Source organism: Vibrio sp. nBUS_14 (assembly GCF_051201655.1).
Taxonomy (GTDB): domain Bacteria; phylum Pseudomonadota; class Gammaproteobacteria; order Enterobacterales; family Vibrionaceae; genus Vibrio.
Genome location: NZ_CP179206.1, coordinates 1038087 through 1095757 on the forward strand (window position 1 = coordinate 1038087; position 57671 = coordinate 1095757).

Here is a 57671-nt window from a genome sequence, read left to right on the forward strand (position 1 = left end):
AACCCACTAGTTAAAGGTGTAGCACACATTCGTGGCCAAACGATCTCAGTGATCGATTTGAGCTTAGCGATTGGTGGTCGCCCTACAACGGATGTTGAAAAGTGTTTTGTGGTTATCTCTGAGTTTAACCGAACGATTCAAGGTTTCTTGGTCAGTTCAGTAGAGCGCATTATTAACATGCACTGGGAATCGATTCTTCCGCCGCCAGATGGCGCAGGTAGAGCTAACTACCTGACAGCGGTAACCAACATTGACAATGAATTGGTAGAGATTCTTGATGTTGAAAAGATCCTTGCCGAAATCTCTCCTGTTGATGAAACAATGGACAGCAAGATTGCTGAAGACATTGCGAAAGTTGAACAAGAGAAACCATTAGTTCGCCGTATCTTGATTGCTGATGACTCTACGGTTGCTCGTAAGCAGGTTCAGCGTGCGATTGAGTCGATCGGTTTTGAAGTTATCTCGGTGAAAGACGGTAAAGAAGCCTATGAGAAGCTGGTGCAGATGTCATCAGAAGGCAGTATTTACGATCAAATTTCATTGGTGATCTCTGATATCGAAATGCCTGAAATGGACGGTTATACGCTGACTGCTGAGATTCGCCGTCATGCAGAGCTAAAAGATTTATACGTAATTTTACACTCATCATTGAGTGGTGTATTTAACCAAGCCATGGTTGAGCGTGTTGGAGCTAACTCCTTTATCGCGAAATTCAACCCTGATGAGCTTGGTGCAGCGGTTAAAGCTGCGTTAACTAACTAAAAGAGACATTAATGACTGCTATAACAATAAGTGATCAAGAGTATCGCGATTTCAGCCGTTTCTTAGAATCTCAATGTGGCATTGTATTAGGTGATAGCAAGCAGTACTTAGTGCGCAGCCGCCTAAGCCCATTAGTAACGAAGTTTAATTTAGCGTCGTTATCTGATTTGTTGAGAGATGTAGTAACAGGTCGAAACCGTGAGTTGAGAGTGGCAGCAGTGGATGCCATGACGACGAACGAGACACTTTGGTTCCGAGATACTTACCCGTTTGCTGTGCTTGCGGATAAGCTTCTACCGGAGATAGCGGCAAATAAACGTCCTATTAAGATTTGGTCTGCGGCAAGCTCTTCAGGCCAAGAAGCATATTCAATGGCAATGACGATTCTTGAGACTCAAGCTCGTAAGCCAGGTATGTTGCCAAACGTGTCGATCACGGGAACGGATATTTCAGCGAGTATGCTGGATATGTGTCGTAAAGGCGCTTATGACAATCTTGCGCTGGGTCGAGGCCTTTCTCCTGAACGTCGCCGTACCTTCTTTGAAGATGCGGGTGATGGCCGAATGAAAGTTAAAGATAATGTGAAGCGTATGGTCAATTTCCGTCCGCAGAACTTGATGGATAGTTATGCCTTACTCGGTAAGTTCGACATCATCTTCTGTCGTAACGTATTGATTTACTTTTCGCCTGACATGAAGGCGAAGGTATTGAACCAAATGGCAAACAGCTTAAACCCTGGTGGCTATCTACTATTGGGTGCTTCAGAATCGTTAACAGGTTTAACTGACCGTTTTGAAATGGTTCGTTGTAACCCTGGTATTATCTACAAATTAAAGTAATTGCTGGCACCGCGTAAGGTGTAACGTTACTGTCTAATATCAAAACCCAGCCTAGTGCTGGGTTTTCTTTTTTCCGTTAAAGCTATACCTTTAAGTCAGAGTGATATTCCAATTTACTCTATTTTTTGGCTTGTATATTGCAAGTTTACCCACGAGTAACCTGTAAAAGTATTGATAGCCCACTTTGTTTTAAAAGTTGGTATATATATTGCTTTGGTTATCTCATAACAGTCAGTTCTTGAGTTGAGGTTTACATGGCTATTTCTTTTGACAATGCTTTGGGCATTCACCAACACACAGTTGGTGTACGTGAGCGTAACGCTGAGGTGCTTTCCACCAATATCGCGCAAGCCAACACGCCAGGGTATAAAGCAAAAGGATTAGACTTTAAGAAATCACTGCAAGCGGCAAGTTCTGGGGCAAGTATTGGTCTTAGTCGTACAGATGGTCGGCACATTTCTGCCTCAACAACGGTGAACGGGGAAACGAAGTATCGAATTCCTACCCAACCTGATACAGGAGATGGCAACACGGTTGATTTGGATTTGGAAAGAAACCTTTTCATGCAAAACCAAATTAGGCATCAAGCCTCTCTCGACTTCTTAGGAAGTAAGTTCAAGAATTTAACTAAAGCGATTAAAGGGGAATAATTAGATGAGTTTATTCAATGTATTCAATGTGACTGGTTCTGCGATGAGTGCTGAATCTGTTCGTCTAAATACGACCTCGAGCAACCTTGCGAACGCGGACAGTGTAAGTAGTTCTGCTGAAGAAACTTACAAGGCTCGTCACGCAGTGTTCGGCGCTGAGTTAAATAGAGCACGCAATAGTGGTCACACTGTGCCTGTGAAAGTATTAGGTATTGTGGAAAGCGATAAGCCGCTGAGCGCGGAGTACAACCCGGATCACCCATTGGCGAACAACGAAGGCTATATCTACAAGCCTAACGTGAACGTTATGGAAGAAATGGCAAACATGATTTCTGCATCACGTGCGTACCAAACAAACGTACAGGTTGCTGACTCGAGTAAACAAATGCTGCTGCGTACGCTGCAGATGGGTCAATAAGGATAAGGAGGTAGCACATGGCTGGAATCAACAACAATGTTGGTCAAAGCGGCTTGTCCTATGTTGACCAGCTGAAGAGTCTTCAAGATGGCGCTAAAAAGCCCGACGAAACAACAGGTAAGCAGGATCTTAAACAAGAAGACTTCTTATCTTTGTTGACTAAGCAATTAGCCCAACAAGACCCTTTTAAGCCGGTTAGCAATGACCAGATGATTGCGCAAATGGCTTCATTTGCGACCGTAGATGGCATTGGCAAAATGAATACACAGTTTGAAAGTTTGAATTCATCAATGACCTCTAACCAAGCATTACAGGCATCCTCTTTGGTTGGCCGCGATGTATTGGTTCCTGGTGCGGCAGGTGTGAAACCCGGTGATGGTGGTATGGCGTCCATGGTTAAGCTTCCTCAGGCAATGGACAATGTAATTGTCCGTGTTGAGAACGAAGTTGGCCAATTGGTTCGCACTTTTGATATCGGCTCTAAACCATCAGGCGACACACGTGTTGAATGGGACGGAAAAGACGAAGACGGTAACCCATTGCCGGCTGGTAAATACAACGTGAAAGCGTCGGGTTTACTGGATGGCGAGAACACAGAGTTCCAAGTGTCGAGTTATGCGAACGTGAACAGTGTGCTTCTTGGTAAGGGCGATGGCAACGTACTACTCAATCTGGCTGGTTTCACATCGCCAGTACGACTTGCTGAAGTACTAGAAGTTGGTAAAGCGTAACGCTTTAAAAGAGTGATTATGCTAGCTAGAGAGATTAGGAGAATATTGGAATGTCATATGTAGCTTTAAGCGGTCTATCCGCTGCACAACTAGACCTGAATACAACCAGTAACAACATTGCGAACGCAAACACATTCGGCTTTAAAGAGTCGCGTGCGGAGTTTGGCGATGTTTACTCAAGTTCGTTATTCACTAACGCAAAAACGACGGCAGGTGGCGGTGCGCAAGCTAGCCAAGTGGCGCAACAGTTCCATGAAGGTTCAAGTATTTATACTAACAACCCAATGGACTTACGTGTAAGTGGTACAGGTTTCTTTGCAGTATCGAAAGACCGTATGGTACCGGAGATCAATGAACTAACGCGTAATGGTGCATTTCACCTAAACAAAGACAACTACATGGTTACTGCTAACGATGAGTTTCTTTTAGGTTACGATGTTGATCCTAACTCGGGTGAAGTTCTTTCTTACGCACCAAAGCCACTCGACATTCCTGCTGAGTTTGGTAAGCCAAAACAGACAGAAAACATTGAAGTAGGGGTTAACCTTCCTGCAAACGGTGATCTTAAAGACCCGGCTGCATTTAACTTCAAAGATGCTGATACCTATAACCGTGCAACGTCTTCGACGGTATACGATTCTATGGGTCAATCTTACAAGTTAACGACTTACTACCTCAAAGATCAGACTCAACCAAACACTTGGCAGACGTACTACACTATGTCAGATGAGAACGGTGAAAAGCCGGTCAATATTACTGGTGGTGATGCGACAAATGCACAAGGTCATGTTGGTCACACAATGAAGTTCAACAATGACGGTACGTTGGCGAGCCTTAACAACGGCCAACCAATTAACTCTGAGGCACTAGGTGCTGGAGCGAACCCAATTGATTTGAACGGTGCTGATCCAACGCAAGTGCTTAAGTTTGGTTTAGATTCATCAACTCAGTTTGCTGCTCCATTTGAACTAACTAAGTTCGATGAAGATGGCGCGACAACAGGTTTCTTAACCAAAATCGATTTCGATGAGTATGGCAGTGTTTTAGGTACTTACTCAAATGGTGAAAACGTGATGCTTGGCCGTGTAGGCTTGGTTCGTGTACCAAATGAGCAAGGTCTAGATAAGAAAGGCGGTACTCAGTGGGATTCTACTAATGACTCAGGTTCTAAAATTTGGGGTGAATCGAACAAAGGTTCATTTGGTAGCATCAACAACGGTTCGCTAGAGCAGTCGAACATCGATATGACTCAAGAACTGGTTGATTTGATTTCTGCTCAACGTAACTTCCAAGCAAACTCGCGTTCCCTAGAAGTACACAACCAACTGCAACAGAATATTCTTCAGATTCGTTAATCGTTTCGAGCGTTTGAATCATCTGCGAATACCCAATTCAATGTTATTGAATTGGGTATTGTTGCTGAATTTGATATGGCAGTTTGCTTTTCTATTTGCCGCCCCTATTGCCGCACGGTAATGCCACTGGCAACAATTCTTCCTCAATGATCCTTTTATGATCCATCTCCTTAGTTATTTTTCTATTTAAGTCTTTGATAAGTAACACTTAAAAATATTGGCACAGTGTTTGCTTTATTAGCCCTAGAAGATGATTTTTGGAGCAAAATTATGGATCGCGCACTGTTTCTTGCCATGAGTGGCGCTAAGCAAAATATGCAAGCTTTGCAGCTACGTGCTAACAACCTTGCCAACGTAAGTACAACGGGTTTCCGTGCTGATTTGGCACAAGCACGTTCAATGCAAGCGTACGGTGAAGGCATGCCTACTCGTGTTTTCAGCATGACAGAACGCCCGGGTCATAATTTCGCACAAGGTAGTGTCGTCACCACTGGCCGCGATCTCGATGTCACGATTCAAGGTGATGGCTGGATTTCGGTCATGGACAACACGGGTCGTGAAGGTTTGACACGTAACGGTAACCTAAAGGTTGATCAAAACGGTTTGCTAACGAACGCAAGCGGTCATTTGGTGTTAGGGGAGAACGACGCACCTATCACGCTACCTATTCCTATCAGTAAAGTAGAAATCGGCACAGACGGTACTATTTCGGTGATTCCTCAAGGTGCTCCTGCTGAAGAGTTAGCGATCGTCGACCGTATCAAACTTGTGCGTCCAGATAATCAAAGTCTATTTAAAGATACGAATGGTCTATTTCGTTCGAAAAACCCAGATCAGGCATACGAAGAAGATGCAGCGGTAACGTTGCTAAAAGGTGCCATCGAAGGCAGCAACGTAAATGCTGTCGGTGAAATGACCAGCCTAATTGACTTACAACGTCAATTCGAAATGCAGGTCAAGATGATGAGCACGGCAGAGGAAATGGACAAGTCGTCTGATTCACTGCTTCGTATGAGCTAATAGAATTTAAAGGAATTTGCTATGCATCCAGCATTATGGGTAAGTAAAACAGGTTTAGACGCCCAACAAACCAATATCTCAACAATTTCAAACAACCTTGCCAACGCCTCAACTATTGGTTTTAAAAAGAGTCGTGCGGTATTTGAAGATCTGTTCTATCAGAACATCAATCAGCCGGGTGGCCAATCGTCTCAGAACACTGAGCTGCCAAGTGGTTTGATGTTGGGTGCCGGTTCTAAAGTCGTGGCAACTCAAAAAGTTCACACTCATGGTAACGCACAAACGACATCGAATAGCCTAGATATGATGATCGAAGGTGATGGCTTTTTCCAAGTTGAAATGCCAGACGGTGAAACAGGCTACAGCCGAAATGGTCAGTTCACACTGAACGGTGATGGCGCGATCGTAACGTCGGGTCAAGGTTATGCTCTGCAACCAGAAATCGTTATTCCTGAAGATGCGATTTCGGTGACGGTTGGTAACGATGGTGAAGTATCGGTTCGTCTACGTGGTGAACAAAATAACGTCGTGGTTGGCCAAATCACCATTACTGACTTCGTAAACCCAGGTGGTTTAGAGCCAGTCGGTCAAAACCTTTACTTACCAACGGGTGCAAGTGGCGATCCGCAAGAGGGTGTTCCGGGCTTTGATGGCTTGGGTAACATCCGTCAATCGATGCTAGAAACATCGAACGTAAACGTAACCGAAGAGCTGGTTAACATGATTGAAGCTCAACGTGTTTACGAAATGAACTCAAAAGTTATCTCGTCAGTAGACAAGATGATGAGCTTTGTTAACCAACAGCTGTAATTGGTTTATTTACCGTTTACTGACTTATTTACAATTAATAGATCTCTTTTTATTGAATCGACGAGTTTCTACTCATTGATCTATTTATCATTGCCTGCTGAGAGTATATCGCCATGAAACGTATTTTTTGTTTAGCTCTGTTTCTGTCTATGACAGGCTGTTCTTTACTGGATCCCATCGAAACTCCAGCACAAGAAAACGCAACTACAGTGGTTGATGCAGTAGAAGGTGATAAGTCGGCTGAAGAGAGCTCTGGTATTATTGACACACTTCGTGGCAGAACCGATCCAATCGCGGGCGACCCTGCATGGGCGCCAATTAACCCAAAGAAGAAACCTGAACACTATGCCGCAGCCACAGGCTCGCTGTTCAATGTGAGCCATATTGGCAGCATGTATGACGATTCAAAACCTCGCGGTATTGGTGACATCATTACTGTCGCACTCGATGAAAATACACGAGCGACCAAAAAAGCCAACGCAGACATGTCTAAGTCGAACGACGCATCAATGGAGCCATTAGCCGTTGGTGGCCAAGAGCTAACTATAGATAAGTACAACTTCTCTTACGACTTGAGTAACACCAACACCTTTGCTGGTGATACCTCAGCTAACCAAAGTAACAGCATTAGTGGTTACATCACCGTTGAAGTGATCGAAGTGTTAGCCAATGGCAACCTCGTGGTTCGTGGTGAAAAGTGGATGACACTGAACACGGGCGACGAGTATATCCGCCTAAGTGGCACCATCCGCCCTGACGATATTGATTTCGAGAACACTATTGCTTCGAACCGAGTATCTAACGCGCGAATTCAGTACTCAGGTACTGGCGTTCAGAAAGATATGCAAGAGCCTGGATTCTTGGCACGATTCTTTAATGTATCTTTGTAGAGCTTGAGATTGTGTCGACATACTGACACTCCCAGAGTCATCTAATTTCAAGCTAACTCATTATAAATTAAAGCAATACAGACAGGTTACTCAATGAAAAAACTGACACTCGTACTATTCGGCATGCTATTTCTTGCCACCAGTGCCCATGCTGCGCGTATTAAAGACGTGGCGAAAGTGGCGGGTGTTCGTAGTAACCAACTTGTCGGCTATGGTTTGGTCACAGGTTTGCCGGGTACCGGTGAGACAACTCCCTTTACCGATCAAACGTTTAACGCCATGCTGCAAAATTTTGGCATTCAATTGCCGCCTGGCACCAAGCCAAAAACCAAAAACGTAGCGGCCGTTATCGTTACCGCTGAACTGCCGGCATTCTCTAAGCAAGGACAGGAAGTTGACGTCACCGTTTCTTCTATTGGTTCTGCAAAAAGCCTACGCGGTGGTACCTTGCTCCAAACCTTCCTAAAAGGTTTAGATGGTCAAGTGTACGCGGTAGCACAAGGTAACTTGGTGGTAAGTGGCTTTAGTGCTCAAGGCAACGACGGCTCTAAAATCGTCGGTAACAACCCTAATGTCGGCATCATTTCTAGTGGTGCAACGGTTGAACAAGAGATCCCAACCCCATTCGGCCGTGGCGACTACATCACTTTCAACTTAATTCAATCAGATTTCACAACAGCTCAGCGTTTGGCTGATGCGGTGAATAATTTCCTAGGCCCACAAATGGCTTCAGCGGTCGACGCGACTTCAGTAAAAGTTCGTGCACCTCGTGAAATCAGCCAACGTGTGGCTTTCCTTTCTGCCATCGAAAACATCGAATTCGATCCTGCAGAGGGCTCTGCAAAAATCATTGTTAACTCACGTACCGGAACGATTGTGGTTGGTAAGCATGTTCGTCTAAAAGCCGCTGCGGTAACGCACGGTGGCATGACGGTCGCAATCAAAGAAAACCTCAACGTGAGCCAACCGAATGCATTCTCTGGTGGTCAAACAGTGGTGGTTCCTGATTCAGATATCGAGGTCACCGAAGCTGATGGCAAGATGTTCAAGTTTGAGCCGGGCTTAACACTGGATGATTTGGTTCGCGCAGTCAACGAAGTGGGCGCAGCGCCTTCTGATTTAATGGCAATCCTTCAAGCACTGAAACAAGCAGGTGCAATTGAAGGCCAATTGATCATTATCTAAGGAATAAAGCATGATTAAGAATAACAATGACATCGGCTTTATTCACGATATCGGCAGCCTAGACCGTCTTCGTCAACAAGCAGTAAACGGTGAAGAAGGCAGCGAGAAAGAAGCACTCACAGCAGCGGCAAAACAGTTTGAATCGATTTTTACGTCGATGTTGTTTAAGTCGATGCGTGATGCGAACTCTAGCTTTAAGTCAGATATGCTGAACAGCCAGAACGAGCAGTTTTATCGTCAGATGCAAGATGACCAAATGGCGAGCGAACTCAGTGCTTCAGGTTCATTAGGTCTTGCGGATATGATCGTAGCTCAATTAAGCGCGGGTCAAGCAAGCGACGCGACAGAAGACAAGGTTCGCAGTGAAGGTTTTGATACCTCACTGGAAAGACCTCAGTATTCAGGTCGTTCCGAAGAGAGAGCATCTGAAGTTCAATCAGCTATGTCAGCAACAGCACTGTCAGCAGTAAAACAACCCGCATCTTTCGATTCTCCAGAATCGTTTGTTACCTCAATGAAGCCTTACGCTGAAAAAGCGGCGAGCGCACTCGGTGTTGATTCGTCATTGCTATTAGCACAAGCGGCACTTGAAACAGGTTGGGGGTCTAAGATGATTAAGAACTCTTTGGGCAACAGCAACAACCTATTCAACATCAAAGCAGATAGAAGTTGGAAGGGCGATAAGGTCGCGACTCAAACGCTTGAGTTTCATGGCAAAACAGCCGTTAAAGAGTCAGCTTCTTTCCGTTCTTACTCTAATTTCGAAGATAGCTTTAATGATTACGTGAAGTTCTTGAACGAAAACCCAAGATACGAAACAGCGCTACAGCATCAAGGCAATTCAGAAAATTTCATCAAAGGCATTCATCAGGCAGGTTACGCAACCGACCCTAACTATGCAGACAAGGTTTTACGAGTTAAAGCCAAGATCGATGAGATGAACTAGCGTCGTCAATCAACATAGAGAGCTTGCTATTGGCAGGCTCTTTTCTTCTCCGCCCCTTCAGTTCTTACGCGTAATCCATAGTTATCTCCATATACTTCAATAAATTATTGTCTTTTAACTCTCCATTGTTCTTATTGGCACATATATTGCTTTTATCTTAGTCATATGCGGTTGTAGTTAATCAGTTCATTCTGGTTTTGTTAAGTTTTTTGGGGGCATTATGGCGTCGGATCTTCTGAATGTAGGGGCACAAAGTGTTCTTACGGCTCAGAGACAGCTAAACACCACAGGTCATAATATTTCTAACGCCAACACAGAGGGCTATAGCCGCCAGTCTGTGATTCAAGGTGTGAATGACCCGCGCCAGTACGGTGGGCAATCCTACGGTATGGGTGTACATGTGGAAAATGTTCGCCGCTCTTGGGATCAGTTTGCCGTCAAAGAACTTAACTTATCGACAACCAATGCCGCCAACAAAGGCGATACCGAAGCCAACCTCGATATGCTGTCGAGCATGTTGTCGTCGGTCGCTTCAAAGAAGATTCCAGAAAACCTCAATGAATGGTTTGATTCTGTTAAGACTCTCGCCGATACCCCGAATGATGTGGGTGCGCGTAAGGTCGTGCTAGAGAAAGCAGGGCTTGTCACTAAAACCTTGAATGAATTCCATGAAACGGTACGTCAACAGTCTGATTCCACGAATAAAAAGTTAGAAGTCGGCATTGAACGTGTTAACCAAATTGCGGTTGAGATTCGTGACGTTCAGCGTCTGATGATGCGAACACCAGGGCCTCACAATGATTTACGAGATCAGCACGAAAAGCTGATCAATGAGCTATCTGGCTACACCAAAGTGACGGTAACGCCACGCTCTAATGCGGAAGGATTTAACGTCCATATTGGTAATGGTCATACCCTGGTTTCTGGTAGTGAAGCAAGTCAACTGAAGTTGGTTGATGGTTTACCTGATACGCATCAGCGTCGACTGGCGATTGTGGAAGGCAAGTCTTTGAAGCCGATTACCAGCAATGATATCGATGGGAAAATCGGTGCCATGCTTGATATGCGCGACGAACACATTCCTGACATCATGGATGAACTAGGGCGTTTGGCGACGGCTTTCTCTGAGAAAGTGAACTCTCTTCAATCACAAGGTTTGGATCTCAATGGCAACGTTGGCCAAGACATCTTCACAGATGTGAACTCTGAGCGCGTGGCGAAATCACGCGTGACGGCTGGTAGCCAATCAAAGGCTGATGTTGCCGTATATATTGATGATACCTCTGCTTTAAAAGGCGGCGAGTATGGCCTTAAGTATGACGGCAGTGACTATGTCGTGACCAAGCCTGATGGTGAAACTGTAAAAGTCAGCACGAATTCAGCAGGCAATGCTTTTTACCTAGATGGTATGCGAGTCGAAGTTCGAAACCCGCCGGAATTGGGTGAGAAGCTTTTACTACGTCCAACTCGAAACTTTGCTGCTCAGATTCAGATGGAAACCAAAGACCCTAGAGATATTGCCGCACAAAGTTATGAGGCATCGACCACGTTCGCAAAAGGCTCTGCGGGGTTCAAGATCCTAGCGGCCGGTCAATTGCGTGAGTTTGAAGTGATTGTTTCACCAAAAGGTGAGCAGTTTGCCGTGACTGATCCGACAGGCAATATTTTAATGCAGCCGCAGCCATACCCACCTGAAGGGCCGGTTACGATTAATGGCACGACTTTCGAGTTGACCTCTGGCGCTGTGGCAAACGATAAATTTACGGCAAACCTTGTCCCATCAGAGGGTGACAACGGTAACTTGCGTAAGCTGCAAGATCTCCAAACCGGTAAGATCTTGAATGATGGCGAGTCTACGATTTTAGACCTTTACCACAACTTGAATACCAACACGGGCCTGAAAGCGTCGACGGCAAATCGCTTAAGTGATATTGCCACCTTAGAAAAGGAATCCGCTCAGGAACGTATTGCTTCAGTGTCGGGGGTTAACCTCGATGAAGAAGCGGCAAATATGATGAAATTTCAGCAAGCGTACATGGCTTCCTCACGCATCATGCAAGCGGCCAATGATACGTTCAATACTATTTTGGCTCTGAGGTAGGAAGTATAAATGTTGAATCGTATTTCTAGCTTCCACAATTACCAATCTGTTCAGAACGACTTGCGCCGTCAAGAGAACAAGATACATCACAACCAAGCACAACTTGCTTCCGGTAAGAAGTTGCAGTCGCCAAGTGATGATCCTCTTGCGACCCATTATTTACAAAATATTGGTCAGCAATCAGAGCAGCTTAAGCAATATAGTGACGCAATCGTCTTGGTTCGTAATCGATTGGAGCATCACGAAGTATTGGTCTCCAACACCGAGGGTTTTGCTGATGAGGCAAAACGAACCGTAATGGAAATGATTAACGGTGCGCTCTCTCCAGAGGATCGTTTAGCGAAGAAGCGCGAGATCCAAGAGCTATCGAATAACTTTCTGTATCTAGCTAACTCTCAAGATGAGTCGGGTAACTATACGTTTGCGGGTACTAAGCCGAAGAATCAACCCTTCTTTAGAGATAACCAAGGCAACGTCAGCTATCAGGGCGATGACTATCAGCGAAAGATGCGTGTAGCGAGCAGCTTCGAAATGGCGATGAATGATCCAGGCAGCAAGTTATTTATGGAAATAGATAACCCGTTTGGTGATTACGAACCTCAGTACGAGCTTGAACCCGCTTCTGAATTACTTTTGGAACGTGCGACGAACTCAGCTGAAGATGGGTCAACGTATAAAGTGACGTTCGTTGATATGCAGACAGGAAATTATGCTTATCAACTTGAAAAAGATGGAGCCGTTGTGGCCGCGGAAGACTTTGATCCTTCGACTGGCATTGTCTACGAAGGGCTGAATATCCAAATCAAAGGCCAAATTACTAAAGGTGATTCGATCACCTTAGAACCACGAGAGACTTTCTCTATCTTTGATACGTTCAAAGAGGCGGCTGAGCAGGCTGAAAACCCGGTATCGGATGCATCAGCAACAGCGAAACTGCACCAAGTAACCGAAGAGTTCCACGCTGCGTTTATCCATTTGACCAAGGCGAGAACCGATGTGGGTGCGCGTTTAAGTACGCTGGATATTCAAGAGCAACAGCATGAAGATTTTAAGTTGTCTTTAGCCAAAGCAAAAAGCAACTTTGAAGACTTGGATTACTCGAAAGCTATCATTGAGTTCAATGAAAACTCACGAGCATTGCAAGCTTCTCAACAAGCGTTTGGTAAAACCAAAGACCTTACCTTGTTTAACTATATTTAATGGTCAATAGGTATTTAGTGGTGAACTAACACTCACCATTGAAGTTAGATTCTTTGCCGTATGTGCTATGCCGTATGAGCGAATCACTTCAACCTTTGCCGATTTTTCATACAGGATATCATCTGTTTGAAAATAGCGGCAAAAAGCGGCAATGGGTCAATGAAGGTACTTTTTTTTCCCCAAGCCAGCAAAACCAAATCGAGTTAAGTTTTAATTTAAGTTATTGATTTTATGTATATTAAAAATTAATCAAAACAGTATTAAACTTGGCATATAACTTGTATCTGTGTTTGTTATGAAATGATTTATACAGATCTTAAACCCTGCATAGGGTTTAGCGAGTAATACACGGTCAGTGCTTATCCATATGAGAGTAAAGCTGGCCGCTTCGCAGAAAGTTTGCGAACTCATAAGGAGAGCAAAATGGCTATAAATGTAAGCACTAACGTTTCGGCTATGACAGCACAGCGTTACCTGAATAAAGCGTCTAATGATTTAGCGACTTCTATGGAGCGTTTGTCATCGGGGCATAAAATCAACAGCGCGAAAGATGATGCAGCTGGCCTGCAAATCTCTAACCGTTTAACAGCGCAATCACGTGGTTTAGACGTGGCAATGCGTAATGCCAATGATGGTATTTCAATTGCACAAACCGCTGAAGGCGCGATGAACGAATCAACCAACGTACTACAACGTATGCGTGATCTGGCGATTCAATCATCAAACGGTACGAACTCGGCAGCGGAACGTACAGCGCTTAATGAAGAGTCTTCGGCACTTCAAGATGAGCTAAACCGTATCGCGGAAACGACCTCGTTTGGTGGCCGTCGTCTGTTGAATGGTTCATTTGGTGAAGCATCTTTCCAGATAGGTTCTAGCTCTGGTGAAGCGATGATTATGGGACTCACTAGTGTTCGTGCTGATGATTTCCGTATGGGTGGTACTACGTTCGATTCTGAAAACGGTAAAGATAAAAGCTGGGAAGTGCCACCAACGGCGAGCGACCTTAAGTTTGAATTCAGAACCAAAGCAGGTGAAGACATCGTTTTAGATATCAATACCAAAGCGGGTGATGATATCGAAGAGCTTGCTACTTACATTAATGGTCAATCTGATCTTGTGAATGCATCGGTTACCGATGATGGTCGCATACAACTATTCGTTGCTGAACCTGACCTTGACGGTGCAATGTCGATCTCTGGTGGCCTAGCGTCTGAGCTAGGTATTAAGAGTGAAGGCCGTGTAACATCGGTTCAAGATATCAGCCTGACTAGCGTTGCAGGTTCACAAAACGCAATCAGCGTTATTGATTCTGCAATGAAGTACGTAGATTCACAGCGTGCTGATTTGGGTGCTAAACAGAACCGTCTAAGCCACAGTATTAATAACTTGGCAAACGTTCAAGAGAACGTAGACGCTTCTAACAGCCGAATCAAAGATACGGACTTTGCGAAAGAGACGACGCAAATGACCAAATCACAAATTCTGCAACAAGCAGGTACTTCGATACTTGCTCAAGCAAAACAGTTGCCTAACTCTGCAATGACACTATTGCAATAGTTATTGGTTGAACTTGCTGCTCGTGTTCAGACGTGAGCCATGCAGCAAGGGAAACTGGCAAGCATACTTACTATGAGTGTTTAGCTCTCTCATCTCTCACCTGCTATTCATTTTTACGGTAAGAATGCAACGGCGCGTCAGAAATGTGTTCATTTCTCGATGATCTCCACACAAGCTCTGACCTGCCAACTAGCCCCGGTTCTCTCAAAGGAAAAGGGGCTTTTTCTTTTCTGTTTTTTATTTCTCTGTTTCCTATCTTTCTTATTTCTATCTTTTTGTTTTCCTGTCTTTTTCGTTCCCCACTGGTTTCTAACTTTAGTTTTCTGATCCTTAAGTTTCTATTCCCCCCATTTTCTTCGTTACAAATGCTCTCCTTGGCTAGATAAATCGCACAATCTTTAAGCCCATCTGTGATCTTTGGTGATTGATCATTTCTGAGTTTTGACCAACTTGAACGTCAGTTAGCGTGTTTTTTGAACAAATTCGGATCTTTACCCAATTAAATCCAATAGCTGTTTTAGAAAAGCGTTAAATTTAAGTTTATGATAAATATTAAATTAATATTTTATTTTTGGTTTTTTAAAAGTTTTTCTAAAGCTTCGGGATTTTGAGCCGTTATTAAAAGTAACTTTGAGAGAACTACTTGGTTTTCCGAGACGTCGGAAACCGCTATACCGGAAAATCAATTGGAGAAATCACCATGGCAGTGAATGTAAATACCAACGTTTCAGCGATGACAGCGCAACGTTACCTAAACAACGCAAACAGCGCACAACAAACATCAATGGAGCGTCTAGCTTCTGGCTCTAAAATCAACAGCGCAAAAGATGACGCTGCGGGCCTACAAATCTCTAACCGTTTGAACGTTCAGAGTCGTGGTCTTGATGTTGCTGTTCGTAACGCGAACGACGGTATCTCAATTGCACAAACTGCTGAAGGCGCAATGAACGAGACAACCAACATCCTGCAACGTATGCGTGATTTGTCTCTACAATCTTCAAACGGCTCAAACTCAAAATCTGAGCGTGTAGCGATTCAAGAAGAAGTAACAGCACTGAACGACGAACTGAACCGTATTGCGGAAACCACGTCTTTTGGTGGCAACAAGCTGCTTAACGGTACTCACGGTACTAAATCATTCCAAATCGGTGCGGATAACGGTGAAGCGGTAATGCTTCAACTGAAAGACATGCGCTCTGATAACGCTCAGATGGGTGGTAAGAGCTACCAAACTGAGAACGCGAAAGACAAAGACTGGAACGTTCAAGCTGGCGCAAACGACCTAAAAATGTCGTTCACTGATAACTTTGGTCAAGCGCAAGAAATTGATGTGTCTGCGAAAGCGGGCGACGACATCGAAGAGCTAGCAACGTACATTAACGGTCAACAAGATTCTGTTAAAGCGTCTGTAACTGAAGACGGTAAGCTACAAATGTTTACTGGTAACAACAAAGTTGAAGGCGAAGTGGCATTCTCTGGCAGCCTTGCTGGCGAACTAGGCATGCAACCTGGCAAAGATGTAACGGTTGATAGTATCGACGTAACATCAGTTGGCGGCGCACAAGAATCTGTAGCAGTAATCGATGCGGCACTTAAGTATGTAGATAGCCACCGTGCTGAACTGGGTGCTTTCCAAAACCGTTTCGACCACGCTATCAGCAACTTAGACAACATTAACGAGAACGTTAACGCATCTAAGAGCCGTATTAAAGATACTGATTTCGCGAAAGAAACGACTCAGATGACCAAGTCTCAGATCCTTTCTCAAGCTTCAAGCTCGATTCTTGCTCAAGCGAAGCAAGCACCGAACTCGGCACTTAGCCTACTAGGTTAATCGATTGAAAGGCCACGTTGACTATAAGCTTTGTTGATCATAAGCGTTAACGTTAGGCTTCCACAAATTAGCTCGTGGTGAGAGATGAGCGCTAAACAGACCCAGCTTCGGCTGGGTTTTTTATTTCCTGTTATTTGGGAAAAGTGCGCTGTCGGTGAACAGGAGTAAAAGTGAGATTCCCTATCACGTTCGTTCCTCACTGTAGGAAATTGCGAGTTGTTCATAAATGGGGACATCTGCCGTCATCCCAGAATCGAGTAGAACGAGATATCAGGGATCTTTTTTCGGTTTGTATATTCAATACCACGCCCATTGCTCCGATCTGAATGGAAACTTTAGCGAATGTCGCTCTATTAATTGAATCACGATCACACTTTTCTTTGCTGTTGAAAAGAATACGAAAAAAATCACATTTTTTATTAAAGCTTCTACTTAAGGGGCCGTTAAAGGGATTGAGAGAAATGATATGTACCAATGTAAGGTGAGAGAGACACTGGTGCATAAACAAAATTGACATGTATTTGTGTGAGGTGAGAGTCACATAAGTACATTAAAAAATGCCTAAAGGAGATCAACTATGGCGATTAATGTAAGCACTAATGTGTCTGCAATGACGGCTCAACGCTACCTAAATAGCGCGGCTGAAGGTACTCAAAAATCAATGGAGCGTTTGTCTTCTGGCTATAAAATCAATAGCGCAAAAGATGATGCTGCAGGCCTACAAATCTCTAACCGCTTAACGTCGCAAAGCCGTGGCCTAGATATGGCTGTGAAAAACGCGAATGACGGTATCTCTATTGCACAGACAGCTGAAGGTGCAATGAATGAGTCAACCAACATTCTGCAACGTATGCGTGACCTATCTCTTCAATCTTCAAATGGTTCAAACAGCAAATCTGAACGTGTTGCGATCCAAGAAGAAGTGTCTGCTTTAAACACTGAACTTAACCGTATCGCTGAAACGACCTCTTTCGGTGGTAACAAGCTTCTTAACGGTACTTACGGTAGCCAATCTTTCCAAATCGGTGCTGACTCAGGTGAAGCAGTAATGCTATCTATGGGTAATATGCGTACCGACACTCAAGACATGGGTGGCAAAAGCTACGGTGTGACTGAAGGTAAAGATGCTTCATGGCGTGTGGCTGCGGGCTCTGACCTGACCATCAAATACAACGATAAGTTTGGTGAAGCTCAAGAGTTGTCTATTTCTGCGAAGGAAGGCAATGACATCGAAGAGCTAGCAACTTACATCAACGGTCAAAGCCAAGACGTTAAAGCGTCTGTAGGGGAAGGTGGCAAACTGCAACTTTTCGCTTCAAGTCAAAAAGTTGAGGGCGATGTTGAGTTTGGTGGCAGTCTTGCAAGTGATCTAGGTATTGGAGCAGGTAAAGATGTAACCGTAAACGACATCAATGTCACATCAGTTGCGGGTGCAAACGAAGCGGTGTCTATTATTGACGGCGCTCTAAAATCTGTGGATAGTCAGCGTGCATCTCTTGGTGCTTTCCAAAATCGTTTTGACCACGCAATCAGCAACTTAGATAACATCAACGAAAACGTTAATGCATCTAAGAGCCGTATCAAAGATACTGATTACGCGAAAGAAACGACAGCAATGACGAAGTCTCAAATCCTACAACAGGCGAGTACTTCTATCCTAGCTCAAGCAAAACAATCACCATCAGCAGCTCTAAGCTTATTGGGTTAAACTTACCTCGGTAAGTAGCGGTAAACTCTACTTTGGGTAGAGTTTTACTGTATGGCTCACAAAGGAGGGAGGGAGACTGTTATGGAAATACCATCCAACGCATCGAACATCCAGCCTTATGGCTCACCTAATGGCATTAAATTTGCAAGCGATGAAGGTAGTAGTGCGTCGAGTGTTTCTCGACTGAAAGAAGCAACATCCTATGGCAAGGTAGAGAAATCGAAAGAAGAGGCTACCGAAGCGGCAATTCAATTGGCTCAAGTTAGACAAGAGTTGAATGATGAGGAGCGAGTCAAGATGGTAGAGAAGGTGAACGAGTTCATCTCTTCTCTCAATAAGGGTGTTGCCTTTAAAGTCGATGAAGAATCGGGGAGAGACGTGGTCACCATTTATGAGACCACAACTGGCGATATTATTCGTCAGATTCCTGATGAAGAAATGCTTGAAATTCTAAGACGCCTAGCAGCCCAAAACTCAAATAGTCGAATATTTGAGGTGAAGGTTTAAGTCGTATTATTGAGGTGGTTTAATGAGTTTTGGCCCAATGGGGATTTCGTCTGGCATGGATATCAATTCCATGGTTAGCAAAATTGTTGATTCGGAGCGTGTACCTAAACAGCAACGAATCGACAATGAACGAACGCGAATCGATACCAGCATTAGTGCCTATGGAAGACTCAGAGAATCCCTTGATTCGATGAAAAACCTGATGACAAACTTTCGTCAGGAAAAAGCTTTCGCTGTCCGAACAGTGGAAAGTACCGATGAAGCTCTTGTCTCTGCAACTGCGACTACCGAAGCGATCGCTGGCAAATATGCCATCGATGTGTTGCAGCTTGCCCAAAGCCATAAAGTGGCTTCTGATGTACTATCAGAAGACATGAAATTTGGCCCAGGTAAGCTGCAGGTTTCGCTTGGCGATGACAGCTTTGATGTGCAAGTTGGCGATAGATCGAAACTGATCGATATTGTTCGCAGCATAAACGGTGCAGGTAGCAACCCAGGCGTTCGAGCATCTGTTATTAATGATGTTGAAGGTCCGCGACTTATTGTTGCCTCGAACCAGTCAGGTTCCGATCAACAAATCAGCATTAATGTCGAATCTGATGCTGCCAATCCTCTAAAAAAACTCGAATACAGAACCTTGGAAGAGCGTGTTAAAGCGCTAGAGAAAGCGCGCCTTGCCGCTCAAGACGTTCTTGCTCTGACTCCCGCAGGAAAAGCTGCGCAACTCGTTGATGACGCGATTTCGAATGACGATCCTAATGCGAGTGAAACACTCGATGAAGACGGCAATGTCATCCCTATACCTCAAACCGATTCCACCTCCGTTGCTGACGAAGACTCTCAAAGTCTGCGCTACGGCGAACAAGCCGCTGCCGACGGCCAAGCTGCCCTTGATGCAGCCCAAGCGGCAAAGTCGGTCATGCCTGAAGATAATATCCCAGGTTGGACGGAAACGGCTTCTGGTACGCTTCTTGATTCTTACTACACACCAGAACTTGAGCTTGATGAAAAAGCGATAGAGAAAGCCCCTGATGTTCCGGGGTGGTCAAATGCTGCCTCAGGTACGTTGACAGATTCCTACGTGACGCCAAAGGAAGCCCAACAAAAGCTTGAGGCTGAACAAGCGCGTATCGAAGAAAAAATCTCACAAGAAAAAGCAGAGCTCGCAGAGAAAGTTCAAAAAGGCGAATTGACCGCTGAACAAGCCAAAAAGATTGAACGTGCCAAACTCGATCCTGAAGAACGTGAGCAATTAGAGAAGGTCGATAAAGCACAAGCTGACCTTGCTCAAGCTCAAGAGTCTTTCGATACTTACAGTGGTATGACGGAAGTTCAAGCCGGACAAGATTCAATGGTTGTCTTGGATGGCGTTGCTCAGCTTTCTAGTAACAACAATGTGATTGAAGATGCCGTTGAAGGTATCGATATCACGGTTAAAGGAAAAACCCCGAAAGATAAGCCGCCAGCAGAAATTGGTGTGGAGTACGACCGTAATAGTGTTCGTCAAGACATTGAAGCTTTTGTTAATTCTTACAATCAATTTTACCAAGTGTCTAAAAACTTGGCGGGTGTTGACCTAACGACCGGCCAAAAAGGACCGCTGTCTGGCGACAGTACCGTGCGTAACGCTGACTCAAGATTGAAAGGTGTGTTCTCATCAAGCATTGAAGGGGCGCCTGATAACCTAAAGTCTTTGACCGAGTTTGGTATCACCACAACAAGGCAAGGTTCGTTAGAAATTAACTACGATATGCTTGACCGTCAACTCAACAACAACTTCGATAAGTTGGGTGAGTTCTTTGGTGGCAACAATGGTTTCGCCAAAAAAGTGGAAGATGCGATTCAAGGGATCACCGGTATTACGGGCTCTATTCGTACACGAGAAAAGAGCTTGGTCGAACAGAATTATCGCTTGGTTGATGATCAAAGTGCATTGGACCGTCGCATGGATAGTTTACAAAACCGCACGCACTCCAAGTTTACCGCGATGCAAGATGCGACCAGCAAAATGCAATCTCAGCTGGGCAGTATGATGAATGCGTTGGGCTAATCGATGAATAGCCAGCTTCAAGAGCTTTGTGAACTCGATCAATTAATTATCTCTAAGCTCGAATTTAGTGAAATTAATGCTGAAGAAATAACGCAGCTTGTCGATAACAGAGAACAGTTATTGCAAAACGTGCTTCAATTCATCGACTCACACCCCGAAGTTAAGCAAAGTTCTGAATGGTTTGAAGCCATTACCAGAACCAGAAAATTGGTCGAATTGATGCAGTCTGAGACGACTCGATTAGGTAAGACCCTACACAAATACCGTCACAGCGCTAAATCAGTTCAACAATACAAAAAGTTTTTATAAAAGAGGTTTACTATGCGCGGTTCTTTACAGGCATATAAAAAGGTATCAGTGGATAGTCAGCTAACAGCTGCCTCACCCCATAAGATTGTACAAATGTTGATGGCGGGTGCAATTGAACGCTTGATTCAAGGCAAAGCGGCAATGCAAGCGGGCAACATTCCAGTGAAAGGTGAACGCCTTGGTAAGGCTCTAGATATCATTATTAGCCTACGTAGTTGCCTTTCTATGGCAGATGGAGGTGATATTGCAAAAAACCTAGATCAACTTTATGAGTTCATGATCACGCAAATTTCTGCGGCAAATCACAAAAATGATCCACAGCCAATTGATGATGTTATCGATATTATCCGCGAAATTAAGAGCGCTTGGGACCAAATTCCGAACGAATATCACAACTTGACGTCTGCTGACGTAGGTATTTAAAGAAAAACAATCCTTTCAACTAACGACACTTACGTTAATTGGTTGGTTGCCTTATTTTTTTAATCAAATAAAATAGAAGCCATTAGATAGCCTAATGGCTTTTTTCGTTGCTGATTTCCTTAATGTGTCCACGTAAAACATAATCATTAATATATTTTTCTGTTTTATCGATTACGTTGTTCACCGTTTTTCCGCATCGCACCAAAATAAAGGCAATAATTCCTACTTATGCATGGTTTGGCAAAACTGCTTGTCGTCGATGATAATTCTCAAGATCGTCACAATTTAAGCACAATATTAGAGTTTGTAGGAGAGAGCTGCGAAGTAATCAGCTCGGAACAAGCACGTAAAGTGGATTGGTCACTACAGTGGTCAGGTTGCATTATTGGCTCAATTAAAGGTAAAGGCTTCAACGCTTTACTCAATGAAAAGCTTGTTCACGTAAATCACATCCCATTGCTTGTTATTGGCAAGCATAATCATTCGGTCGATGAACTCACCAACTATGTTGGCGAATTAGAGCTGCCTCTTAACTATCCTCAATTAAGTGATGCATTAAGACACTGTAAAGACTTCTTAGGTCGTAAAGGCGTCCAAGTCGTCTCTTCAGCACGTAATAACACATTGTTTCGTAGCCTTGTTGGGCAAAGTGCTGGCATTCAAGAAGTTCGCCACTTAATTGAACAAGTCTCTTCAACTGACGCGAATGTATTGATTCTTGGTGAATCGGGTACAGGTAAAGAAGTTGTTGCTCGAAACATTCATTATTATTCTAAGCGTCGTTCTGGGCCTTTCGTGCCTGTGAACTGTGGTGCGATTCCGCCAGACTTATTGGAAAGTGAACTATTTGGCCATGAGAAAGGCGCGTTTACTGGTGCGATCACTGCACGTAAAGGCCGCTTTGAATTGGCTGAAGGTGGCACGCTGTTTCTTGATGAAATTGGTGACATGCCAATGGCAATGCAGGTTAAACTGCTGCGCGTATTACAAGAGCGATGCTTTGAACGCGTCGGTGGTAACAACACGATTCAAGCTGACGTTCGCGTGATTGCGGCAACACACCGCAACCTTGAAGACATGATCGACGATGACTCGTTCCGTGAAGACCTGTATTACCGACTGAATGTGTTCCCGATTGAAATGCCAGCTCTACAAGATCGTAAAGAGGACGTGCCTCTTTTACTGCAAGAGCTGATGACTAGAATGGAAGCGGAAGGTAGCATGCCTATTTGTTTCACGCCTCGGGCGATTAACTCCTTAATGGAGCATGAATGGCCAGGCAACGTTCGTGAATTAGCAAACTTAGTTGAGCGTATGGTTATCCTCTATCCAAACAGTTTAGTCGACGTTAATCACTTGCCAACAAAATATCGATACAGTGATATTCCTGAATTCCAACCAGAGTTTAATCCCTTTGTATCAGAGGAAGAGCAAGAACGTGATGCTTTGGCTGATCTATTCTCAGAAGATTTCAGTTTTGACCAACAAGACGATCTCGTTGATAACGCCAATACTCCTCAAGAATTGCCTCCGGAAGGGGTTAACTTGAAAGAACTTCTCGCCGATATGGAAGTGAACATGATCAATCAAGCCTTGGAAGCACAGGATGGAATCGTTGCTCGTGCGGCCGATATGCTTGGAATGCGCAGAACGACTCTGGTTGAAAAAATGCGCAAATATAATCTACAGCGATAGAGCTCAGATTCGCGTTCAGCGGTATCAAACTAAGACGAGTGTTGAGTTAAAACATCGTTTTGATTGAGTGAATAGATAGGACATAGTCGAGTTTTTGCTTGCTTAACTATGTGATAAATATAGCAAATAGCCTGACGTGTGTTTTACGTGTCAGGCTGTTTTAGTATTTGAGGCAAATTTTTGACATGCACGAATCAGAAAATCAATCACACCTAGATTCAGTTGAACAGCAGGTTGAGCGCTATAAGCAAGTGCTTGATGTGATGCCAGCAGGTGTCATCTTGTTAGATACTCATGGAGAAGTAAGAGAAGCGAACCCAGAAGCACACTGTATTCTTGGTGTTGAGTTAGTTGGTGAGAAGTGGTTTTCGGTGATTCAAAGTGCTTTTGACCCAAAAGACGATGATGGACATGAGATATCACTGAAGAATGGGCGTAAGGTTCGTTTGGCGATTTCAGCTTCTACTACGGGTCAGCTCATCTTGATTACCGACCTGACAGAAACTCGTCTTCTACAGTCTCGCGTGAGTGATCTTCAGCGTTTGTCGTCGTTAGGCAGAATGGTAGCCTCGTTGGCGCATCAGGTTCGTACGCCACTCTCTAGTGCGATGCTGTATGCATCAAACCTTGCAGCGCCAAATTTACTACCGGCAACAAAGACACGTTTTCAATCTAAGCTTATGGATAGGTTGCATGACTTAGAGAAGCAAGTGAATGACATGCTATTGTTTGCCAAAGGCGGCGACAATAAGGTTGTGAAGCCATTTACTGTCGCTGAACTTATCACTGAGTTTTACCCAATGGTGGAAGCGGCATTAAAATCGAACCAGATTGATTATTGCCAGGAAGTTGAAGGTGAAGATACTCAGATGTTTGGCAATGCTAACGCTATTGCTTCTGCTCTGAGCAACCTAGTTTTGAACGCAGTGCAAATTGCTGGCAAGGAATCGCAGATTGATGTGTTCTTTAGGCCTGTAAACGGAGAACTTAAGATATCAGTACAAGACAGTGGCCCCGGCGTACCAAAAGAGCTTCAAGGTAAAATTATGGAACCCTTCTTTACCACTCGCTCGCAAGGTACAGGTTTGGGGCTAGCGGTTGTGCAAATGGTTTGTCGAGCACATGAAGGTCGATTGGAATTAATATCAGAAGAAGGGGACGGCGCATGCTTTACAATGTGCTTGCCGTTAGAGAGAAGCACTTCTTCTGAAAATGAATAAGTTTTAACTGAATTTACACTGGAGAATCTTATGGCTCAAAGCAAAGTGTTAATCGTCGAAGATGATGAAGGTCTACGCGAAGCCCTTGTCGATACACTCGCGCTTGCTGGCTATGAATGGCTAGAAGCGGATTGTGCGGAAGGTGCTCTGTTGAAATTGAAATCGAACTCTGTTGATATTGTTGTCTCTGATGTACAGATGGCAGGTATGGGTGGTTTAGCACTGCTAAGAAACATCAAGCAGCATTGGCCAAATCTTCCGGTTTTATTGATGACGGCTTACGCTAACATTGAAGACGCGGTAGCGGCAATGAAAGAAGGCGCTATTGATTACATGGCAAAGCCATTTGCGCCTGAAGTGCTGCTCAATATGGTGAGCCGTTACGCTCCTGTGAAATCGGACGATAATGGTGATGCCATCGTTGCCGATGAGAAAAGCATCAAGTTAATGATGCTGGCCGACAAGGTGGCTAAGACCGACGCCAACGTCATGGTGCTTGGGCCAAGTGGTTCTGGTAAAGAGGTTATGTCTCGTTATATTCACAACGCTTCGAGCCGTAAAGACGGTCCGTTTGTAGCGATTAACTGTGCCGCGATTCCAGATAATATGTTGGAAGCGACACTGTTTGGCTACGACAAAGGCGCATTTACTGGCGCTATTCAAGCTTGCCCGGGTAAATTTGAACAAGCGCAGGGCGGTACTATTTTGTTGGATGAGATCAGTGAAATGGACCTTAGCCTCCAAGCGAAACTGCTGCGTGTGTTGCAAGAGCGTGAAGTTGAACGTCTTGGCAGTCGTAAGAGCATCAAACTGGATGTCCGCGTTCTGGCAACCAGTAACCGTGACCTAAAACAGTATGTTTCTGAAGGGAATTTCCGTGAAGATTTATACTACCGGCTGAATGTATTCCCAATTACTTGGCCAGCCCTGTATGAACGTAAAGGCGATATTGAGCCGTTAGCGAAGCATTTGGTGGAGCGTCATTGCACCAAACTTGGAATGCCTGTTCCTTCTCTTTCCGAGCAAGCCATCACTAAACTCGTCAATTATCCGTGGCCGGGTAATGTTCGAGAACTGGATAATGTCGTGCAGCGCGCTCTAATTCTGAGTGAGCAAGAAAATATTTCTGGTGAGCATATCTTGCTTGAAGGTGTTGATTGGGAAGACGCTACTGGCCTACAACAAATCGTTGAAGGAAACAGTGTTGCAGCGCCTGAAATTAAGCCGATTGCTGAATCTAATCCTATCAGTAAAGTTGTAGCAAGCAGTGAAGGGCTTGGAAATGAGCTTCGAGATCAAGAGTATGCGATTATTCTTGAAACACTGATTGCTTGTAATGGTCGACGCAAAGAAATGGCCGAAAAGTTAGGGATTAGTCCACGCACGCTGCGTTATAAGTTGGCAAAAATGCGTGATGCTGGGATAGATATCCCAAACTGAGGTTAGATTAGTGGTGTCATCTTTCTGACTAGTGTAATAGGGTGTCTAATCAATTTAATGTGTGGCATGCTAATTGCTCTGTCAATAGTACAGTTAAATAGATAGTCATAATTTTGACTCCTGAGGTAGTAGATGAGAATAGATGGTTTACAAGGCGAAATGCAGGCAATGATGGCTGAAGCTGCTAGCGCGCGTCCTGCTGCAACGGGGCAAGCGGTTGGTGCAGACTTTGGCAACATGTTGACGCAAGCCATCGATAATGTGAACTCACTACAAAAGACCTCAGGCGCTCTTCAAGCTCGCTTTGATAGCGGCGACCAGAGTGTGTCTCTATCCGATGTGATGATCGCTCGGAATAAATCTAGTGTGGCCTTTGAGGCGACGATCCAAATTAGAAATAAATTGGTCGAGTCGTACAAAGAGCTTATGAATATGCCGGTATAAGTTAGGTAGTTGAATAGTGGCAGAAAATAGTCAAACAACAGATTTAGCCGTAAGCGATAGCAACGACCACGCACTTATTGCTGGTGCTGAGCTAGACGGAGAAGGGCAAAACCCCGATCTAGGTGAACGCAGTTCATCGAAGTTCGATATGGCAGTGGGTGATCTTGACTTACTTCGTCAGGTCGTCTTAGTCCTTTCGATCTCTATCTGTGTTGCACTTATTGTGATGCTGTTTTTCTGGGTGAAAGAGCCAGAAATGCGTCCATTAGGAGCTTATGAAACAGAAGAGTTGATCCCAGTTCTTGATTACTTAGATCTACAAAAGGTCGAGTATTCTCTTGATGGCAACACCATTTCAGTACCAGCCAGCGAGTACAACTCGCTGAAGCTCAATATGGTAAGAGCAGGGTTGAATCAAGAGAGAAATGCAGGCGATGACATCCTCATGCAAGATATGGGTTTTGGCGTATCGCAACGTGTAGAGAAAGAGCGTCTCAAGCTAAGCCGTGAACGGCAATTGGAAGCGGTTTTTGAAGAGATGCAGCCAGTACGTAAGGCTCATGTGTTGTTGGCTTTACCCAAGCAAAGCGTTTTTGTACGCCATAACCAAGAAGCCTCTGCCTCTGTATTCTTAACTCTTAAAACGGGCACTAACCTGAAGCAGCAAGAAGTTGATTCTATTGTCGATATGGTCGCGAGTGCCGTTCCGGGAATGGATACCTCGCGTATTACTGTGACTGATCAGCACGGTCGACTTCTGAGCTCAGGTTCTCAAGACCCAATGTCAACGGCTCGTCGTAAAGAGCACGAATTAGAACGTAACCAAGAGCAAGCGTTGCGTGAGAAAATTGACTCTATTCTTATCCCTATTCTTGGTTTTGGTAACTACACCGCTCAGGTTGATATTCAACTCGACTTTAGCGCGGTAGAGCAAACAAGAAAGCGTTTTGACCCGAATACTCCAGCAACACGAAGTGAATACACGCTAGAAGATTACAACAACGGCAATACCGTGGCAGGTATTCCGGGTGCTTTGAGCAATCAACCACCTGCCGATGCTTCTATCCCTCAAGATGTTGCCCAGATGAAAGACGGTGCAATGACAGGGCAGGGCTCGGTTCATAAAGAAGCGACTCGAAACTTCGAGCTCGATACCACCATCAGCCATGAGCGTAAGCAGAGTGGCACGGTGAATCGCCAAACCGTTTCTGTTGCAATCAAAGATCGCCAGTCATTGAATCCAGATACAGGTGAAGTGGTACACACGCCAATCCCTGTCAGTGAAATTAATGCTATTCGTCAGGTTCTTATCGGTACCGTAGGTTTTGATGAGACTCGTGGTGACTTACTTAATGTATTGAGTATGCAGTTTGCGCCTCAAGTGACCGATATCGTAGCTGATGTACCTATTTGGGAGCATCCAAACTTCAATGATTGGGTTCGTTGGTTTGCAAGTGCGTTGGTTATTATTGTGGTGGTGTTGGTTCTGGTCCGCCCTGCTATGAAGAAATTGCTTAACCCAGCCGCAGACAATGATGATCAGATGTACGGCCCTGATGGTATGCCAATCGGCGCCGATGGCGAAACCAGCCTAATTGGTGGTGATATTGAAGGTGGTGAGTTGTTCGAATTCGGTTCGAGTATCGATTTACCTAACCTTCATAAAGATGAAGATGTGCTGAAAGCAGTACGTGCTCTTGTAGCGAATGAACCAGAGCTAGCAGCTCAAGTAGTTAAGAATTGGATGGCAGATGGCTAACGAAATTGTTCCACAACAAGCTGAAGGCGGTGAAGTGCTTGATGTCGCTAATGTGGACATCGACTCTATATCGGGTGATGAACGCGCAGCGATCTTGTTATTGAGTCTCAATGAAGAAGATGCGGCCGGTATTATTCGTCACTTAGAGCCTAAGCAGGTACAACGTGTGGGTAGTGCGATGGCGCGTGCCACGGACTTGTCACAAGAGAAAGTCGGCGCAGTGCACCGTGCTTTCTTAGATGATATTCAGAAGTACACCAACATCGGTATGGGCAGTGAAGACTTCATGCGTAACGCATTGGTGGCTGCTCTGGGTGAAGATAAGGCGAATAACCTTGTTGACCAGATCCTTCTAGGTACCGGCTCAAAAGGCTTGGATTCTCTTAAGTGGATGGATCCTCGTCAGGTGGCAAGTATTATCATCAACGAGCACCCTCAGATCCAGACGATTGTATTGTCTTACCTAGAAGCCGATCAGTCAGCCGAGATCTTGTCTCAGTTCCCTGAACGTGTGCGTCTAGACTTAATGATGCGTATTGCTAACCTTGAAGAAGTTCAACCATCGGCGCTTGCTGAACTGAACGAAATTATGGAGAAACAGTTTGCGGGTCAAGCTGGTGCTCAAGCTGCCAAAATTGGTGGCCTGAAAGCTGCGGCTGAAATCATGAACTACATGGATAACAACGTCGAAGGTGTCTTGATGGATCAAATCCGAGATCAAGACGAAGACATGGCAACGCAGATTCAAGATCTTATGTTTGTCTTTGAAAACCTTATCGAAGTTGATGACCAAGGCGTTCAACGATTACTGCGTGATGTTCCACAAGATATTCTTCAGAAAGCACTTAAGGGTGCCGATGAAGGTCTGCGTGAGAAGATCTTCAAGAACATGTCTAAACGTGCTGCCGATATGATGAGAGACGATATTGAGGCGATGCCGCCGGTGAAAGTCTCTGAAGTGGAAGCGGCTCAGAAAGAGATCTTGGGTATTGCGAGAAAAATGGCAGACAGTGGCGAGATTATGCTATCTGGCGGTGCCGACGAGTTCCTCTAATACGAAATCTCAAAGCCCCACAGTGTTGGGGCTTTTCTTTATCCAAGCTCGAAATTCCGATTATTTAAGTCTAACTCTCTGAATTTAAATAGTAGTTTGACTCGTACATAGATAGGTACTGATATGTCAGGTGATAGAAAACGTGGCTTCCTTCGTCCCGATGAAGATAATACGGTTGCCCAGCCTCAAAAATGGGGGCTCCCTGATTACACTTCTGACGTGAGTAAAAATGCTAAAGAGACGGCGTTTAATTACGACCCTAGCTGGATGCCTACGGTTGAAGAAGCCATTGAAGATGAAGAGCTTGTTCTGACTGAAGAGCAGATTGAGCTGATCAAGCAAGGCGCTTATCAGGAAGGCCTTCATCAAGGGCAAGAAGCAGGTTTTAAACAGGGCTACGAAAAAGGCAAAGAAGAAGGACTTGTTGCAGGTCATGCAGAGGGCAATGAAGCTGGTAAGCTTGAAGGTGTTACTGCTGGACAAGAATACATTCAACAACAAGTCGCGGTTTTCATGGGGCTTGCTAACCAATTCGCACAGCCGTTAGAGTTAATGAACGCTCAGGTAGAGAAGCAATTGGTCGACATGGTGCTAACCATGGTTAAAGAAGTCGTTCATGTTGAAGTGCAAACCAACCCGCAAATCATATTAGATACCGTGAAAGAATCGGTCGAGTCATTGCCGATCTCTGGTCACGCAATCACTTTAAAACTTAACCCTGAAGATGTCGCAATCATCCGTTCTGCACATGGCGAATCTGAGCTGGAATGCCGGAATTGGACATTGGTTTCTGAGCCTGCACTCAATCGTGGTGATGTACAAATCGAAGCCGGTGAGTCGAGTGTTAACTACCGCATGGAAGATCGCGTCAAAAATGTGATTCAAAACTTCTGTGGCGTCAATCGTCATCAAGGTCATGAGTAATGCTTGAACTCGCGAATCGCCTAAGCCAATACAAAGTCGAAGGGCTGAAATCACGACCAATTGCCTCAGGTAAGTTGGTGCGCGTTGTTGGCTTAACGCTAGAGGCGACTGGCTGTAAAGCACCGATCGGCAGCTTGTGCTTGGTCGAAACCATGTCTGGTCAGATGGAAGCTGAAGTAGTTGGCTTCTCCGGCGATAATCTATTTTTGATGCCGAGTGAGCAAATCACGGGAATCTTACCGGGCGCACGAGTTACTCCTGTGACCTCTGAAAGCGGCATTCCTGTCGGGATGGAACTGCTTGGCCGTGTGATCGATGGTGTAGGTAACCCGCTTGATGGGCTAGGTCCAATCTATACCGAGCAGCGCGCTTCATTTAACGCAGAACCCATCAACCCTTTAGCTCGTAAACCTATTTCTGAGCCACTCGATGTCGGCTTGAAGGCCATCAACGGTTTGCTTACGGTGGGTAAAGGCCAACGTATTGGCCTGTTTGCGGGTTCTGGTGTTGGTAAATCGGTTACGCTTGGTATGATGACTCGAGGTACAACGGCGCAAGTGGTTGTCGTGGGTTTGATTGGTGAACGTGGACGCGAAGTAAAAGAATTTATTGAAGAGATCCTTGGCGAAGATGGCCGTAAACGTTCGGTTGTTGTCGCAGCTCCTGCGGATTCGTCTCCATTAATGCGTTTGAAAGGCTGTCAGACTGCGTTGGCTGTTGCCGAATATTTCCGAGACCAAGGCTTAGATGTTCTGCTGTTGATGGATTCACTGACCCGTTTCGCTCAAGCACAACGTGAGATTGCTCTGTCGGTCGGTGAGCCACCGGCTACTAAAGGTTATCCGCCATCCGTATTTGCTAAGCTTCCTACGCTGGTGGAAAGAGCGGGTAACGGCAACGATGAACAAGGTTCGATCACCGCTTTCTTTACGGTTCTAACTGAAGGTGATGACTTACAAGATCCGATTGCTGATGCGTCGCGAGCAATTTTGGATGGTCACATTGTGTTGTCCCGAGAGATGGCCGATGCGGGTCACTACCCTGCGATTGATGTAGAGAAGTCGGTCAGTCGTGTTATGCCTCAAATCACCACTGAAGAACATGTTTTGATGTCGAAAGCGGTGCGTCAAGTACTGTCTATCTGTCGTAAGAACCAAGACTTGGTATCGATTGGTGCCTATAAGCCGGGGACTGATTCTGCGATTGATAGTGCCTTTACCTTGAAACCGAGATTGGACGAATACTTACAACAGAAAATGAAAGAAACGGTCCCCTATGACATGTGCGTCAACATGTTGAAGCATGTGTTAGGCGGCTAAGCTGTGTTGAATAAGGTCAATCATGGATAACGCGTTAGAATTCCTTCTCGATCAAGCGAAAGATCAAGAGAACCAAGCAGTATTGGCGCTAAACAAAGCGAATTCTGAGTTGCAAGGTTATTACGATCAGGTCTCGCAGATCGAAAAGTACCGACTGGATTATTGCCAACAATTAGTCGACCGAGGGAAAGCGGGGCTTACAGCCAGCCAATATGGTCACTTGAATCGCTTCTTGACTCAGCTTGACGAAACGCTTTCCAAGCAAAGAGAAGCGGAACACCACTTCAAAAATCAGGTCGATAACTGCCAAGACTATTGGATGGAACTACGTAAAAAGCGTAAATCCTACGAGTGGTTGATGGAGAAGAAGCAGAAAGAGAAAGCCAAACTGCAAGACCAAAGAGAACAAAAACAAATGGATGAGTTCTCGACTCTGATGTATGGCCGAAAGAAGATGTGATCCTAAGCCACGAACGATACAGGTATTATTCGGCAGATTGTAAAATAGAAACTTATAGGCATGTTTCTTGCTCCGTTTTATATAAAATTGCGTGTTATGCCCTACAGCGGTATGAAAAACGCCCGACTTTCTTTTGTTACCTAGTTTATGGCAGCAAAACTAGTAGATAGAGCTTGTATATATGAATGTTAGTCTTTCCTCAAATGCAGCGACCAACAAAACGTCATCATTGTTGGACACCGGTTCTGCCTCTCCAAAGGTAGAAGAAACCGGCGACTCAAAAGGTTTCTTTGAGTCTTTCAACGAAGTGCTAGGCTTTGAAGAAAGTGGCAGAAGAGCAACAACAAAAGAAGCTGACAGTGCATCGGCTAAATCGAGTTCATCTGAAGCGTCTTCTGAGGTGACTAAAGGGGATAGTAGTGAGCCTAAGAGCACAGACGCTGTAAGTGAAGCTCAAACCAAGCAAGCTTCTGCAAAGTTGGAGGCTGAAAAAGTTTCTAGTGAAAAAGCAGCCACTGAAAAAATGGCTGCTGAACAAGCGTCTGAACAAGAACCGAGACGGAGAGGCGTAAGCCCATCGAATCCAAGTGATGACAATACACTCTCCGAGAAGCCACTAGCCAAAGGGGAACAACCTCAAGGTGCATCTCAAGCTAATGCTGCGATGAGTGAGGGTAATAAGTTACTTGGTCAGTTGGATGAGGCAAATAAAACGCTTAATCAAACACCGAACGGCAAAGGCTTGCCTCAGCAAGCTCAAGGTCATATCGCGGGTGCTTTTGCAGCAGGGGCTTCTGCTATAGGCGAAATGGAGAAGGCAGGCGAAGCGGGCAAGGCGATACAACAAGCTAATGTCGCAAATCAAGAGAGTGGCTTGGACGTCGATTCTGAAATCGCAGTGCTTACCGGTGGTAAAGGCGTTTCTCAACTGACAGATGATGAAATTCGTCAATTGATGGACAAAGGCGTTACCCCCGAGCAAATCGAAGCGAGCATGAACAGAGAGCTGAGCCAAAAAAATTCGGCCAGTGATGTTGCGGCTGTTCAAGGTCAAGCAATCTCGCCAGCAGATATTGAGCTCGCAAAGCAGGTTGAGGCTCATACCAAAGCGTTGAACCAATTGAATGGGCAAATCGACTCAGAACAATCAATCGTCGATGGTTTGCTTCAAAAGCAACAAAGCGGCGCTAAGTTGTCGGTTGATGAGCAAACCGCTCTGGCGAAAGCAACGTCTAACCTCGAAGTATTAAACCAGCAACTCACTAATGTTCAACAGCAAGCAAACGCTCTGTTAAGTCAAGCTTCGGACTTGAACGGTAAATCAGGTCAGCCAGCCGCGATTGATTGGGATAATACGGATTCTGCTAAAGCGTTAGCTGCAGTGGCATCGACAGCGGCTGTCGCGACGGCAGCGCAACAAGCGACATCACAGATGTCATCTCAAGCTGCTACTAATGCTGTGGCAGACAAAGCAACAATGTTACACGCCAATAATGCACACGCGGCTCAACAGGCTGCAGCTCAACAGTTAGCAGCTCAGCAGGGTAATGCCGCTTCTGCACAACAAGCCGCCTTAGACCCGAGTTTAACGGCACAAAGTCTGGCAATGAATGCACCAATAGCAGCAACGAAAGCGGGTTCAACGGATATGTTGCTCAAAGCTGGCGCTGGCACAGCTGCATTGTCTGGTCTTAGAAAAGCGGGTGCTAAAGAAGACTCCAAAGAGTCGACACTGGCTCAGCAGATAGCGTCTGCAGCGGGTGTTCAAGGTACTGCAACGACAGGTTCGGCTCCAACACGAGCTGAAATTCAAGCGGCTCAACAGGCTCCTTTGCAGCTCACTAAAGAACTGGCCAACGAGCAAGTGGCAGAAAAAGTACAAATGATGATGTCTAAGAACCTTAAGAACTTGGACATTCGTCTCGACCCGCCAGAATTGGGTCAGATGAAAATTCGCATGACCATGAATAATGACGTGGCGAACGTGCATTTTACAGTGAGCAGTCAACAAGCCAGAGATGTGATAGAGCAGACTTTGCCTCGCTTGAGAGAGATGCTTGCTCAACAAGGTATGCAACTGGCCGATTCGTCCGTTCAACAACAGAATTCTGGACAAAGCCAAGATAGCTATAACAATGGTGAACAACAATCAGGCTCTAACCGCACAAATGATGGTCAAGGTGATGAAAACCTTGATAACGGCAGCAATCTTGAATTGAATGTCGCATCAAAGCGTGATGGAATTAGTTATTATGCCTAGTATCAGGTTTAGATCCGTTAGTCCGTGGAAATAACAGGAAGTTAGAGAAGAATATGGCACAAGTACAAGATGCACCTAAAGGGAAGAGTAAGCTTCTCATCATAATTATCGCAGCCGTCGTATTATTGCTTGGCGGTGGTAGTGCTGCATTTTTCTTTCTAGGCTCAAATGATGAAGCGGCTGAATCTGCGTTGGCAACTGAAGCGCAATCACCGGCCTTTGAGCCAGTGATGTATGTTAATATTCCACAACCTTTTTTGTTCAATGTCACCGGTGACAAAAAAGATCGTCTGGTACAGATCAAAGCGCAGCTTATGGTTCGAGGCAGCAAGAATGAAGACCTTGCTCGATACCACTCTCCACTCGTTGAAAGTACGCTATTGGCGACATTTGCCTCTGCAACGGTAGACCAGTTGCGCTCTCCGATAGGGCGAGTAGAACTTCGTGACAAGGCAACAGAAGATATTAAAGCAAGTCTGGCTCAAGCAGTGGGTCAGCCTGTTATTGAAAAAGTGTTATTCACTGACTTCGTAATTCAATAGGTAATGTGTGACCGATTTATTAAGCCAAGACGAAATTGATGCGCTATTACATGGTGTCGACGATGTTGAAGAAGTTGAAGATGTCTTAGAGTCCGAAAACGAGAATGCGGTTAATTTCGACTTCTCATCTCAAGACCGAATCGTTCGTGGTCGAATGCCGACCCTTGAACTTATCAATGAGCGTTTCGCGCGTCATATGCGAATCAGTTTGTTTAATATGTTGCGAAAAACGGCTGAAGTGTCGATCAATGGCGTACAAATGATGAAATTTGGTGAGTACCAAAACACATTGTATGTGCCCACCAGTTTAAACATGGTGCGCTTCCGACCGCTAAAAGGTACGGCGCTGATCACCATGGAAGCTCGTCTTGTTTTCATCTTGGTAGAGAACTTCTTTGGTGGCGATGGACGTTTTCACGCCAAGATTGAAGGTCGTGAATTTACGCCAACTGAAAGGCGAATTATCCAGCTACTGCTTAAAATTGTATTCGAAGACTATAAAGAAGCTTGGTCTCCTGTGATGGGGGTTGAGTTTGAATACTTGGATTCAGAAGTGAACCCGAGTATGGCGAATATCGTCAGTCCAACAGAAGTGATTGTGGTGAGTTCATTCCATATTGAGGTTGATGGCGGCGGTGGTGATTTCCACGTGGTTATGCCTTATTCCATGGTGGAGCCGATTCGAGAATTACTTGATGCGGGTGTGCAATCAGACAAGATGGAAACCGACGTTCGTTGGAGCTCAGCACTGCGTGATGAAATCATGGATGTGCCGGTCAACTTCCGTGTCAATTTGCTCGAGCAAGATATCTCGTTGCGTGATTTGATGGAACTTCGTCCTGGGGACGTTATCCCGATGAATATGCCAGAACATGCAACGATGTTTGTTGAAGAACTACCAACCTACCGTGTGAAAATGGGCCGTTCAGGTGAAAAGCTGGCAGTACAGATTTCTGAAAAAATTCAAAGACCGCACGTGGTTAAAACCGATCTCGCTTTCCTAGGTAAAGACTTGATGTCTGAACTAGAAAACAGCGATGATAACGATTAGCAAAATATAAATGTATAGGAATTGGTAATGGAACCTAGTGAAGATCAAAAGCTAGCAGACGAATGGGCTGCAGCACTTGGTGAAGACCCTTCTGCACCATCAATTGATGTTGATGATGTTCTCGCGGCGCCACTGGACGAGCTAACGGATTCGTCGTCGCCGATTTCTGAAGATGAGCGTCGTAAACTGGATACCATTATGGATATACCAGTGACCATTTCAATGGAAGTGGGCCGCTCTCAGATCAGTATCCGTAACTTACTTCAATTGAACCAAGGTTCGGTTGTTGAACTAGACAGAATTGCTGGTGAATCACTGGATGTAATGGTAAACGGCACTTTGATCGCGCACGGCGAAGTGGTTGTCGTGAATGACAAGTTTGGTATTCGTTTGACTGACGTGATTAGCCAAACAGAACGTATTAAGAAGCTACGTTAATGAGTTTTTCGTCTCAACAGCTGAAAGCTTTTTCTCAACGAGTGACAGGCATGTATCGAGGAATAGCTGGTTCTCGTGGAATACTAGGCATAGGCTTATTTTCTATGCCTTCCATTGCCTTTGCTGCAACGCCGCCTTCTCTTGATTTAGCGACCACCTTTGGGTCGCTAATTTTCGTTATCGCCTTCATCTTGTTTATCGCTTGGCTGCTTAAGAGAATGCAAGTGCCAACAATGTCCAACCAACAAGGCTTGTCCATTGTGAGACAGATAGCGGTTGGGACAAAAGAACGTATTGCTATCGTTCAAGCGGGTGAGGATCAGTATCTAGTGGGTATCACTACCCAATCGATTCAGCTTATCTCTAAGCTTGATAAACCTCTTACTCAGGAGATGCTGGAAAAAAGCACATTCTCAAGTCAGCTTTCTCAGCTAATAAAAAAAGATGCAAACAAGTAACGGACTTTTGAACTCATCTTACTTTTACCAAAGCGGAGCTTTCCGAATGGTGAAAGTGTGGTTGGTTCCGCTCATTCTCCTCTATTCTCTAGTCTTCAGTGTGTCGGTATTTGCACAAGCTGAATATGGCACCGAAATACCTGCGAATACGGCTGGTTCAGAGTCGGTTACCATCAGTACGATGGAGCAAGACCAAGCCAAATCGCAAACCATGACCACTGGCAGTCTAACGGGCAATGGTGGCGGTATTCCTGCCTTTACCATGACAACCAATGCTAACGGTGGCGAAGACTACTCGATTAATCTACAAATCTTAGCCTTAATGACCATGCTTGGCTTTTTGCCAGCGATGGTGATTTTGATGACGTCGTTCACTCGTATTGTGGTGGTGATGTCTATCTTGCGTCAGGCTATGGGTTTGCAACAAACACCTTCAAACCAAGTCATCATTGGTATCGCGATATTTTTGACCTTCTTCATCATGTCTCCGGTGATCAATCAGGTTAATGAGCAAGCGGTTCAGCCTTATCTGAATGAACAGATATCGGCACGACAGGCATTTGATGTCGCACAAGGTCCGATTAAGTCGTTTATGCTCAAACAGACTCGAATTAAAGATCTGGAAACCTTTGTTGAGATCTCGGGCGCGGAAGTGACCAACCCTGAAGATGTTTCAATGGCGGTTTTAATTCCTGCGTTTATCACGTCAGAGCTGAAAACGGCGTTCCAAATCGGCTTTATGCTGTTCTTGCCGTTCTTAATTATTGATTTAGTCGTTGCCTCGGTGTTGATGGCCATGGGTATGATGATGCTGTCACCGATGATTGTATCCCTGCCATTTAAGTTGATGCTGTTTGTTCTGGTTGATGGTTGGAACTTGATACTCTCCACACTCGCCGGCAGTTTTGCCTTGTAGCTGGGGGAATAATGAATCCTGAAATATTCGTAGAGTTGTTCCAAGATGCATTGTGGATGGTACTGATAATGGTGTGCGCCATTATTATTCCTAGCCTGCTGATTGGTTTGGTCGTGGCGGTATTCCAAGCTGCGACCTCAATCAATGAACAAACCCTCAGCTTCTTGCCTCGTTTGATCGTAACTTTGTTGGCGTTAATGTTGTTTGCTCACTGGATGACGCAGATGATGATGGAGTTCTTTTTTGAACTCATTGAACGCTTACCACAAGTGTTGTATTAGACCTCAATGGAATACCCAACAAGCCTAGTACTCGAGTGGTTAGCCAATTACTTTTGGCCATACACTCGCATCTCAGCCATGCTGATGGTGATGACGGTAACCGGAGCGCGCTTTGTGTCGCCACGTATTCGTCTGTATCTGGGCTTAGCGATTACACTTGCCGTTATGCCAGCCATTCCTGCTGTCCCTAAAGACATTGAGCTGCTTTCATTTCAAGGCTTCCTCACAGTTTTTGAGCAGATCGTGATTGGTGTTGCGATGGGGTTTGTCACTCAGTTTTTGATTCAAACCTTTGTTATGCTCGGTCAGATTCTAGGTATGCAATCAAGCTTGGGCTTCGCCTCTATGGTTGACCCAGCAAACGGTCAGAATACGCCAGTACTTGGTCAGCTGTTTATGTTGCTTGCGACCATGTTCTTTCTGGCGACAGACGGTCACTTAAAAATGCTGCAGCTGGTGGTGTTTAGCTTTACCACATTACCTATAGGCAGTGGTTCTTTAACCGCTATTGATTTTAGAGAGCTAGCCTTGTGGTTGGGTATCATGTTCAAAACAGCGTTAGCGATGTCTTTATCTGGCATTATTGCGCTGCTTACGATTAACCTCTCTTTTGGTGTAATGACACGTGCTGCACCTCAGTTAAATATATTCTCTTTGGGTTTTGCGTTTGCGCTACTCGTGGGTCTGTTGCTTTGTTGGTACATCCTTGGCGGCTTATATAGCCACTATGAGCTGTATTGGTTACAAGGAGAGCAGCAGATATGTCGTCTCATCAGATTGGATTGCTAGGATACTGAAATGGCAGAGTCAGACGGTCAAGAACGCACAGAAGACGCCACGCCCAAACGCTTGCAACAGGCCAAAGAGAAAGGGCAGGTTGCAAGGTCAAAAGAGTTAGCGTCAGCGTCGGTACTGATAGTTGGTGCGATTTCATTAATGTGGTTTGGCGAATCGATGGCGAAAGCTCTGTTCGAGGCCATGCAACGCCTGTTTTCGCTCAGTCGTGACGAAATCTTTGATACCAATAAGTTGCTGGAAATCGCTGGTGGTGCCTTGGTCAACTTGTTGTTTCCACTGTTCTTGATTCTCATCACTTTGTTTGTGGCGGCTGTGATTGGTGCTGCTGGCGTTGGTGGTGTTAACTTCTCGATGCAAGCCGCTATGCCTAAAGCGTCTAAGCTCAATCCATTGAGTGGTATTAAGCGTATGTTTGGCCTACAAAGTTGGGTTGAACTGCTGAAATCTATTTTGAAGGTCGCTCTGGTGTCGGGCATGGCTATCTATCTTATCCAAGCTTCTCAACATGATTTAATGCAATTGAGCATGGATGTGTATCCACAGAATATCTTCCACGCCTTGGATATCTTGCTTAATTTTATCCTACTTATCAGTTGCTCTTTGTTGATAGTGGTTGCGATAGATATCCCATTTCAGATTTGGCAACACGCCGATCAACTTAAAATGACTAAGCAAGAAGTTAAAGATGAGTTCAAAGACACGGAAGGTAAGCCTGAAGTGAAAGGGCGTATTCGTATGTTACAGAGAGAAGCGGCTCAGCGACGTATGATGGCTGATGTTCCTCAGGCAGATGTTATCGTCACCAACCCGGAGCATTTTTCAGTCGCTCTACGCTATAAACAGAATCAAGATAAAGCACCGATAGTCGTTGCCAAAGGTGTCGATCATATGGCGATGAAGATCCGTGAAATTGCACGTGCAAACGACATCTATATTATTCCAGCGCCTCCGTTAGCTAGGGCGCTATATCACACTACTGAGCTCGAACAACAAATTCCTGACGGCCTGTTTACGGCAGTGGCTCAAGTGCTTGCATATGTGTTCCAGCTGAAACAGTACAGAAAAAGAGGAGGGGAAAGGCCGAAATTGCAAGATTCTAATATGCCGATCCCACCTGATTTACGTCATTAGATCAATTGCTTGAGCTCAGTCCAATGAAACTGGATAATGGTTGTGTATCTGAGTGTCTTTATTTGTTAGCTGTGACGATAAATTGACGTTGAGATATTGGTACAGTGCTTGCTACATCAATGCTGAACATTATAAGTCCGATCATGATAAACCTGATCATCATAAACCTTATTGCTATAAATTTTGGCAATACAGCTTAACCCTAAGCCTCGATTCGCTTTGTGGAAGAGCTACAACATAGCGATACTACCCAGATTTATGAAATTTACCCTCCCTTTTGCGGACAAGCTACCTAAAATTCCTAGCCGTGCCATGCCTGCGATTGGCGCGCCTGTTATGGTACTTGCCACACTCGCTATGGTGGTGTTGCCAATTCCAGCTTTCTTGCTGGATATGTTCTTCACCTTCAACATCGCACTGTCTATGGTTGTGCTATTGGTTTCGGTTTATACCCGCAGGCCTTTGGACTTCGCTGCATTCCCAACGGTACTTTTGATTGCCACGCTACTTCGACTGGCCTTGAACGTTGCTTCGACACGTGTGGTATTGCTCCACGGTCACGAAGGGGGCGATGCTGCCGGTAACGTGATTGAAGCTTTCGGTAACGTGGTTATTGGTGGTAACTATGCGGTTGGTTTAGTGGTGTTCTTGATTTTGATGATCATCAACTTCATGGTTGTAACCAAAGGTGCGGGTCGTATCTCGGAAGTCAGTGCACGTTTTACGTTGGATGCCTTACCCGGTAAACAGATGGCAATCGATGCCGATTTGAATGCGGGTTTGATCGATCAAGAGCAGGCTCGTACAAGACGCTTTGAAGTGACCAAAGAAGCGGATTTCTATGGTTCGATGGATGGTGCGTCTAAGTTTGTTAAAGGTGATGCAATCGCTGGTATTTTGATCCTATTCATCAACATCATTGGTGGTTTGAGTATCGGTATGGCTCAGTTCGATCTTGGTTTTGGCGAAGCAATTGAAATTTATACACTACTGACTATCGGTGATGGTCTGGTTGCGCAAATCCCATCGCTATTACTTTCTATTGCTGCCGCGATGATGGTAACGCGTCAAAACACAGATGAAGACATGGGCGAGCAACTTGTCTTCCAAATGTTCGACAACCCTAAAGCCTTAATGATCACTGCCGCTATCCTTGGCATTATGGGTATTGTTCCTGGTATGCCGCATCTCTCATTCTTGAGTCTTGCCATCGTTGCTGGTGCAGGTGCGTATTACATCGATAAAAAGAACAAGAAGAAGGCTGAACAACCCAATCTTCCCGCTACGGTAGAAGCGAATGGAGAAACGGGTTCCCAGAAGGAGCTCTCTTGGGATGACGTTCAACCTGTCGATATTATTGGTTTGGAAGTCGGTTATCGTTTGATCCCGCTGGTGGATAGAGATCAAGGTGGCGAACTGTTAGAGCGTGTGAAAGGGGTTCGTAAGAAGCTGTCTCAAGATTTCGGCTTCCTGATTCCGGCGGTACATATTCGAGATAACCTAGAACTCACCCCAAATAGCTACCGAATCACTCTGATGGGTGTTGCCGTTGGCGAGGCTGAGATTAAGCCTGATATGGAACTGGCGATTAACCCGGGTCAAGTTTACGGAATGATCGATGGTGAGCCGACGATTGATCCTGCCTTTGGCCTTGAAGCCGTATGGATTCGAGAAGAGCAGCGCGAACATGCCCAAGCGTTAGGTTACACGGTTGTGGATTCGTCGACTGTACTAGCAACGCACCTCAGCCAATTGCTAACCAATAATGCGTCACAGCTTATTGGTCATGAAGAAGTACAAAACCTGCTCGAGATGCTAAGCCGCTCGACACCTAAGTTGGTCGAAGGCTTTGTACCGGATCAGTTGCTGCTCGGTGTGGTCGTAAAAGTGCTGCAAAACTTACTGAATGAAGCCATTCCAATTCGAGATATCCGTACTATAGTCCAAACTTTGTCGGAGTACTCAAGTAAGAGTCAAGAACCTGACATACTTACTGCTGCGGTTCGTATCGCTTTGAAACGATTAATTGTTCAAGAAATCAATGGTATAGAGCCTGAACTGCCAGTGATCACCTTGATTCCTGAGCTGGAACAAATATTGCATCAAACCATGCAGGCATCCGGCGGAGAATCTGCTGGTATTGAACCTGGTTTAGCCGAACGTTTACAGACATCCCTCAGCCATGCAACGCAAGAGCAAGAGCTGAAAGGTGAGCCAGCTGTATTACTGACCTCTGGCGTGTTACGTTCCACTCTCGCGAAGTTCGTGAAAAACACGATCCCAAGCTTAAGAGTTTTATCTTACCAAGAGATACCGGACGAAAAGCAGATACGCATTGTACAAGCTGTTGGTAATTAAGCCGCCTAATTAGAACGGACGATCGAATTGAAAATTAAACGATTTTTTGCAAAAGATATGCGAACCGCACTGCTCCAAGTTAAAGAAGAACTTGGCTCAGAAGCGGTGATCATGTCTAACAAAAAGGTCGCAGGTGGCGTTGAAATTGTGGCTGCTATTGATGGCGAATCTAGCCCATCGACAGCCAGCCCAAAACTCAATAAGCCTCAGCAGCCTACGCAAAGTCAATATACTCAAATGGCAGCGCCAGCCGCTCCATCTGGCCGTCGTCAGTTAGATGATGACAAAGTCAGCCTGCAGTCGAATGCTGAAGGCGGACGTTCAATGACCAAGCGTTTCGCTAATATGCTCAAGCAATATAGCCATGGCGCAGACGACGAACCGCAGCACCGAGCTGAAAATGAAGATTCGTTATCCGCGTTGCTTAACCGCCAGTCTGGTGGTAATCAATCGGCTCTTGGTAACCAACAGTCTCTCGGTTATCAACAATCTCGCAGCAGTGGCAACGTAGATTCGGCTTTTGCTCGTGAGTCTGGTTTATCCAAATTGATTGCTGAAGATCGCAGAATCGAGCGTCCAGCACCTCGCTTAGATCCTACTCGCTACGATCGCGGCCGTGATCCCGGTCAGTCGAAAGGTTCAGACAGCGAAATGGAAACGATGCGCGAAGAGATGACCTCTATTCGTCGTCTGTTAGAGCATCAAGTCTCTGGACTGATGTGGCAAGAAGTCGAACGTCGCGAACCGTTGAGAGCGATGCTTATCAAGCGCCTAGAACGTATGGGCGTTTCGGCAGAACTCGCCGATCAAATGGCCTGCTACATTCCAGAAGACACAAAACCAGCACGAGCATGGAAAGCCTTGCTTGCTCTGGTCGCTGATCAAATTTCAGTGACACAAAAAGATATTTTAAAACGCGGCGGTATTGTAGCCTTACTTGGCCCGACTGGCGTAGGTAAAACAACAACCGTTGCTAAGCTCGCAGCCCGCGCAGCAATGGAATACGGCGCAGATAACGTCGCACTAGTGACAACAGACACATATCGTATAGGTGCACATGAGCAGTTATCGATTTATGGTCGAATTATGGGTTGTCCTGTAAGAGTTGCTAAAGATTCTAGTGAACTGGCCGATGTAATATATCAATTACGTAATCGTCGCCTGATTCTGGTTGATACTGCAGGTATGGGACAGCGAGATGTTCGTCTATCTGAGCAGTTAGACACATTGATGCAAGAGAGTGGTTCCGTTATCAATAGCTACCTTGTTTTGCCGGCAACCGCGCAACGTAAAGTGCTGCAAGAAACCATTGAACACTTTAGAAGAATCCCGTTGTCAGGATGTATCCTGACTAAGCTAGATGAATCGCTCAGTTTGGGTGAGTTCATCAGTGTGGTAATACAAAATGCATTACCAGTTGCTTACATAGCAAATGGTCAACGAGTTCCTGAGGATATCGTTATAGCTCAGCCAAAGTACATGATTGCTAAGGCGAATGAGTTATTAGAGAAATCTACAGAGAATGAACCTCATTACTGGAATAGCGATTCTGAAGGACTCTAGGCGGCGGATAAATATGAATGAAAATATGATACATGATCAAGCTAGCGGCCTCCGTCGCTTGACGAAGCCTTCAATCACAAAAGTTATCGCTGTAACTGGCGGTAAGGGTGGGGTAGGTAAATCTAATGTGACGTTAGGTATGGCTATTTGCATGGCTCGCCAAGGCAAAAAAGTCATGGTACTGGATGCCGATTTAGGATTAGCTAACGTCGACATCATGCTGGGTATTCGTTCTAAGCGAAACCTAGGGCACGTTTTGGCGGGTGAGTGTGAACTTAAGGATGCGATTGTCGAAGGGCCGCACGGAATTAAGATAATTCCAGCGACATCGGGTACACAAAGCATGACCGAACTTTCACATGCTCAACATGCTGGTTTGATTCGAGCGTTCGGTTCTCTTGAAGACGAGATGGACATCTTGCTAGTCGATACGGCAGCAGGCATATCGGACATGGTGATTAGCTTTTCAAGAGCAGCGCAAGATGTCGTGGTTGTGGTTTGTGATGAACCAACTTCGATCACTGATGCCTATGCTTTGATTAAGCTGTTGAGCCGAGAGCACCAAGTTCAGCGATTTAAAATCGTTGCAAATATGGTCAGAAGCTATCGTGAAGGCCGAGAATTATTTGCAAAGTTGACTTTGGTCACAGAGCGTTTCTTGAATGTGAGCCTCGAACTCGTAGCATGTATCCCTTTAGATGATAAAGTACGTCAATCAGTCAAGAGACAGAAAATCGTAGTAGATGCGTTCCCTCGCTCTCCTGCGGCGTTGGCAATCAGTTCATTAGCAAATAAAGCATTGACGTGGCCAATACCAAAGACGCCAAGCGGGCATTTGGAATTTTTTGTTGAAAGGCTGCTGAATCGTCCTGAATTTGTAGAGGAACCATTTGGTGAATAAAGCGCTTACCTACGATCAGCATGCAAATCTCAATAGCCAGCAGGCTTTTTTTGAGAAGTACTCTGTGTTGGTTAAACGTATCGCTCATCACTTGTTGGGGCGATTGCCGCCTAATGTATTGGTTGATGACTTAATTCAAGCTGGCATGATTGGCTTGATTGAAGCGCAACAAAACTATGATGGTACCAAAGGCGCAAGCTTTGAGACGTATGCTGGTATTCGAATTCGCGGGGCTATGTTGGATGACATTCGCCGTGGCGATTGGGTGCCAAGATCGGTTCACAAAAATAATCGAGAAATCAGCAGTGCGATTGCAGAGCTGGAAAGTATTCTAAATCGAGACCCAAGTGATGCTGAAGTGGCAAAACATATGGGGCTCAGTTTAGATCAGTACCACAGTGCATTGACCGATATTAACTGCTCAAGATTGGTCGGTATCGAAGATTTAGGCGTCTCAGATGATGTCATTTCTCCGAATGAAGATTCTCAAGACAATGCGCCCTTTCAAGGGGTTGCAGATGAGTCATTCCGCCAAGCTTTGATCGATTCGATAAAACAACTTCCAGAAAGAGAAGGCCTCGTGCTTTCACTTTATTACGACGAAGAACTCAATTTAAAAGAGATTGGGGAAGTGTTAGGTGTCAGCGAATCTCGTGTCAGCCAAATACTGAGCCAATCGATGCAGCGTCTACGCACTAAGTTAAGTGCTTGGACACAGAACGACTAACAACACTGGTTTTATTCAGTGGAGGCTAATTTGAACAAAAACATGAAAATTCTCATTGTTGACGACTTTTCAACGATGCGCCGAATTGTTAAAAACCTACTGCGCGATTTAGGTTTCAACAACACTCAAGAAGCAGACGATGGCTTGACCGCTTTACCAATGCTGAAAAAAGGCGAATTTGATTTCGTGGTAACCGACTGGAACATGCCGGGTATGCAAGGTATTGACCTGTTAAAACACGTTCGTGCAGACGCAGAACTTAAGCACCTTCCAGTGCTTATGATCACGGCAGAAGCGAAACGTGAACAGATCATCGAAGCTGCTCAAGCAGGTGTTAATGGTTACATTGTGAAGCCTTTCACAGCGGCAACTCTGAAAGAGAAACTTGATAAGATTTTTGATCGCTTATAAGCGTCAATACTAACCTGTTTTTAGGCGCTTCTAGAGAGACACTCACGGTTAAGTTTGTTGTTTATCTCAATGGTCGAAGCGTCATAAAAGTATGCGGAGTAAGGCCGAATTCAGGATGATTTCATTAGAACAAGCAAAAAAATTAGTAGAGCTGCTTGAAAACGATGAGCAGCAAGGTGCTGATTCTCTTGTTAGAAGCATTTATGAAGATAATTTTAGTCTTCAAGACAATCCAATGCTTCAAGAAATAGGTAGTCTGACTCGCGACCTCCATGACTCTTTGGCTCAATTCAATTTCGATGAACGCATCAGCGTTATCGCAAATGATGAAATCCCTGATGCTAGGGATCGCCTTCAATATGTCATTGATAAAACGGAAGTTGCAGCAAACAAGACGATGGACGCAGTCGATCGTTGTATGCCAATAGCAGACAACCTACACGATTGTTTACTTCAAGTAAGGCCTCAATGGAATGAACTGATGCATGGCCGCATTGAGCTGGCACAATTTAAAGCTTTATGTCACCGCATTGATGGATTACTTGTCCAAGTAGAAGGCGATAGTACTGAACTACGTGGACAACTGACTGAAATCTTGATGGCTCAAGATTTCCAAGATTTAACTGGGCAGATCATTAGCAAAGTTATTACCTTGGTAAATGAGGTTGAAGGGCGTTTGGTGGAGATTCTCACGGTATTCGGTGCGAATCAGATAGAGCCAACGCCAGAAAAAGAGAAGAAAGCATCTATTGCTCCTGAGGGTCCAATCATGAACCCAGAAGCGCGCGAAGACGCTGTGGCATCTCAAGATGAAGTCGACGATTTGTTATCCAGTCTTGGATTTTAAAGGTAACGTATGAGCTACGATTTAGACGAAGATATTCTTCAGGACTTTTTAGTCGAAGCAGGAGAGATCCTTGAACTCCTATCAGAACAATTGGTAGAGCTTGAGAATAACCCTGACGACAAAGACCTATTAAATGCTATTTTCCGTGGTTTCCATACAGTAAAAGGTGGTGCTGGTTTCCTAGCATTGACTGAGCTGGTGGATACTTGTCATGGTGCTGAGAATGTGTTCGACATTCTAAGAAACGGCCAACGCAGCGTAACATCAGGTTTGATGGATACGATGCTGCAGGCTCTCGATACAGTGAATGTACAGTTTCGAGCCGTGCAAGATGAGGAGGCTTTAGTACCTGCTGACCAATCTTTATTGGATGAGCTTCATCGTCTCTGCAAACCAGAGGCTGCTGATGAAGTCGCGCCAGCCCCTGTCATTCCTGAACCTATTGTTGCTGCGCCTGAACCTGTTGTAGAAAGCTCTAGTATCAGTGCATCTTCAGTGGATGATATCTCTGAAGATGAGTTTGAACGCCTACTTGATGAACTTCATGGTAAAGGTGGTTCACCGACAGCAGCTTCTGCACCAACTCCGCCGCCAGCGCCCGCTACGCCTCAGCCAGTTGCTGACAGTGGTGATATTACTGATGATGAATTTGAAAAGTTATTAGATGAACTGCACGGTGCTGGTAAGAGTCCGACAGCGGCAAGTTCAACGCCTCCACCACCTCCTCCTGTCGCTGATCCAGTTTCGGTGATGTCTGAAGGCGATGACCTGATGACGGACGAAGAGTTTGAGAAGTTACTTGATCAGTTACATGGTTCAGGTAATGGCCCGTCGATTGAAGAGCTGGATGCTGCAACTAAGCCTGCTGATGTAAAAGCTGCTTCTGTTGTACCTGCACCACAAGTCGCTCCTAAGCCACAACCAGCAACTCCTGCTGTTGCGAAGCCTGCTGCTAACGCTGAATCTAAGCTGAATGTTCCAGCTAAGGCTGAAGTTAAAACGTCAGCGAAGAAGCAACAAGCGGAAGCAACGGTTCGTGTTGATACATCAACACTCGATACCATCATGAACATGGTCGGTGAGTTGGTATTGGTTCGTAACCGACTGGTGAGTTTAGGCTTAAACAGCAATGACGAAGAAATGGCGAAAGCTGTCTCGAATTTAGACGTTGTTACCGCAGACCTTCAAGGTGCGGTAATGAAGACTCGTATGCAGCCGATCAAGAAAGTTTTTGGTCGTTTCCCACGAGTTGTCCGCGACCTTGCTCGTAGTTTGAAGAAAGACATTGTTCTTGAAATGCGCGGTGAAGAAACGGATCTTGATAAGAATTTAGTAGAAGCACTTGCCGATCCACTGATTCACTTAGTGAGAAACTCTGTGGACCACGGTATTGAGATGCCTGAAGCTCGTATTGCGGCTGGCAAATCACAAACAGGTAAAGTGATCCTGTCAGCCTCGCAAGAAGGTGACCATATTGAATTGGCTATCGTTGATGACGGTGGCGGTATGGACCCTGATAAGCTTCGTGCTATTGCGGTTAAACGTGGTCTGATGGACGAAGACGCAGCGTCTCGCTTATCAAACAAAGAGTGTTTCAATCTTATTTTTGCACCTGGCTTCTCAAGCAAAGAGCAAATATCAGATATCTCTGGCCGTGGTGTAGGTATGGACGTTGTGAAAACAGCGATCAATACACTGAATGGTTCAATTGATATCGATTCTGAAATGGGTCAAGGCACCAAGATTACGATCAAGGTTCCACTGACGCTTGCGATTCTTCCAACCTTGATGGTCGGCGTAGCGGGTCACCCATTCGCGTTGCCATTGGCTTCTGTAAACGAGATTTTCCACTTAGACCTAAGCCGTACTAACGTGGTTGATGGCCAGTTGACCATCATCGTCCGTGATAAATCTATCCCGTTGTTCTATTTACAAAATTGGCTTGCACCAAAAGCCGGTATTGTTGAACTACGCAAAGGGCATGGTCACGTTGTTATCGTTCAGCTTGGAAGCCAAAGAGTTGGCTTTGTTGTCGATACGCTGATTGGTCAAGAAGAAGTCGTTATCAAGCCACTTGATAAGTTGTTGCAAGGTACGCCAGGTATGGCAGGCGCGACAATTACAAGTGATGGACACATTGCATTGATTCTCGATGTGCCTGACTTGTTGAAGCAGTACGCTGCAGCATCAAGAATTTAATTTAAGGATAAATATGGCGATTAAAGTATTAGTCGTTGATGATTCGAGCTTTTTCCGCCGTCGCGTAAGCGAGATCATCAACTCAGAGGCTCGCCTAGAAGTCATCGATGTAGCTGTAAATGGTAAAGAAGCGGTTGAGAAAGCAAAGAAGCTTAGACCTGACGTCATTACTATGGACATCGAAATGCCAGTCATGGACGGCATCACAGCCGTTCGTGAAATTATGGCTGCGTCTCCAACGCCTATTTTGATGTTTTCATCGTTAACGCATGATGGTGCTAGAGCAACATTGGATGCGTTAGATGCCGGAGCTCTGGATTTCTTACCTAAGAAGTTCGAAGACATCGCTCGAAACCGTGACGATGCGGTCGTTCTGCTTCAACAGCGTGTGATTCAAATTGCCGCTAAGCGTGCGTTCATGCGCCGTACACCTGTTGCTCCTAGAGCAACGGCAGCAGCAACTGCGTCAACAGCTTCATCGCTGCGTCAAACCACTTCAGCGGTAACACCTGCTGCGAAGCCTGTTGTTGCATCGACTGCAAAATTTAGAGCATCAGGTAAAAAGTATCAGTTAACTGCTATTGGTACGTCGACTGGCGGTCCTGTTGCACTACAGAAGATTTTGACTCGCATTCCTGCTCATTATCCACATCCGATCGTGTTAGTTCAGCACATGCCAGCAACCTTTACTGCTGCATTTGCAAGCCGGCTGAATACCTTGTGTAAGATCGAAGTTCGCGAAGCGCAAGACGGAGATGTGTTGAAACCAGGAGTGGCTTACCTTGCTCCCGGTGGTAAACAGATGATGGTTGATGGTCGTGCAGGGTCTGCTCGCTTACGAATTATCGATGGCGGCGATCGAATGAACTACAAGCCTTGTGTGGATGTCACATTCGGTTCTGCTGCAAAGATCTACGGTGACAAAGTCTTGTCTATGATACTGACCGGTATGGGCGCTGATGGTCGAGAAGGTTCGCGTATGTTAAAAACTGCGGGCTCGACGATTTGGGCACAAGACGAAGAAAGCTGTGTTGTATATGGTATGCCTCAAGCTGTAGCAAAAGCTGGCATTTCTACTGAAGACCTACCTCTAGACCGCATCGCGGAAAGGATCTTGGTTGAAGTTGGCTTAGCTTAGGTAAATCGACATGATTGTTTGGAGTGTTGCAAACCAAAAAGGTGGTGTTGGCAAAACAACCACGACGGTGACCTTGGCAGGCTTGCTTGCCTTGAAAGGCCACCGTGTTCTGTTGGTTGATACCGATCCGCATGCATCACTGACCACTTATCTGGGTTACGATTCAGATACGGTGGAGTTGAGTTTGTTTGATCTGTTTCAGTTGCGTGAGTTTACTGCTCAGACGGTAAGACCTTTGACATTGCAAACTGAAGTTGAAGGCATTGATATTATCCCTGCACATATGTCGCTCGCGACATTAGACCGTGTGATGGGTAATCGCAGTGGAATGGGGTTAATTTTAAAGCGTGCGCTTGCCGCTTTGAAAGATGACTATGACTATGTGTTGATCGATTGCCCGCCGATTCTTGGCGTGATGATGGTGAATGCATTGGCAGCCAGTGATCGTATCTTGATCCCAGTCCAGACTGAGTTTTTAGCAATGAAAGGGTTGGAACGCATGATCCGAACTCTGACTATCATGCAAAAATCTCGCAAAACGCCGTTTAAAGTGACGGTAGTACCAACGATGTATGACAAGCGAACAAAGGCTTCATTACAGACGTTAACTCAGCTGAAAGAAGATTATCCAAATCAAGTTTGGACCTCTGCTGTCCCTATTGACACTAAGTTTAGAGATGCAAGCCTAAAGCGCTTACCAGCATCTCATTTTGCATCGGGTAGTCGTGGTGTATTTGCTTACAAACAGTTGCTTATTTATCTCGAAAGGCTGGCGATAAATGAGCGCGAATAAAGAATCAATAATGGCGCAACCAAGTTTATCGAGTGAACAAGCACTTGATGATTATTTTACTGCGCTGTTAGGCGATGAAGTTCTGGATTCTGATGAATTTTTTGTTGACGAGTCTAACGCTCAGTCATCATCTGCAGAGCCAGAGCCAGAGCCAGAGCCAGAGCCAGAGCCAGAGCCAGAGCCAGAGCCAGAGCCAGAGCCAGAGCCAGAGCCAGAGCCAGAGCCAGAGCCAGAGCCAGAGCCAGAGCCAGAGCCAGAGCCAGAGCCAGAGCCAGAGCCAGAGCCAGAGCCAAAACGTTCAAGCTACTCCACCTATGCCGAGCTGAGAGAGGCGGAGTTTGAGGTTCCAAACCTTGAGGATGTACAAAAACTGCTGAGCCGCTTAGAAGCGACGAACGTGGTTGATGAACTGAATCTTGATGAATTAATGGATCAAAATACACAGAAAATTGCTCAACACGCAGACATGCAAATGTTTGATGCTGCCGTGGAATCCGTTCAGCTTTCTGTAGAGCCTGAAATTCAAGACTGGAATCTCCTTGAGCCTGATTTATCAATGGCTGTTGAGCCATCTGTTGAGCCATCTGTTGAGCCATCTGTTGAACAAGCTGTTGAGCCGACAATTGAGTCACCAATAGCTGAAGACTCACACGTCGAAGCTCAGCAAGACGAAACGGACATTGAAGAACCAGAGATTGAATCGAACGGTGAACCTGAGGTTGAACTTGAAACTCAATCAGGCGGCATTGAACGGTTTACATCATGGGAAAGCACAGCTCGAACAGAAGATTTTCAGGTACTGTATTTTGATGTCAACGGGGTAACTTTTGCGGTCCCTCTTGATGAACTTGGTGGTATTCATCGCCTTGAAGAGCTTAGCCATTTGATTGGTAAGCCTGCTTGGTATTTAGGTTTGCAAACAAACCGAGATAGTCAGTTAGATGTTGTCGACACCGCAAAATGGGTGATGTCTGAGAAACTAACGAATGATGAATACAAAGAAAACTATCAATATATAGTTATGCTTGGAGAAAGCTTGTGGGGGCTTGCCGGTACTGAGCTGAAAGGCACTGAGCTTCTCAATACAGATAAAGTACGTTGGCGAGAAATGGCGGGGAAACGGCCTTGGCTCGCTGGTATGGTAAAAGAAAAAATGTGTGCTTTGATTCATGTCGAAGCATTGATCGTCATGCTAAACGCAGGGCTAGATGTAAAAGCATTAAGCTAGTAATAAGCACTAGGCTAACAACAAGTATCAAGTTAATAATAGTGGTCGGTAACGACGGCAAGAGGATTAAATATGTCTCATATGAGTGAAATTGAAGTAAGAAAAGACCCAACTAATGATGAAGTACTTCAATGGGTGACATTCCAGCTAGAAGAAGAAACTTACGGCATCAATGTTATGCAGGTACGTGAAGTACTTCGCTATAGCGAAATCGCTCCAGTACCGGGCGCTCCAGACTATGTTCTAGGTATTATCAACCTACGTGGTAACGTTGTGACTGTTATCGACACTCGCTCTCGCTTTGGTTTAATGCAAGGTGAAATAACAGATAATACTCGTATCATCGTTATTGAATCTGAGCGTCAAGTTATTGGTATCTTAGTAGATAGCGTTGCTGAAGTGGTTTACTTACGTTCTTCTGAGATCGACACGACCCCAAGTGTTGGTACTGACGAAAGTGCTAAGTTCATCCAAGGTGTAAGCAACCGTGATGGCAAGCTGCTTATCTTAGTAGATCTAAACAAACTACTAAGCGAAGACGAATGGGATGAGATGGCTCACCTGTAATGTTTGAAGCGCTTCCTTTGACTCCTGCAGTGTTAATTGCAGGAGTCGGCGTGTTTACGTTGTTCATCTTGATTTTGCTTAGCAAAGTAAAACGTGCAATTCAAAAACAGCTAGACCAATCACGCCTTCAAGTTCGTAACCTGGACAAAGAGCTGCAAAAATCGAGTAAGCAATTACTTGAGGTTCGCTCTGTTGTTCTTGGTCTTGGTCAAAAAGTGACCGAGCAACAAGATGTGATTAAGCATTTGAATGAGCGTATCGTTGAACTCGAACACGCTGATACTGATGGCCGTTTGTACACACGAGCGACCAAAATGGTTCAGCTTGGTGCTGGGATAAATGAACTGATTGAAGAATGCGAATTGCCAAAAGCGGAAGCTGAGCTAATGATGTCTCTGCAGAATAAGCTGGCAGGCAAAGAGAAGATTCCTTCATTAAGAAGTAACCCGTCATCTTTTGATAAACAACCCTCTTCTCACGATCGTAAGCCTTCACCTCCACGTCGTTAAATTGAGCGCTTAATCAGTATTAATAATCAGATGTTTATTATGTACTCCTCTTAAAAAGAAGCTTCGGCTTCTTTTTTTATGTCTGTCGGTTTATAGAATGATGTTTATAAGTGCTTGTATCTACGACAATATCTGCATCAAGAATAAAAATGTGTAAATTGTGATGTGGTGGTAACAGTTTCTTACGGAGTTTGTTCCCTCGAAAACGCCTAGTCCTATTTTGTGACCTTACTGGTGTGCTACTATAGCGCTCTCATTACTCTACTAAATTTACCTATGCTAGAAGTCTCTAATTTAACTGCTATTCGTGACGACAGGGTTCTATTTGAATCGTTGTCTTTTCAGCTAAAACCAGGCGAACTGGTTCAAGTTGAAGGTCGTAACGGTACTGGGAAAACGACACTCCTGAGAATCATCACTGGCTTAGGTGACCGTGATGAAGGATCTATCTCTTGGGATGGTAGCTCTATTGAGTCGAGTCGAGACATTTATCATCAAAACCTTCTGTTTCTTGGGCACCAAACCGGTGTTAAGCGCGAACTCAGCGCGTATGAGAACCTTAGTTTTTATCAATCGATTCATAATGCCGATACCACTAAGGAAGAGCTCTATCATGCCTTGACTCAAGTGGGTTTAGCTGGAAGAGAGGATGTCCCTGCAGGTCAACTTTCAGCAGGGCAACAACGCCGTGTTGCGTTGGCGCGTCTTTGGTTGAGTAAGCAAATGTTATGGATTTTGGATGAACCACTGACTGCAATTGATAAGCAGGGTGTCAAAGTTCTGGAATCTCTTTTTTCTCAGCATGCGGATAATGGTGGCATTGTGTTATTGACCACTCACCAAGATATGTTTGCTGACAGCCCGAAACTAAGAAAAATAAAGTTGGGTGAGTAATATGATCTCTTCAATGACAATGATCATTCGACGCGAATTGCTTATCGCATTTCGTCGTCAAGCGGATATTTTTAACCCTCTGTGGTTTTTCATCATTGTAATCACCCTTTTCCCGTTAAGCATTGGGCCAGAGCCAAACTTACTCGCTCGTATTGCAGCAGGCATCGTTTGGGTAGCCGCTTTACTCTCTGCGTTGCTCTCTTTAGAGCGTTTGTTTCGCGATGATTTTCAAGATGGCGCCCTTGAGCAAATGATGCTGATGCCCATCCCGTTGCAATTGGTAGTATTGTCCAAGGTCATAGCACACTGGTTATTGACTGGGTTACCATTAATTTTGATTAGCCCTCTATTGGCGGTATTACTGTCTTTGGATTTCGATACCTGGCTGTCGGTTGTTTTAACGTTATTGGTCGGTACGCCTGCATTGAGCTTTATTGGTGCGATTGGTGTGGCTTTAACGGTGGGGCTTCAGAAAGGTGGTGTGCTTTTAAGCCTGTTAATTCTGCCGCTGTACATCCCCATTCTTATATTTGCTACATCTGCGATTGATGCGGCAGCACTAGGTGTTGCGTATAACGGCCAGTTGGCGGTGCTTGGGGCGATGTTAATGGGTGCCATGACTCTGACACCTTTTGCGATTAGCGCCGCACTTAGAGTGAGTGTGAACTGATTAGGGGGCCGTTATCGTATAGCTAATGTGAACCAAACGTGTCGATTGGACTTACAGAGTCAGTAAAACTGAAAGCAAGACAAATAAATTATTATAATTATAGCTTTAATAGCTGTAAGCAATATGAAGCAAGAGTGAGATTACAACATGTGGAAATGGCTCCATCCCTATGCCAAAGCAGAAACCTCTTATCAGCTTGCTGGTAAACTTATGCCATGGTTCTCTATCCTAGCGCTATTGTGTCTATCATTAGGTACTGTGTGGGGGCTTGCATTTGCGCCTTCTGATTACCAACAAGGCGATAGCTTCCGTATCATCTATATCCATGTTCCGTCTGCAATTTGGTCGATGGGCATATACATGTCGATGGCAATTGCGGCATTTATCGGTTTGGTATGGCAGGTGAGATTATCAGACATGGCTGCATTGGCTATGGCGCCTATTGGTGCTGTCTTTACCTTCATAGCGCTGCTAACCGGTGCTGTTTGGGGTAAACCAATGTGGGGTGCTTGGTGGGTTTGGGATGCACGTTTGACCTCAGAGCTGATTCTTCTATTCCTATACTTGGGTGTGATTGCACTACACCACGCTTTTGACGACCAAAAAACCGCAGCGAGAGCAGCTGGTATTTTGGCGATCGTTGGTGTCATCAACCTACCTATCATTCACTTTTCAGTAGAGTGGTGGAATACACTTCACCAAGGCGCGACGATTACTAAGTTCGATCAGCCTTCTATTTCAAGTGACATGCTATGGCCGCTTCTTCTCAACATCTTCGGCTTCGCCTTTTTCTTTAGTGCTGTGACTATGGTTCGTTTTAGAAACGAAATCATCAGTAAAGAAAGTCACCGTCCTTGGGTTCGTAAACTCGCGGCTGATAAAGCGTAGTAGGGTAGGTAATTATGTATTTTGAATCTCTGAGTGATTTCTTTGCCATGGGTGGCTACGCCTCATATGTATGGAGTGCATTTGGAATCACATTCCTCGCGATGATTATCTTACTGGTAGTAAGTGTTCGTCGTAGTAAGCAATTACTAACTGAAGTACAAGCGAAGGTTGATCGTCAAGCTCGTATCGATGCAGCAAAAAATATGGAGAACACTCTATGAACCCAAGACGTAAGAAGAGGCTAGGCATTGTCTTAGCGATCTTTTTTGGTATCAGTGCAACTGTTGGATTGATGGTTTATGCACTTAACCAGAACATGGATCTGTTCTACACACCAAGTGAGCTTGTTAATGGTAAAGACGGTAAAAAACCTGAAGTGGGTCAGCGCTTGCGTATTGGTGGCATGGTTGTAGTCGGTTCTGTAAGCCGTGACAACGAATCACTCCGTGTAAGCTTTGATTTGCAAGATGTTGGCCCTAAAGTAACGATTTTATACGATGGCATTCTTCCTGATCTTTTCCGTGAAGGACAAGGTATTGTTGCTCAAGGCGTTCTAAAAGATGCGACAACAATTGAAGCGTTCGAAGTATTAGCGAAACACGATGAAGAGTACATGCCTTCTGAAGTTGCTGAAGCAATGAAGAAAACCCATGAGCCAATGCAGTACTCGACAGAACAAAAAGAAGGAAGTGCTCAATGATAGCCGAGATCGGCCACTTTGCCATGATCCTGTCCTTAGGATTGGGATTGCTATTGAGTGTGCTCCCGCTGTATGGGGCAGCTCGAAATAACACATTATTAATGAATAGTGCGCGACCGCTATCATGGGGTATGTTCGGATTCCTAGCAATTTCGTTTTTTATCTTGTGCTACGCGTTCTACACCAATGATTTTACGGTTCAATACGTAGCAAGTAACTCGAATAGCCAACTTCCTTGGTACTACCGAATCACAGCGGTTTGGGGTGCTCATGAAGGTTCATTACTGCTTTGGGTTCTTATCCAAGCGGGTTGGACGGTTGCAGTAGCGACTTTCAGCCGTGGTATGCCTCAAGAGTCTGTTGCTCGCGTACTGGCTATCATGGGTTTGATTACTGTCGGCTTTTTGCTGTTCATTATCGTAACGTCTAACCCGTTCTTACGTACACTGCCTTACTTTCCTGTCGATGGCCGTGACTTGAACCCATTACTGCAAGACCCGGGCTTGATTATTCACCCGCCTATGCTTTACATGGGGTATGTAGGTTTCTCGGTAGCGTTCTCTTTCGCTATTGCTTCTCTAATGAGCGGTCGTTTAGATACGGCGTGGGCTCGTTGGTCTCGTCCTTGGACAATCGCGGCTTGGTTATTCCTAACAGTAGGTATCGCACTAGGTTCATGGTGGGCTTACTACGAACTTGGCTGGGGTGGCTGGTGGTTCTGGGATCCAGTAGAAAACGCTTCATTCATGCCTTGGTTGGCTGGTACTGCGTTAATCCACTCGCTTGCGGTAACAGAAAAGCGCGGCACGTTTAAAGCTTGGACCGTTTTACTTGCGATTTCTGCGTTCTCATTAAGCTTACTGGGTACATTCCTAGTTCGTTCGGGCATCTTGGTTTCGGTTCACGCGTTCGCGTCGGATCCTGCTCGTGGCATGTTTATTCTAGGCTTCCTAGTATTTGTTATCGGTGGCTCACTGCTGCTGTTCGCTGTTAAAGGCGCATCGGTTCGTGTCCGCGGTAATTTTGATTTAGTTTCTCGTGAAAACGCACTGCTCGGCAACAATATTTTATTGATTGCTGCGTTAGTGGTTGTGTTAGTGGGTACGTTGTTACCACTTGTTCATAAGCAGTTAGGTCTGGGCTCGGTTTCAATCGGTGCACCATTCTTTGATATGTTGTTCTTCTGGTTAATGATCCCGTTCTCGTTCCTATTGGGTATCGGTCCACTGATTCGTTGGAAACGTGACAACCTGTCTAAGCTTATTAAGCCAATGTTAGTTTCGGGTATCTTCTCGTTAGGTTTAAGTGCACTAATGGTGACCATGCTAGCTGACCGCTTCAGTGGTACTGCTTTTGCTGGTTGGGTGATGGCGTTCTGGATCTTCTTTATGCACGGCTTTGAGCTGCATGAGCGAGCAACACACCGTCACACCTTTATGAAAGGCCTAACTAAGCTGCCTCGGAGCCATTGGGCAATGATCTGTGGTCACATGGGTTTAGCCGTAACAGTGATCGGTATCGCGATGGTGCAGAACTACAGTATCGAACGTGATGTTCGTCTGGCACCTGGTGAAAGCTACCAGCTTGAAGAATACAGCTTCCAGTTCACAGGGGTTCGTGACAAAGATGGCCCTAACTACGATGGTTATATTGCTGACTTTGAAATTACTAAAGAAGGCAAATACATCAACACGCTTCACGCTGAAAAACGTTTCTACACCACAGCTAAGTCTATGATGACTGAAGCGGCGATTGATCGTGGCGTAACACGTGACTTATACATCGCAATG

56 protein-coding genes (2 of these 56 cut by a window edge) are annotated in these 57671 nt (G+C 45.2%); all 56 read left to right on the forward strand.

What is annotated here, in order from left to right; genetic code table 11:
- Positions 1 to 762 carry the 3' portion of a chemotaxis protein CheV gene (locus ACMAZD_RS04810; RefSeq protein WP_017106345.1) on the forward strand. The gene continues 165 nt to the left of window position 1, outside the view, so only the last 762 of its 927 coding nucleotides appear in the window; the start codon falls outside the window, past its left edge; its stop codon occupies positions 760 to 762.
- 11 nt (positions 763 to 773) lie between these two features.
- Positions 774 to 1601 carry a protein-glutamate O-methyltransferase gene (locus ACMAZD_RS04815; protein WP_017110142.1) on the forward strand — a complete coding sequence of 276 codons (828 nt, stop codon included), beginning with the start codon at positions 774 to 776 and terminating at the stop codon, positions 1599 to 1601.
- A gap of 254 nt (positions 1602 to 1855) precedes the next feature.
- On the forward strand, positions 1856 to 2251 hold the full coding sequence (flgB, locus tag ACMAZD_RS04820; RefSeq protein ID WP_004736175.1) for a flagellar basal body rod protein FlgB: 396 nt from the start codon (positions 1856 to 1858) through the stop codon (positions 2249 to 2251).
- Positions 2252 to 2255: 4 nt separating this feature from the next.
- The gene (gene flgC, locus ACMAZD_RS04825; RefSeq protein WP_435248753.1) at positions 2256 to 2669 is read left to right on the forward strand and encodes a flagellar basal body rod protein FlgC; all 414 of its coding nucleotides are present in this window, start codon (positions 2256 to 2258) and stop codon (positions 2667 to 2669) included.
- Between the two features lie 17 nt (positions 2670 to 2686).
- Entirely contained in the window at positions 2687 to 3400 is a 714-nt protein-coding gene (gene flgD, locus ACMAZD_RS04830; RefSeq protein ID WP_004736177.1) for a flagellar hook assembly protein FlgD, read from the forward strand.
- Between the two features lie 50 nt (positions 3401 to 3450).
- Positions 3451 to 4755, forward strand: a complete 1305-nt coding sequence (gene flgE, locus ACMAZD_RS04835; RefSeq protein WP_017076830.1) for a flagellar hook protein FlgE — start codon at positions 3451 to 3453, stop codon at positions 4753 to 4755.
- Positions 4756 to 5025: 270 nt separating this feature from the next.
- A complete protein-coding gene (locus ACMAZD_RS04840; protein WP_435248754.1) occupies positions 5026 to 5775 on the forward strand; it encodes a flagellar basal body rod protein FlgF in 750 nt (249 codons plus the stop codon).
- Between the two features lie 21 nt (positions 5776 to 5796).
- Positions 5797 to 6585, forward strand: coding sequence for a flagellar basal-body rod protein FlgG (flgG, locus tag ACMAZD_RS04845; RefSeq protein WP_004736180.1), 789 nt, complete (start codon positions 5797 to 5799; stop codon positions 6583 to 6585).
- A 113-nt stretch (positions 6586 to 6698) separates the two neighbouring features.
- Positions 6699 to 7475: a flagellar basal body L-ring protein FlgH gene (flgH, locus tag ACMAZD_RS04850; RefSeq protein WP_435248755.1), complete on the forward strand. Its 777-nt coding sequence runs from the start codon at positions 6699 to 6701 to the stop codon at positions 7473 to 7475.
- Positions 7476 to 7568: 93 nt separating this feature from the next.
- Positions 7569 to 8660 carry a flagellar basal body P-ring protein FlgI gene (locus ACMAZD_RS04855; RefSeq protein ID WP_017106350.1) on the forward strand — a complete coding sequence of 364 codons (1092 nt, stop codon included), beginning with the start codon at positions 7569 to 7571 and terminating at the stop codon, positions 8658 to 8660.
- Between the two features lie 10 nt (positions 8661 to 8670).
- Positions 8671 to 9606, forward strand: a complete 936-nt coding sequence (gene flgJ / locus ACMAZD_RS04860; protein ID WP_102269228.1) for a flagellar assembly peptidoglycan hydrolase FlgJ — start codon at positions 8671 to 8673, stop codon at positions 9604 to 9606.
- Positions 9607 to 9826: 220 nt separating this feature from the next.
- A complete protein-coding gene (flgK, locus tag ACMAZD_RS04865) occupies positions 9827 to 11707 on the forward strand; it encodes a flagellar hook-associated protein FlgK (RefSeq protein ID WP_435248756.1) in 1881 nt (626 codons plus the stop codon).
- A 9-nt stretch (positions 11708 to 11716) separates the two neighbouring features.
- A complete protein-coding gene (gene flgL, locus ACMAZD_RS04870) occupies positions 11717 to 12907 on the forward strand; it encodes a flagellar hook-associated protein FlgL (RefSeq protein WP_435248757.1) in 1191 nt (396 codons plus the stop codon).
- Positions 12908 to 13330: 423 nt separating this feature from the next.
- The gene (locus ACMAZD_RS04875; protein WP_435248758.1) at positions 13331 to 14467 is read left to right on the forward strand and encodes a flagellin; all 1137 of its coding nucleotides are present in this window, start codon (positions 13331 to 13333) and stop codon (positions 14465 to 14467) included.
- Positions 14468 to 15167: 700 nt separating this feature from the next.
- Positions 15168 to 16301 carry a flagellin gene (locus ACMAZD_RS04880; protein ID WP_435248759.1) on the forward strand — a complete coding sequence of 378 codons (1134 nt, stop codon included), beginning with the start codon at positions 15168 to 15170 and terminating at the stop codon, positions 16299 to 16301.
- A gap of 577 nt (positions 16302 to 16878) precedes the next feature.
- The gene (locus ACMAZD_RS04885; protein WP_435248760.1) at positions 16879 to 18009 is read left to right on the forward strand and encodes a flagellin; all 1131 of its coding nucleotides are present in this window, start codon (positions 16879 to 16881) and stop codon (positions 18007 to 18009) included.
- Between the two features lie 81 nt (positions 18010 to 18090).
- Positions 18091 to 18516 carry a flagellar protein FlaG gene (flaG, locus tag ACMAZD_RS04890; protein WP_102436935.1) on the forward strand — a complete coding sequence of 142 codons (426 nt, stop codon included), beginning with the start codon at positions 18091 to 18093 and terminating at the stop codon, positions 18514 to 18516.
- A gap of 22 nt (positions 18517 to 18538) precedes the next feature.
- The gene (gene fliD, locus ACMAZD_RS04895; protein ID WP_435248761.1) at positions 18539 to 20566 is read left to right on the forward strand and encodes a flagellar filament capping protein FliD; all 2028 of its coding nucleotides are present in this window, start codon (positions 18539 to 18541) and stop codon (positions 20564 to 20566) included.
- A 3-nt stretch (positions 20567 to 20569) separates the two neighbouring features.
- Positions 20570 to 20875 carry a flagellar protein FliT gene (locus ACMAZD_RS04900; RefSeq protein WP_435248762.1) on the forward strand — a complete coding sequence of 102 codons (306 nt, stop codon included), beginning with the start codon at positions 20570 to 20572 and terminating at the stop codon, positions 20873 to 20875.
- A gap of 12 nt (positions 20876 to 20887) precedes the next feature.
- Positions 20888 to 21298 carry a flagellar export chaperone FliS gene (gene fliS / locus ACMAZD_RS04905; RefSeq protein WP_017104821.1) on the forward strand — a complete coding sequence of 137 codons (411 nt, stop codon included), beginning with the start codon at positions 20888 to 20890 and terminating at the stop codon, positions 21296 to 21298.
- A 228-nt stretch (positions 21299 to 21526) separates the two neighbouring features.
- Complete coding sequence (locus ACMAZD_RS04910; protein ID WP_435248763.1) at positions 21527 to 22993, forward strand: sigma-54 dependent transcriptional regulator; 1467 nt, start codon at positions 21527 to 21529, stop codon at positions 22991 to 22993.
- 185 nt (positions 22994 to 23178) lie between these two features.
- Complete coding sequence (locus ACMAZD_RS04915; protein WP_435248764.1) at positions 23179 to 24213, forward strand: sensor histidine kinase; 1035 nt, start codon at positions 23179 to 23181, stop codon at positions 24211 to 24213.
- Between the two features lie 30 nt (positions 24214 to 24243).
- Positions 24244 to 25653 carry a sigma-54-dependent transcriptional regulator gene (locus ACMAZD_RS04920; protein WP_435248765.1) on the forward strand — a complete coding sequence of 470 codons (1410 nt, stop codon included), beginning with the start codon at positions 24244 to 24246 and terminating at the stop codon, positions 25651 to 25653.
- A gap of 132 nt (positions 25654 to 25785) precedes the next feature.
- Positions 25786 to 26097 (forward strand): flagellar hook-basal body complex protein FliE, encoded by a 312-nt coding sequence (gene fliE, locus ACMAZD_RS04925; protein WP_435248766.1) that lies wholly within the window; start codon positions 25786 to 25788, stop codon positions 26095 to 26097.
- Between the two features lie 16 nt (positions 26098 to 26113).
- Entirely contained in the window at positions 26114 to 27856 is a 1743-nt protein-coding gene (fliF, locus tag ACMAZD_RS04930; protein ID WP_435248767.1) for a flagellar basal-body MS-ring/collar protein FliF, read from the forward strand.
- Complete coding sequence (fliG, locus tag ACMAZD_RS04935; protein ID WP_102436949.1) at positions 27849 to 28910, forward strand: flagellar motor switch protein FliG; 1062 nt, start codon at positions 27849 to 27851, stop codon at positions 28908 to 28910. Before fliF ends, fliG begins: the two co-directional genes overlap by 8 nt.
- Positions 28911 to 29033: 123 nt before the next feature.
- Complete coding sequence (gene fliH / locus ACMAZD_RS04940; protein ID WP_435248768.1) at positions 29034 to 29834, forward strand: flagellar assembly protein FliH; 801 nt, start codon at positions 29034 to 29036, stop codon at positions 29832 to 29834.
- A complete protein-coding gene (gene fliI, locus ACMAZD_RS04945) occupies positions 29834 to 31153 on the forward strand; it encodes a flagellar protein export ATPase FliI (RefSeq protein WP_435248769.1) in 1320 nt (439 codons plus the stop codon). The genes fliH and fliI overlap by 1 nt, the downstream gene beginning before the upstream one ends.
- Positions 31154 to 31175: 22 nt before the next feature.
- Positions 31176 to 31613, forward strand: coding sequence for a flagellar export protein FliJ (gene fliJ, locus ACMAZD_RS04950; protein ID WP_192853199.1), 438 nt, complete (start codon positions 31176 to 31178; stop codon positions 31611 to 31613).
- A 181-nt stretch (positions 31614 to 31794) separates the two neighbouring features.
- The gene (locus ACMAZD_RS04955; RefSeq protein WP_435248770.1) at positions 31795 to 33873 is read left to right on the forward strand and encodes a flagellar hook-length control protein FliK; all 2079 of its coding nucleotides are present in this window, start codon (positions 31795 to 31797) and stop codon (positions 33871 to 33873) included.
- A gap of 53 nt (positions 33874 to 33926) precedes the next feature.
- Complete coding sequence (fliL, locus tag ACMAZD_RS04960) at positions 33927 to 34415, forward strand: flagellar basal body-associated protein FliL (protein WP_435248771.1); 489 nt, start codon at positions 33927 to 33929, stop codon at positions 34413 to 34415.
- 7 nt (positions 34416 to 34422) lie between these two features.
- Positions 34423 to 35466, forward strand: a complete 1044-nt coding sequence (gene fliM, locus ACMAZD_RS04965; RefSeq protein WP_017110130.1) for a flagellar motor switch protein FliM — start codon at positions 34423 to 34425, stop codon at positions 35464 to 35466.
- Positions 35467 to 35493: 27 nt separating this feature from the next.
- Complete coding sequence (fliN, locus tag ACMAZD_RS04970) at positions 35494 to 35904, forward strand: flagellar motor switch protein FliN (protein ID WP_004739851.1); 411 nt, start codon at positions 35494 to 35496, stop codon at positions 35902 to 35904.
- Positions 35904 to 36362 (forward strand): flagellar biosynthetic protein FliO, encoded by a 459-nt coding sequence (gene fliO, locus ACMAZD_RS04975; RefSeq protein ID WP_435248772.1) that lies wholly within the window; start codon positions 35904 to 35906, stop codon positions 36360 to 36362. The genes fliN and fliO overlap by 1 nt, the downstream gene beginning before the upstream one ends.
- Positions 36349 to 37278, forward strand: coding sequence for a flagellar type III secretion system pore protein FliP (gene fliP / locus ACMAZD_RS04980; protein ID WP_435248773.1), 930 nt, complete (start codon positions 36349 to 36351; stop codon positions 37276 to 37278). Before fliO ends, fliP begins: the two co-directional genes overlap by 14 nt.
- 11 nt (positions 37279 to 37289) lie before the next feature.
- Entirely contained in the window at positions 37290 to 37559 is a 270-nt protein-coding gene (gene fliQ / locus ACMAZD_RS04985) for a flagellar biosynthesis protein FliQ (protein WP_213865765.1), read from the forward strand.
- 6 nt (positions 37560 to 37565) lie between these two features.
- Complete coding sequence (gene fliR / locus ACMAZD_RS04990; RefSeq protein WP_435248774.1) at positions 37566 to 38348, forward strand: flagellar biosynthetic protein FliR; 783 nt, start codon at positions 37566 to 37568, stop codon at positions 38346 to 38348.
- 9 nt (positions 38349 to 38357) lie between these two features.
- Positions 38358 to 39488: a flagellar biosynthesis protein FlhB gene (flhB, locus tag ACMAZD_RS04995; protein ID WP_017110125.1), complete on the forward strand. Its 1131-nt coding sequence runs from the start codon at positions 38358 to 38360 to the stop codon at positions 39486 to 39488.
- A gap of 258 nt (positions 39489 to 39746) precedes the next feature.
- Positions 39747 to 41846, forward strand: a complete 2100-nt coding sequence (gene flhA / locus ACMAZD_RS05000; RefSeq protein ID WP_435248775.1) for a flagellar biosynthesis protein FlhA — start codon at positions 39747 to 39749, stop codon at positions 41844 to 41846.
- A gap of 27 nt (positions 41847 to 41873) precedes the next feature.
- On the forward strand, positions 41874 to 43409 hold the full coding sequence (flhF, locus tag ACMAZD_RS05005) for a flagellar biosynthesis protein FlhF (RefSeq protein WP_017104838.1): 1536 nt from the start codon (positions 41874 to 41876) through the stop codon (positions 43407 to 43409).
- 13 nt (positions 43410 to 43422) lie between these two features.
- Entirely contained in the window at positions 43423 to 44310 is an 888-nt protein-coding gene (locus tag ACMAZD_RS05010; RefSeq protein WP_435248776.1) for a MinD/ParA family protein, read from the forward strand.
- A complete protein-coding gene (locus ACMAZD_RS05015) occupies positions 44303 to 45037 on the forward strand; it encodes an RNA polymerase sigma factor FliA (protein ID WP_435248777.1) in 735 nt (244 codons plus the stop codon). The genes ACMAZD_RS05010 and ACMAZD_RS05015 overlap by 8 nt, the downstream gene beginning before the upstream one ends.
- Positions 45038 to 45079: 42 nt before the next feature.
- The gene (gene cheY, locus ACMAZD_RS05020; protein WP_017104841.1) at positions 45080 to 45448 is read left to right on the forward strand and encodes a chemotaxis response regulator CheY; all 369 of its coding nucleotides are present in this window, start codon (positions 45080 to 45082) and stop codon (positions 45446 to 45448) included.
- A gap of 115 nt (positions 45449 to 45563) precedes the next feature.
- The gene (locus ACMAZD_RS05025) at positions 45564 to 46295 is read left to right on the forward strand and encodes a protein phosphatase CheZ (RefSeq protein ID WP_435248778.1); all 732 of its coding nucleotides are present in this window, start codon (positions 45564 to 45566) and stop codon (positions 46293 to 46295) included.
- Between the two features lie 9 nt (positions 46296 to 46304).
- The gene (locus ACMAZD_RS05030) at positions 46305 to 48494 is read left to right on the forward strand and encodes a chemotaxis protein CheA (protein WP_435248779.1); all 2190 of its coding nucleotides are present in this window, start codon (positions 46305 to 46307) and stop codon (positions 48492 to 48494) included.
- A gap of 13 nt (positions 48495 to 48507) precedes the next feature.
- Positions 48508 to 49632: a protein-glutamate methylesterase/protein-glutamine glutaminase gene (locus ACMAZD_RS05035; protein ID WP_435248780.1), complete on the forward strand. Its 1125-nt coding sequence runs from the start codon at positions 48508 to 48510 to the stop codon at positions 49630 to 49632.
- Positions 49633 to 49642: 10 nt separating this feature from the next.
- Entirely contained in the window at positions 49643 to 50425 is a 783-nt protein-coding gene (locus tag ACMAZD_RS05040) for a ParA family protein (RefSeq protein ID WP_435248781.1), read from the forward strand.
- Positions 50412 to 51653 carry a chemotaxis protein CheW gene (locus ACMAZD_RS05045; RefSeq protein ID WP_435248782.1) on the forward strand — a complete coding sequence of 414 codons (1242 nt, stop codon included), beginning with the start codon at positions 50412 to 50414 and terminating at the stop codon, positions 51651 to 51653. The genes ACMAZD_RS05040 and ACMAZD_RS05045 overlap by 14 nt, the downstream gene beginning before the upstream one ends.
- A 72-nt stretch (positions 51654 to 51725) precedes the next feature.
- A complete protein-coding gene (locus tag ACMAZD_RS05050) occupies positions 51726 to 52220 on the forward strand; it encodes a chemotaxis protein CheW (RefSeq protein WP_004736225.1) in 495 nt (164 codons plus the stop codon).
- Positions 52220 to 52729, forward strand: coding sequence for a DUF2802 domain-containing protein (locus ACMAZD_RS05055; protein ID WP_435248783.1), 510 nt, complete (start codon positions 52220 to 52222; stop codon positions 52727 to 52729). The genes ACMAZD_RS05050 and ACMAZD_RS05055 overlap by 1 nt, the downstream gene beginning before the upstream one ends.
- A gap of 276 nt (positions 52730 to 53005) precedes the next feature.
- Positions 53006 to 53623, forward strand: coding sequence for a cytochrome c biogenesis heme-transporting ATPase CcmA (gene ccmA, locus ACMAZD_RS05060; protein WP_435248784.1), 618 nt, complete (start codon positions 53006 to 53008; stop codon positions 53621 to 53623).
- A 1-nt stretch (position 53624) separates the two neighbouring features.
- Complete coding sequence (gene ccmB, locus ACMAZD_RS05065) at positions 53625 to 54293, forward strand: heme exporter protein CcmB (RefSeq protein WP_122053846.1); 669 nt, start codon at positions 53625 to 53627, stop codon at positions 54291 to 54293.
- 147 nt (positions 54294 to 54440) lie between these two features.
- Positions 54441 to 55181: a heme ABC transporter permease gene (locus tag ACMAZD_RS05070; protein WP_435248785.1), complete on the forward strand. Its 741-nt coding sequence runs from the start codon at positions 54441 to 54443 to the stop codon at positions 55179 to 55181.
- Positions 55182 to 55195: 14 nt separating this feature from the next.
- Positions 55196 to 55402, forward strand: a complete 207-nt coding sequence (gene ccmD / locus ACMAZD_RS05075; protein WP_017104851.1) for a heme exporter protein CcmD — start codon at positions 55196 to 55198, stop codon at positions 55400 to 55402.
- Positions 55399 to 55881 carry a cytochrome c maturation protein CcmE gene (gene ccmE, locus ACMAZD_RS05080; RefSeq protein WP_017104852.1) on the forward strand — a complete coding sequence of 161 codons (483 nt, stop codon included), beginning with the start codon at positions 55399 to 55401 and terminating at the stop codon, positions 55879 to 55881. Before ccmD ends, ccmE begins: the two co-directional genes overlap by 4 nt.
- A protein-coding gene (locus ACMAZD_RS05085; protein WP_435248786.1) for a heme lyase CcmF/NrfE family subunit crosses the window boundary here: on the forward strand, positions 55878 to 57671 show its 5' portion. Its footprint extends 177 nt past the window's final position; the window shows 1794 of its 1971 coding nt (coding positions 1–1794); its start codon is at positions 55878 to 55880; its stop codon lies beyond the right edge, outside the window. The genes ccmE and ACMAZD_RS05085 overlap by 4 nt, the downstream gene beginning before the upstream one ends.

Coding starts and splice junctions, on each gene's coding strand:
- ACMAZD_RS04815 (WP_017110142.1), top strand. CDS start 774: ATGACTGCTATAACAATAAGTGATCAAGAGTATCGCGATTTCAGCCGT.
- flgB (WP_004736175.1), top strand. CDS start 1,856: ATGGCTATTTCTTTTGACAATGCTTTGGGCATTCACCAACACACAGTT.
- flgC (WP_435248753.1), top strand. CDS start 2,256: ATGAGTTTATTCAATGTATTCAATGTGACTGGTTCTGCGATGAGTGCT.
- flgD (WP_004736177.1), top strand. CDS start 2,687: ATGGCTGGAATCAACAACAATGTTGGTCAAAGCGGCTTGTCCTATGTT.
- flgE (WP_017076830.1), top strand. CDS start 3,451: ATGTCATATGTAGCTTTAAGCGGTCTATCCGCTGCACAACTAGACCTG.
- ACMAZD_RS04840 (WP_435248754.1), top strand. CDS start 5,026: ATGGATCGCGCACTGTTTCTTGCCATGAGTGGCGCTAAGCAAAATATG.
- flgG (WP_004736180.1), top strand. CDS start 5,797: ATGCATCCAGCATTATGGGTAAGTAAAACAGGTTTAGACGCCCAACAA.
- flgH (WP_435248755.1), top strand. CDS start 6,699: ATGAAACGTATTTTTTGTTTAGCTCTGTTTCTGTCTATGACAGGCTGT.
- ACMAZD_RS04855 (WP_017106350.1), top strand. CDS start 7,569: ATGAAAAAACTGACACTCGTACTATTCGGCATGCTATTTCTTGCCACC.
- flgJ (WP_102269228.1), top strand. CDS start 8,671: ATGATTAAGAATAACAATGACATCGGCTTTATTCACGATATCGGCAGC.
- flgK (WP_435248756.1), top strand. CDS start 9,827: ATGGCGTCGGATCTTCTGAATGTAGGGGCACAAAGTGTTCTTACGGCT.
- flgL (WP_435248757.1), top strand. CDS start 11,717: ATGTTGAATCGTATTTCTAGCTTCCACAATTACCAATCTGTTCAGAAC.
- ACMAZD_RS04875 (WP_435248758.1), top strand. CDS start 13,331: ATGGCTATAAATGTAAGCACTAACGTTTCGGCTATGACAGCACAGCGT.
- ACMAZD_RS04880 (WP_435248759.1), top strand. CDS start 15,168: ATGGCAGTGAATGTAAATACCAACGTTTCAGCGATGACAGCGCAACGT.
- ACMAZD_RS04885 (WP_435248760.1), top strand. CDS start 16,879: ATGGCGATTAATGTAAGCACTAATGTGTCTGCAATGACGGCTCAACGC.
- flaG (WP_102436935.1), top strand. CDS start 18,091: ATGGAAATACCATCCAACGCATCGAACATCCAGCCTTATGGCTCACCT.
- fliD (WP_435248761.1), top strand. CDS start 18,539: ATGAGTTTTGGCCCAATGGGGATTTCGTCTGGCATGGATATCAATTCC.
- ACMAZD_RS04900 (WP_435248762.1), top strand. CDS start 20,570: ATGAATAGCCAGCTTCAAGAGCTTTGTGAACTCGATCAATTAATTATC.
- fliS (WP_017104821.1), top strand. CDS start 20,888: ATGCGCGGTTCTTTACAGGCATATAAAAAGGTATCAGTGGATAGTCAG.
- ACMAZD_RS04910 (WP_435248763.1), top strand. CDS start 21,527: ATGCATGGTTTGGCAAAACTGCTTGTCGTCGATGATAATTCTCAAGAT.
- ACMAZD_RS04915 (WP_435248764.1), top strand. CDS start 23,179: ATGCACGAATCAGAAAATCAATCACACCTAGATTCAGTTGAACAGCAG.
- ACMAZD_RS04920 (WP_435248765.1), top strand. CDS start 24,244: ATGGCTCAAAGCAAAGTGTTAATCGTCGAAGATGATGAAGGTCTACGC.
- fliE (WP_435248766.1), top strand. CDS start 25,786: ATGAGAATAGATGGTTTACAAGGCGAAATGCAGGCAATGATGGCTGAA.
- fliG (WP_102436949.1), top strand. CDS start 27,849: ATGGCTAACGAAATTGTTCCACAACAAGCTGAAGGCGGTGAAGTGCTT.
- fliH (WP_435248768.1), top strand. CDS start 29,034: ATGTCAGGTGATAGAAAACGTGGCTTCCTTCGTCCCGATGAAGATAAT.
- fliI (WP_435248769.1), top strand. CDS start 29,834: ATGCTTGAACTCGCGAATCGCCTAAGCCAATACAAAGTCGAAGGGCTG.
- fliJ (WP_192853199.1), top strand. CDS start 31,176: ATGGATAACGCGTTAGAATTCCTTCTCGATCAAGCGAAAGATCAAGAG.
- ACMAZD_RS04955 (WP_435248770.1), top strand. CDS start 31,795: ATGAATGTTAGTCTTTCCTCAAATGCAGCGACCAACAAAACGTCATCA.
- fliL (WP_435248771.1), top strand. CDS start 33,927: ATGGCACAAGTACAAGATGCACCTAAAGGGAAGAGTAAGCTTCTCATC.
- fliN (WP_004739851.1), top strand. CDS start 35,494: ATGGAACCTAGTGAAGATCAAAAGCTAGCAGACGAATGGGCTGCAGCA.
- fliO (WP_435248772.1), top strand. CDS start 35,904: ATGAGTTTTTCGTCTCAACAGCTGAAAGCTTTTTCTCAACGAGTGACA.
- fliP (WP_435248773.1), top strand. CDS start 36,349: ATGCAAACAAGTAACGGACTTTTGAACTCATCTTACTTTTACCAAAGC.
- fliQ (WP_213865765.1), top strand. CDS start 37,290: ATGAATCCTGAAATATTCGTAGAGTTGTTCCAAGATGCATTGTGGATG.
- fliR (WP_435248774.1), top strand. CDS start 37,566: ATGGAATACCCAACAAGCCTAGTACTCGAGTGGTTAGCCAATTACTTT.
- flhB (WP_017110125.1), top strand. CDS start 38,358: ATGGCAGAGTCAGACGGTCAAGAACGCACAGAAGACGCCACGCCCAAA.
- flhA (WP_435248775.1), top strand. CDS start 39,747: ATGAAATTTACCCTCCCTTTTGCGGACAAGCTACCTAAAATTCCTAGC.
- ACMAZD_RS05010 (WP_435248776.1), top strand. CDS start 43,423: ATGAATGAAAATATGATACATGATCAAGCTAGCGGCCTCCGTCGCTTG.
- cheY (WP_017104841.1), top strand. CDS start 45,080: ATGAAAATTCTCATTGTTGACGACTTTTCAACGATGCGCCGAATTGTT.
- ACMAZD_RS05025 (WP_435248778.1), top strand. CDS start 45,564: ATGATTTCATTAGAACAAGCAAAAAAATTAGTAGAGCTGCTTGAAAAC.
- ACMAZD_RS05030 (WP_435248779.1), top strand. CDS start 46,305: ATGAGCTACGATTTAGACGAAGATATTCTTCAGGACTTTTTAGTCGAA.
- ACMAZD_RS05035 (WP_435248780.1), top strand. CDS start 48,508: ATGGCGATTAAAGTATTAGTCGTTGATGATTCGAGCTTTTTCCGCCGT.
- ACMAZD_RS05040 (WP_435248781.1), top strand. CDS start 49,643: ATGATTGTTTGGAGTGTTGCAAACCAAAAAGGTGGTGTTGGCAAAACA.
- ACMAZD_RS05045 (WP_435248782.1), top strand. CDS start 50,412: ATGAGCGCGAATAAAGAATCAATAATGGCGCAACCAAGTTTATCGAGT.
- ACMAZD_RS05050 (WP_004736225.1), top strand. CDS start 51,726: ATGTCTCATATGAGTGAAATTGAAGTAAGAAAAGACCCAACTAATGAT.
- ACMAZD_RS05055 (WP_435248783.1), top strand. CDS start 52,220: ATGTTTGAAGCGCTTCCTTTGACTCCTGCAGTGTTAATTGCAGGAGTC.
- ccmA (WP_435248784.1), top strand. CDS start 53,006: ATGCTAGAAGTCTCTAATTTAACTGCTATTCGTGACGACAGGGTTCTA.
- ccmB (WP_122053846.1), top strand. CDS start 53,625: ATGATCTCTTCAATGACAATGATCATTCGACGCGAATTGCTTATCGCA.
- ACMAZD_RS05070 (WP_435248785.1), top strand. CDS start 54,441: ATGTGGAAATGGCTCCATCCCTATGCCAAAGCAGAAACCTCTTATCAG.
- ccmD (WP_017104851.1), top strand. CDS start 55,196: ATGTATTTTGAATCTCTGAGTGATTTCTTTGCCATGGGTGGCTACGCC.
- ccmE (WP_017104852.1), top strand. CDS start 55,399: ATGAACCCAAGACGTAAGAAGAGGCTAGGCATTGTCTTAGCGATCTTT.